Origin of the sequence: Desulfurivibrio nitratireducens (assembly GCF_044068515.1) — a bacterium.
Taxonomy (GTDB): domain Bacteria; phylum Desulfobacterota; class Desulfobulbia; order Desulfobulbales; family Desulfurivibrionaceae; genus Desulfurivibrio.
Map to the genome: position 1 here is coordinate 1 of NZ_JBIPKI010000015.1, position 47,405 is coordinate 47,405.

A 47,405-nucleotide genomic window follows, 5' to 3' on the forward strand; every position below is an offset into this window, starting at 1 on the left:
ACGGCCTGATCGCGATGATCGAAGATCCCAATATCACGGTCAGCGGCCGGGAGGACTGATTCCCGCCGGCCATCAGCCGGGCCCGTTGGTTGGGCATCGATGGCCAACCATCAGGCCGCCCGATCTTTTTCTTCCAGGGCCGCCAGGATCTGCTCCCCGATTCGCCAGATGTTTCCCGCCCCCAAGGTCAGGACCACATCCCCCCGGGCCAACCGGGCGGCGACCGCCGCCGGCAGCTGCCCCAACTCAGGGACATATTCCACTCCCTTCTGGCCATGGCGCCTCAGGGCCTGGGCCAGCGCATCTCCCGCCACCGAGGCAATCGGCTCCTCGCCGGCGGCATATATGTCGCTGAGCAGCAAGAGGTCGGCATCGTGGAAAGCGTGGCAGAACTCCGGCAAAAGCCCGGCCGTGCGACTGTAGCGATGGGGCTGGAAAAGCACCACCAGCCGCCGCTGGGGCCAGGCGCCGCGGAGGGCGGCCAGGGTAGCCCGGATTTCGGTGGGATGATGACCGTAATCGTCGATTACCGTTATGCCGTCCACCTCGCCTTTGACCTGCAGGCGCCGCTGCACCCCGCTGTAGTTGCCCAGGGCCCGGGCAATCACGGCGAAGGGAATATCCAGTTCCAGGCCCAGGGCCACCACGGCCAGGGCATTATAGACATTGTGCCGGCCCGGTACCGAAAGAGTCAGCGTCCCCAGTCGCTCGCCGCGCCGCCAGACCTCGAAACGGGAAATGAAGCCCCGGGCCGTGATCGCCCGGGCCTGGACATCGGCCTGGCTGCTCAGCCCGTAGGTGATGGTCCGCTTGCGGATCTGGGGCAGCAAAGCGGTGATGTTGGGGTCGTCCAGGCACAGGATGACCGCGCCGTAAAAGGGAATCCGGTTGATGAATTCCAGAAAGGCCGCCTTGACCGCGTCGAGATCGGGGTAGTGATCAACATGCTCGAGGTCGATATTGGTGACAATCTCCAACACCGGCGAGAGCTTGAGAAAGGAGCCGTCGGACTCGTCGGCTTCGGCCACCAGGAAGTCCCCGGCCCCCAGCTTGGCATTGGACCCGAAACTATTGACCTGGCCACCGATGACCACGGTGGGATCCAGGCCGGCCTCGGCCAGCAGGGTGCCGGCCATCGAGGTGGTTGAGGTCTTGCCGTGGCTGCCGGCCACGGCGATGCCGTTGATCTTGAGGCGCATCAGCTCGGCCAGCATTTCCGCCCGGGGAATCACCGGAATACAGGCTTCGTGGGCCGCCAGCACCTCGGGGTTGTCCGGCCGCACCGCCGAGGAGATCACCACCACGTCGGCTCCGTCGATCCAGCGCCGGTCATGGCCGATGGCAATCCGGCCGCCGAGTTCGGCCAGCCGGCGGGTGATCCGGCTTTCCCGCAGGTCGGAGCCGCTGACCCGGTAGCCCAGGTTGAGCAGCAACTCGGCGATTCCGCTCATGCCGATGCCGCCGATGCCGACAAAGTGAATATGCTGGTTTTTACGATACATGGTTAGCTGCTTTCCTCCGGTTTGCGGCCCCGACAGGCCAGACTTTCGCTGATTATGGCAGCGGCGGCATCGGGCCGGGCCAAGGCCCGGGCTTTTTGCCCCATCATCTCTCTGGCGGCTTCATCCCGCAGTAGTTCCTTGATCTGGCCGGCCAACTCCCCGGCGCTCAGTTCCTTTTCCGGCAGCAGCCGGGCCGCCCCCTGTCCCACCATGATCTCGGCATTGAGCCGCTGGTGATCATCGGCGGCGTGGGGATAAGGAATCAGCAGGGACGCCTTGCCGAACAAAGCCAGTTCCGCCAAAGTGGTGGCGCCGGCCCGGGAAATTACCAGATCCGCCCGCCGGTACTCGGCCCCCATATCGCCGATGAAGGCGGCGCTGCGGGCCTTCAACCCGGCCTGACGGTATCCGGCGCTGATCATGGCGTAATCCCGCTCCCCGGTCTGATGCATGATTGCAAATTCCAGGCCCTCGGCGGCCAGCAGGCCGGCAGCTTCCTGCATCAGCAGGTTGACCCGGTGGGCCCCCTGGCTGCCGCCCAAAACCAGCAAACCCGGCACCTCTCGCCGAACTTCATCCTGCCGGGCGGCGGCCACCAGTTCCCGGCGCAGGGGATTACCGACCAGCCGGGTTTTGGCCGCCGGAAAAAAATTACCGCGGTCCGGCAGCGACAGAAAAATCCGATCCACGAAGCGGCCCAGGAGGCGGTTGGCCAGTCCCGGCACCGAGTTCTGTTCGTGAATGCAGGAGGTTACGCCCAGCATCCGGGCCGCCAGCAGCACCGGGCCGGTAACATAGCCTCCCACCCCCAGCACCAGGTCGGGGCGAAAATTCCGCAGCAGGCTGACGGCCTGCCCGAAACCCACCGGCAGCCGGGCCAAAGAGGCGAGGCGCCCCCGCCAGGAAATTCCCTTCAGGCCGCTGCCGGTGAGGGTTGCCTGGCGGTAGGGCTTGGTCGCCAGTGCCCGGCGATCGATTTCCCGGCCGGTGCCGATGAAGAGCACCTCGCTGCCGGGATAACGGGCCAAGGCCTCGTCGGCCACGGCGATCCCGGGAAAAAGATGGCCGCCGGTACCGCCGCCGGTGATCACCAGGCGAATGCTCATTGCTCAGCGCCCCTTCCGGTCGGGTCAGCCGCCCCGTTTAACTTCATCAGGCCACCACCGCCGCCCGGCCCGGGGAGGAACCGGCCTCCCCGCCACCGCGGCCGCCACTGCGCTCCCGGGCCAATTCCCGCACCGCCCGGCGAAAAACCTCGCCTCGCTGGGCATAGCCGCTGAACATATCGAAGCTGGCGCAGGCCGGAGAAAGCAGCACCGCCTCTCCGGGCTGGGCCAGCCGGTACGCCTGCCTCACCGCCTCGGCCAAATCGCCGGCGGAGGTGGCGGGGACGGCCTCGACCAAGGCCGCGGCCATTTTTGCCCGGGCGGAACCGATCAGGACCATGGCCTTGACCTTCTCACGCAACACCGGCAGCAGCAGGCGATAGTCACCCCCCTTATCGAGGCCGCCGGCAATCAGGACCACCGGACCGCGCAGCCCCTGCAGGGCCGAAATCACCGCGCCGATATTGGTGGCCTTGGAGTCATCGTAAAAGCGGACCCCATCAACTTCCGCCACCAGGGCCAGCCGATGAGGCAGGGGCCGAAAACTCTCCAGACCCCGGCTAACCGCCTCCGGCGGACAGCCGGCCAAGCGGGCGGCCAGCACGGCGGCCAGGGCGTTCTGACGGTTGGGTTCCGCAGCCAGCTCGGTTCCGGCCAGCTCATATTTTTCGACGGCCTCGAAGTCCTTGCCCAGCCGGATCCGCAGCAAGCTGTCGGTCCGGCTTGCCGCAGCCGGGCCCGCCGGCTGCGCTTCATTCCCGACCGGTCCGGCCTCCCCGGTCCCCCCGAAGGCAAAAACCCGGGCCGCCACAGGATTGGCGGCGGCCAGGCGGGTAATCTCCGGATCATCCCGGTTGATGATGGCCACATCATTGGGCTGCTGCTGGGCAAAAATCCGCCACTTGGCGGCGGCGTAAGCGGGGTAATCGGGATAACGATCCAGGTGGTCCGGCGAAATATTGAGCAACAGCCCGATTCGAGGCCGAAACCCCCCGGCGCTGTCCAACTGGAAGCTGCTGACCTCCAGCACCGCCCAGTCCGCGTCCTGGGGGCCCTGCAGATATTCACAGAGCGGGGTGCCGAGATTGCCGCCGACAAAGACCTTTTGGCCCCCCGCCTGCAGGATGTCGCCGATCAGCGTGGTCACCGTACTTTTGCCGTTGGTCCCGGTGACGGCGATCACCGGGGTCCGCAGGTAGGCCGGAGCGAGGGCCAGTTCACCGATAATCGCCACACCCGCCTGGCGGGCCGCGGCCAGGGCGGGAAGATCGAGCGGGACGCCGGGACAGAGGATAATGATGTCCACGGCGGCGAAAAGCTCCGAGGAATGCCCCCCCAACTCGCAATAAACCCCCCGCTCCCGCAGCCAGCGCAGGGTAGTGCTGGCGGGCGGCAAGGACCGGCCCCCTTCGGAAACCACAACCTTGGCCCCCTGCCCCAGCAGAAAACGGACCGCGGCGATGCCGGACTTGCCCAGACCCACCACCAGCACCTGCTTGCCTTCAAGGTCCATTCTTTCTCCTGGAATCGACATTTGCTTCCTTCGCGATCCTTTGCTGGTTCAAGGGCCGACCCCGTTCAAGGCCGGCAACTTTCAGCGGCGCCCGGTTCCCGGGAACCTTTACCGCAACTTCAGGGTGGCGATGGCCAGCAGGCCCAGGACGATGGAAATAATCCAGAACCGCACCACCACCTTGGGTTCCTGCCAGCCCTTCTTCTCGAAATGATGATGAAAGGGGGCCATCAGAAAAATCCGTTTGCCGCCGCTCATCTTGAAAAAGCTTACCTGGAGGATCACCGACAGGGCCTCCATGACGAAAATTCCCCCAACGATGGCCAGCAGGAATTCCTGCTTGGTAATGATCGCCACCATGCCCAGGGCGGCACCGATGGCCAGGGAGCCGACATCGCCCATGAAAACCTGGGCCGGGTAGGTATTGAACCAGAGAAAGCCCAGACTGGCCCCCACCAAGGCCCCGCTGAACACCGCCACCTCCCCCGCTCCCGGCACGTAGGGAATCTGCAGGTAGGAGGCCAGTACCGCATGTCCGGCCAGGTAGGAAAACATCAGGTACACGGTGCCGGTGATCACCACCGGACCGGTAACCAGCCCGTCAAGGCCGTCGGTGAGGTTGACCGCGTTGGAGGCTCCCACTACCACCAGCAAGGCGAAAAGGGTGTACCAAACCCCCAGATCCGGGCGAAATTCCTTGAAGAAAGGAAAGCTCAGGTGGCCGTCGAACCCGGGCATCAGGAAGAGGGCGGCGGCGGCGGCGCCGGCGCCGGCGCCCTGGAGCAGCAGCTTGCCCCGCACGCTCAGGCCCTTGCTGTTCTGTTTGCGGATCTTGCGATAGTCATCGTAGGCGCCGATTGCTCCGAACCAAAGCATGACCGCCAGAATCAGCCAGACGAAAAGGTTGTAGAGGTCAACCCAGAGCAGGGTAGTGGAAACCACCGCCGCCAGGATCAACAGCCCGCCCATGGTGGGAACCCCTCGCTTGCAGTAATGACTCTCCGGCCCGTCGTCGCGAACCACCTGACCGATCTGCCGCTCCTTGAGCCAGGTGATGAAAACAGGCCCCAGCACCATCACCAGCAGGAAGGCGGTCAGGGCCGCCCCGATGCAGCGGAAGGTGATGTAGCGGAATACGTTGAAGACGCTGAAGTACTCATGCAGGGGATATAATAAATGATAGAGCATTACCCCTGTTCCCCCGGGCCGGTTTCGGCCAGCTGGCTGATGATCGTTTCCATCCGCATCCCGCGCGAGGCCTTGAGCAGGACCAGATCATCGATCCCCAGCACCCCCTGTTGCACCGCCTCGGTCAACCAGCGCCCGATCTCTTCCTTGTCGCCGCAAGCCCGAACCCGGTCGGCGGCCATCCCGGCCTGGCGGGCGGCCAGAGCGGTCTCGGCGGCGAATTCACCCACCGTCAACAGGTAGTCGAAATCGAGCTTGGCCACCTTTTCCCCGATAAAGCGATGGGCCGCCAGACCGTGGCTGCCCAGTTCCAGCATATCGCCCAGCACCGCCACCACCTTGCGCTGGCGGCGCAGGTTGTAAACCGTTTCCAGGGCGGCCAGCATCGAGGAGGGATTGGCGTTGTAACTGTCATCAATCAATTTCAGGCCGGCGATAAAGGGTTGAATCCGCAACCTCTTGGCAAACGGCTGATAGGCCTCGAGCCCCGCGACGATTTCCGCCGGGGCGATTCCCGCCGCCCGGGCCAGAGCGGCCGCAGCCAGGGCATTGCGGACATTGTGGGCGCCCAGGGCCGCGATCCGCACCCGCCCGCGCCAGGTCCCGGCGATGGTCAGGGTGAAACTCATGCCCGCTTCGCCCCGGCTGCGGATATAGGTGGCTCGGATCATGGCCCCGGGCGCAAAGCCGAAGGTTATCTGCTGCTGGGGCATGGTCCGGGCCAGCCGCCAAATCCGCTTGTCGTCCCGGTTGACCACCAGGGTCGTCCAGGGCTGCATGCCCTGAAAAAGCTCGCCCTTGGCCCGCGCCACGCCGTCGACATCGGCCAGGCCGGCGAGATGGGCCTCCTGGACGTTGTTGATACAGGCCACGTCGGGAGCGGCGATCTCGGTCATCCGGGCAATTTCGCCAAAACGATTCATGCCCATCTCCAGGACGGCGAATTCATGCTGTTCATCCACCCCCAGGAGGGAAAGAGGCAGGCCGATGAGGTTGTTCAGGTTGCCCCGGGTCTTCAGAATGCGGTGGCAGCGGGAGAGAATGGCGGCGGTCATTTCCTTGACCGTGGTTTTGCCCGAACTGCCGGTGATCGCCAGGACCCCCAGGCCCTGCATCAGGCCGCGGCGGTAATGGGCCAGATCGCCCAGGGCCCGCAAGGTATCGGGAACCAGCACTACCGGCACCGGCAGCTTCTCGGCGGGAGTCTTGGCCAAAATCAGGCCGGCGGCTCCTTTGCGCAGCACTTCCTCAATAAAATCGTGACCGTCGAAATTGTCCCCCTGCAAGGCGATAAACAGATCACCAGCCTCGATGGTGCGGCTGTCAGAACAAACCAGGCGGAAAACCGCCTCGGTCCGGCAACCCAGCAAACGACCGCCGGTGGCCAGCAGAACCTGGGCCAGGGTCCAGACCGGATTCTGCGCCAGGGCGAAGCCGTAGCCGAACTCCGCCCGGCGGCAGGAGCGTCGGCGAGCGCCATTATCAGCTGATGCAGGTGCCGGTTTCATGCTGTTCTCCTGGCAAACGTTCATGGGAATCGCCTTCTGGCGGCCCAAGCCGTTTACCGCCTTGCTACGTGCGCGAAAAGGTTAAATTTACTGCAAATAAAATTATCTATTTTACCTTGCCTGACCCAATATCGCCAGCTGTTCCCTAACTTCCAGGCGATCGTCGAAAAATCTGCTGACTCCGGCAACTACCTGGGTGGTCTCGTGCCCCTTGCCGCAAACCAGGACCACATCTCCCGGGCGGGCAAAAAAAATGGTGTCCCTGATTGCCCGGCGCCGGGATTCAACCAGGTCGTAACCCCGCAACCCGGCCGGGGAGCGCAACAGGGATTCCAGGCGGCCGCGCCGGGCTCCCCCCTCGAGCAGGCCCCGCTCGATGGCGGCCATGATCGCGGCGGGCTCCTCGCTGCGCGGGTTGTCCGAGGTCACTACCACGATATCAGCCCCCCGGGCGGCAATTGCTCCCATCAGCGGTCGCTTGGCCCGGTCCCGGTCGCCCCCGCAACCGAAAAGGACAATCAGCCGACCCGGGGTCAGAGGGCGCAGGGCCTGCAAAACATGGGCCAGGGCATCGGGGGTATGGGCGTAATCGACAAAAACATCCAGGCCCCGAGACGAGGTAAACCTTTCCAGCCGCCCCGGCGGCGGGGCGGCGGCGGCCAGTCCGGTCCGGATCTGCTCGGGGCTTAAGCCCAGAGCCAGACCAACCCCGGCCACTCCCAGCAGGTTGTCGAGATTGAAGCCCCCCACCAGGGAAGATTGCAAGGTCCAGGCGCCGCCGGGACCCTGGAGGCGGGCTTCTACTCCGGCCAGGCTGCTGCGGCGGGCGGCGACCCGCAACTCTCCGTCAGTAAAGCCGCAGCGGATCAGCCGCAACGATTCAGCCCGGCGCCGCGACTTCGGCGACCCGGCCGGCCGGCTCAAAGGCAACAGTTCGGCTGCCAGTCGCCGGGCCCAGGTTCCCGCTGCCGGCCCACCCTCATCCTCCGCTGCGGCGACGATCACCGCCGCCCCGCCCGGCTTGAGATGTTCATAAAACAGGCGTTTTTTGCCGGCATAATAGCGCTCCATATCTCCGTGGTAATCCAGGTGCTCATGGCTGAGGTTGGTAAAAAGGGCCACGTCAAACAAGATCCCCGCCACGCGCCGCTGCTCGAGGGCGTGGGAGGATACCTCCATGATCACGTGGGTTACCCCGGCTCCGGCCATTTCCCGCAACAACCGCTGCAGGGTTTCCGCCTCGGGGGTGGTGTGCGAAGCGGGCAGGCTCCGCTCCCGGTAGCGATAGTTTACGGTGCCGATCACCCCCGGTTCGCCGCCGCTGCGGCGGATCAATTCCTCCAACAGGTAGGTGGAGGTGGTTTTGCCATTGGTGCCGGTAATCCCGATCATCACCATCTCGGCGGCGGGCTGCCCCTGCAGGGCGGCGCAAAGCCGTCCGAAGGCCTCCCGGGGATCTTCGCTGGCCAGGTGCAAAAAATCCTGGCCGGCGGCCATCCGGGCGGTCTCCGCCGCCCTGCCGCGGCTGGTCAGTACCGCCCGGCAGCCCCGCGCCAGCGCATCGGTCACGTAATCATGCCCGTCAACCCTGGTTCCCGGCAAGGCGACAAAAAGGGCGGCGGGCCCTGCCCGCCGTGAATCAGCGGTCACCGCGGTTACAACCGGATCAGGATGGTCCCGGCGGCCCATGACCGTCCAGTCGACCCCCGCGGTTTCGAGCAATTGCCGCACCTTCATCGCCCGTTTTTAGAGCGGAGGTTGTTGGCCGCAGCCAGGTTGCCGGTAATGACCCGCAGTTCAATGGTTCCCTCGTCGACTCCTTTGAGTGAAGCTCCCGGAGGCGGGTTCTGGCCGACCACCCGGCCGCTGCCCTGCACCTTGATGCGCAGGCCCGAGTTCTGCAGGGTCTGCAGGGCCTTGCGCAGGCTGAGCCCCATCACATCGGGCATCCGCTCAACGGGCCTGATCGCCGCCACCTGGGTCGGACCCTCCCCTTTTTCCTGCATGGCCGCCCATTGCTGCAAAAGAGCGCTTTCCCGGGCCATAACCGTTGCGCCGGCCGGCACCGATACCGGCCGGCGCAGATTGGTTGCCCAAGTGTCGAGATCCCTGACAACTCCCCGCAAAGGCGAGGGTAAGGCCAGGTCCATCTTGGCCCCATCAATAAAGACCAGCGCCGCCAACCGCGGATCCTCGGCCGGCGCCATCCCCAGCATTACCGCTTGATAGCGGCCGTCCGCCGGGGTGTCGTTTTCTGTTGCGGCCCTTTCCGCCGCTGGGCTCCCGGCTTCCGGTTCATGCTCGGGCCCCAGGGCCACCAGGCTCTCGTAGGTCACCACCGGCACGGAATCTTCTCCGGCCGGGACCAGGTCCCGAAGAAAATTCCGGCCGGCAACGGCCGGAAACACGTCTCCGTTAAGCGCCGACTTGCGGGGCCAGAACTGTTCGTTGTCCCAAAAGCCCCGAATGAGATGGGGCTCCACCGGTTGGCCGCCGTTGACCAGGCGACTGAAGGCGGCCAGCAGGGCAACGCCGCTCACCACGGGATCTTCAGCCAGCAGCAACTGGCGACACTCATCTTCCAAGCCGTCAGGGGAACTAATCCCCTCGTTCAGACTGCGACCTTCCAGTAAATCCAAATCGATGCCGGCACAAAGGCCGATCCGCCGCCAAAAGGATTCCGGCGGAGACATCAGTTCCCCGGTTGCTCCGGCCGGCCGGAGGCTGGCGGAAGCGTAAATCTCCCGATCCATTTCGTACCAGAACCCCTGGCTCTCCAGTTGATCCGCGCCAGGCGGACTGGTTCCGGCCACTCCTTGTTCATGGGCCGCCGCCAGGATGAAAAGACTTCGCAGGGCTCCCGGCCGGACCTGGGGAACCACGGCCCGGTTCAATCTCTCCTCGGCCCGGGCGGCCCAGAAATGGTTGGGATCGTAGGAGGGCAGACTGGCCATCCCCACCACGGCCCCGCTGGCGACGTCCATCACCAGGGCCGCGGCGGAAACACCGTCCACCGCCCGCAGGGCCCGGGACAGCCGGTTCTCCAGTTCTCTTTGCAGGGGTAAATCGAGGGTGCTGACCAGATGGACCCCGCCCCTGGCGGCGATTCTTTCCGGAACTCCGGCCGCGGCCAGCCGGATATCGCTGATGCCACCCCGGAGAATATTGTCATAGGAAAGTTCGATCCCGGCCAAACCCTGTTCGTCCTTGACGAAACCAATGGCATGGGAGGCTCCGGTCTGATGGGGATAATAGCGATGGGAGCGGGGCATTACATGGACCCCGCGGAAGTCGCCTTCCAGGACCCGGTCCACCAGCTCTCTCTCCGCCTGCCGGGTCAACCAGACAAAGCTGCGTTCGCTGCGGAAGGAGGCCAACAACTGCTCCTGGTCAAGATCCAGGATTCGAGCCAGATCGGCCGCGGTGCCTTCGGGGTCGGTAATTTCCAGGGGCCGAACGTAAAGGGAGCTGAGCCGGAAGCTTAAGGCCAGAGTGTCAAAGTTGCGATCGTAGATGTTGTTGCGGCGCAGGCTGGAGCTTTCAACCAGGGTCCCGCCGCTGATCCCGGCTTGCCGATCCCCGGACTGGAAGCCCAAGATCGCCAGTCCCGCCCAAATCCCCGCTCCGACCAAGGGCAGCAGGAGCAACAGGAAAATCAGCTTTTTCCGGCGCTGTCGATATGTAGCGGTTCCCCGCATGCCCATCCTCCCTGGATCACAGGATCTAAAATAGTTCGTAAATTAGCGGCCCCCCCGCGCTCCGTTGGGGGAAAAAACCGCCGCGCCGGGAGGGTTCAAGGCTTCATGGATACCGGATCTGGCCCTCCCGGGGCGGGAACAGACCCAGCTCGGCCGCGGCCTCTTCGATTCTTTCCCTGGCCAACAACTGATCGCGGCGCTCGGCCAGTTCCCGATTCTGCTCCAGCATTTCATGGCGGCGCTGCTGGTGAGCGGCCAGTTCGTCCAGACCGCTGCGCACGGCCCAGGCCACCCAGAGCCCGGCCCCCACCGCAATTAAAGCCAGCACCAGCAACGATACCCCCAAGGCCTTGAACCAGACCCCTTCGCCTCCCCGGCCGCCATCAGCGGGCCGTCGGCCCGCGCGGGCCATGCCGCCGCGACGCCCGATATCATCGCGCATCATGCCTGCTCCTCTCGCCGTTCGGCCACCCGGAGCTTGGCGCTGCGGGAGCGGGGATTGCGCCGCAGTTCAGCCGCCCCCGGGGTGATTGGCCGAGGAGTCAGAACCCGCAGGCGGGAATCATCGCGAAAGGCCCGTTTAACCAGGCGATCTTCCAGGGAATGAAAGGTGATCACGCAGAAACGGGCTCCGGGCCGCAAGCGGGACGGGGTCATGGCCAGGATGGCGGCCAGGTTTTCCAACTCATGATTGACCGCAATCCGCAAGGCCTGAAAAACCCGGGTGGCCACATGAATATTGCGGGGATGAAAACGGCGGGGCACCGCTTCCCCAACCAGGGCCGCCAGCTGGGCCGTGGTGAGGATCGGTTCGTGGCGCCGGCGCTCGACAATCAGACCGGCAATGGGCCGGGCCTGGCGCTCTTCCCCGTAGTAATAAAAAATATCGGCCAGTTCGGCGGCACTCAAATCCCGGAGCAGGTCGGCCGCGGTCAGGCCGCCGCGCCGATCCATCCGCATGTCCAGCGGCTCGCTGCCCCGAAAGCTGAAACCGCGGCCCTCCCCGGCGGTCAGGCCGCCGTCAAGCTGCAGCGAGGAAAGCCCCAGATCCAGCACCAACCCGTCGATGCGATCAACGGCGAGTTCAGCCAAACTTGCCTCCAGTTCGATAAAGTTGCGCTGCAGCAGCAAGGCCCTGGCCCCAAAACGGGCCAGGTTACGGCGGGCCCGAACCAGAGCCTCTTCATCCCAGTCAAAGCCGATCAGGCGACCGGCCGGAGCACTGTGCTCCAAAACCGCGGCGGCATGGCCGCCCAAGCCGAGGTTGCCGTCCACGTATATTCCGCCGCTGACCGGGGCCAGCCAGTGCAACACCTCGGCGAGCAGAACCGGCTGATGGATATCGTCCATAAAAATATGCGCCGCGGCCGGGCTGAAAGCAGGGCCAGGATTGACCGCCGAACTGGAAGCTCCAGCCGGAAGGCGCCCTCTCTTAGAGGCTAGAAAAGGCCCAGTTCCAGCAGGGTTTGTTCGAAATCGGCGAACTGTTCGCCGCTCGGCCGACTGATCTGCTCCCAGTTGGCCTTGTCCCAGATCTCGAAATAGGAGATCATCCCGTTGACCACCACATCCTTGCTCAGGCCGCACTCCTCGCGGAGGTTGGGTGGCAGCAGAATGCGCCCCTGCCGGTCCAGGCTGCATTCCACCACCCCGCCGATCATGTAGCGGATCAGCTTGACCTGCTGGGGATGCTTGCGGCCCTCGGCCATCAGGCTGACTTCCAGTTCCTCCCAGGTGGGCATGGGATAAGCTTTGAGACAGGAGTTCCAGGGCATAACCATGAGCCGCTCGTCGTATTGCTTGCGCAATACGTCGCGAAAACGGGTGGCGATATTGAGCCGGCCCTTCCCATCCAGGGTATGCTCCGAGCGGCCCCGAAAATGATGCACCGGGGCCCGCAGCTTGCCGTCCGCCGTCATGTCCGGCCTCCTCCTGGCAAAATCGCCCTTGTCGCCTCGTCGTGCCGCATAAAACCTCTTTGCCCCCCTTTCCCCCACTTTACACCACCTGCTCCCCTTATAGTGATAAAGGTCTCGAGGTGTCAAGGAAAAAAAGGGCGTTAGACAAGGGGGAAAAAGTCTCGGCCGGCAGCGGAAAAGCCGGCCTTAAGCCAGGCTGTTTTTTTCCTGCTTGCTTTATCCGGCAAAGCAATTTAGTATAATGCTCTTTTTTTGCCGCTCCTGTCCCGCTGGCGATTTCCCGCCGCGATGCCCCCGGTTACCAAAGGTTGCACCCCCTGTTTCTGTGAGGGCGGCTGGCCCGTAAGTCCGTGGCAATATCATGACGGCCCAGACTTCGGAACCCTACTATGAACCAAGAAAAGATCAGAAACGTCGCAATTATCGCCCACGTCGACCACGGCAAGACCACCCTGGTGGATCAGCTTTTCCGCCAAAGCGGCATGTTCCGCGACAACCAGCAGGTCGCCGAACGGCTGATGGACTCCATGGACCTGGAAAAGGAACGGGGGATCACCATCGCCGCCAAGAACGGCACCTTCGTGCACGGCGAGTATCGCATCAATATCATCGATACCCCGGGACACGCCGACTTCGGGGGCCAGGTGGAACGGGTGCTGCGGATGGCCGACGGCTGTCTGCTCCTGGTGGACGCCCAGGAAGGGCCGATGCCCCAGACCTATTTCGTCCTCAAAAAAGCCCTGGCGGCCAAATTGCCGGTAATCGTGGTGATCAACAAGATCGACAAGCCGGCTGCCCGGCCCGACTGGGTGGTGGACCAGGTCTTCGACCTTTTCGTCAAACTCGGCGCCCCCGACGAACTCCTGGATTTTGCCGTGATCTACGCCTCGGCCAAGCAAGGTTACGCCTCGCTGACCCTGCCGGCGACCGGGGGAACCATGGCCCCCATCGCCGATCTCATCGTTAAACGGATCCCGCCGCCAACCGGCGACCAGGCCGCTCCTTTGCAGATGCAGGTCAGCACCCTGGACGCTTCCCTCTATCTCGGCCGGCTGGCCATCGGCAAAGTACTGAACGGCACCCTGAACATCAATCGTTCGGTGGTGGTGATCAAGCGGGACGGCTCCGTCAAGCCGGCCCGGATCACCAAGATTTACCGGTTCGCCGGCAGCGACAAGGTAACCACCGACCAGGCCGGCTGCGGCGAAATCGTGGCGGTGGCGGGCATGGATGACATTACGGTGGGAGAGACCTTCACCGACTCCGACGATCCCCGCCCCCTGCCGCTGATCGAGATCGATCCGCCCACCATCGCCATGAACTTTCTCCCCAACGACTCGCCTTTCGCCGGCCTGGAGGGCAAATTCGTCACCTCCCGCCATATCGATGAACGCCTGCGCCGGGAAACCATCTCCGACGTGGCCCTGCAGGTTACCCCCCTGACCGAGGGCACCGGCTTCGTGGTGGCCGGCCGGGGCGAGCTCCATCTCTCCATCCTGATCGAAAGAATGCGACGGGAGGGCTACGAACTGCAGGTGACCCGGCCCCAGGTGATCATGCGCGAGGAAAACGGGGTCAAACTGGAGCCCTACGAAGAACTCACCATCGACGTGGATGAGCAGTTCAGCGGGGCGGTGATTGAAAAACTGGGACGGCTCAAGGGTAAAATGCTGGAGATGCACCAGCACAACGGGATGACCCGCCTGCTTTACAAGATCCCTACCCGGGGCCTGCTGGGCTACCGGGCCCAGTTCATGACCGACACCAAGGGGATGGGGGTGATGAACTATGTTTTTGCCGAGTACGGTCCCCACGCGGGCGAAATCAGAAACCGGATCAACGGCGCCCTGGTGGTCAAGGAACCATGCACCACGGTGGCTTATGCCCTCTTCAATCTCCAGGAGCGCGGCCGACTCTTTGTCGGCCCCGGCGAACGGGCTTACAAGGGACAGATCATCGGTGAGAACAGCCGCGAAGGCGACATGGTGGTCAATCCGGCCAAGGGCAAGAAGCTGACCAACATGCGGGCTTCCGGCTCCGACGAAAACGTCGTCCTGACCCCGCCGGTGAAAATGAGCCTGGAAGACTGTATTTCCTACATCAACGACGATGAACTGGTGGAAATCACCCCCGAATCCATCCGCCTCCGCAAGGCCAACCAGAGCAACGGGCGTTGATCACCGTCCTCCGCGGGCCGGTCCGGGGCTCTTCCCCGGCCCGGCCCGGCCCGCGCCTCGGAGCCGCCCGGCAACGTTTACTTTTTCCCCTTTCCCACTTATCGTGTAACTGGTAAGCAAAACCCTGCGGCCCATTGCCGGCCTCTAATCCAAAACCGGGGATAAGTTCGCCATGAGCAGCAACAAAGCCCGCCTTTGTCCCAATTGTCGGCGCCTGGTCAGCCGGGACGCTCCCTCCTGCCCGCACTGCGGCCTGAGCCGGCCCGGCGCCAGCTGGAAAGGACTGGTTGGAGCTTTCAGCCAGCTTGAGCCCGAGCGGCTGATCCGCCTGCTGATCGGCATCAATGTCCTGATGTACATTCTCAGCCTGATCCTCAGCCCCCAGGGGGTCCACACCGGGATGATGAATCCTTTTCGCCTGCTCTCGCCGGACAACCGGGTCCTGCTCCAACTGGGGGCCAGCGGGACCGTTCCCATCAACGCCCTGGGGCACTGGTGGAGCCTGATCAGTGCCAATTACCTCCACGGCGGCCTGCTTCACATCATCTTCAACATGATGGCCCTGCACCAACTGGGGCCCCTGGTTATTCGGGAATACGGCCTGGCCCGGATGACGGTGATCTACACCGCTGGCGGGGTGGGAGGCTACCTGGTTTCCTACCTGGTGGGAATCCCCTTTACCCTCGGGGCCTCGGCCGCAATCTGCGCCCTCATCGGGGCCATTCTCTATTACGGCAAAAGCCGGGGCGGGGCTTACGGAGGGGAACTTTTCAGTCAGGTGGGGGGCTGGGCCATCGGCATCGGCCTCTTCGGCCTGCTGGTCCCGGGCATCAATAACTGGGCCCACGGCGGGGGCATCCTGGGCGGCGCTCTGCTCGGCTACCTGCTGGGTTACCGGGAACGGGGCCGGGAAAGCTTCACCCAGCAGGTTCTGGCCGCCGGCTGCGCTCTGCTGACCGTCGCGATCCTGCTCTGGGCGGTGGCGGGCTACCTGTTCGCCTGACAAACGGGGGACGGCCGGGTTTTATCTCAGGGGCAAGCGGATGATCTGCTGTTCTGCGCCGATCATGATGGACAGCCGCAACTCCTCGGCGCTGTCCGCCTCTTCCCCCGATTTGCCCGGGAAGAAAAGCACCCCGTAGCCGATCTGGTTGGGCAGGATGGGGCCGCTGGTCAGGGATTTTTCGGCCAGGTCCCGACTGATCCGGGCCCCGGTTTCGCTGTAGCCTTTGGCCCCGCCAACCAGGACTCCCGAAGCCGCCCCGATGGCGGCCCCCCGGCCGGCGGCGGTCCCGACATTATCCCCGGTCACCAGGCCGAACGCAGCGCCCACCACCGCTCCGGCCGCCCCCAGCAGCAGGGCCGGCTTGCCGGTTTCCCTGATGGTTTCGCCAACCTCGATATGGCCTTTGGTCCGGTCATGGGCCCGGGCCAGGCTCAGAACCGGCCAGGCCCGGTTCTCCCGGTCGAGCAAAAAGGTCTGGTCGGTATTGACCAGCACCCTTTCGCTGCTGTCATTCTGGAAAGTTACCTGCACCGGCAGCAAACCGGCCCGGCGAGCGTCAAAGCCGAAGGACTGGCGGGCCTCCTCGCGACCGACAAAGGCCAAGGCGCTGATCATGACCCCGTTGATCTCCACCGCCCCCCGCTCGGGATCGGGCAACTCCAGGGGCGCCACCCGATCCCGGTAGGTGCATGCCGCCGCCAGGGGCAACAACAGCAAAACCAGACCAAGGACCAGGATCTTAGGCAAACGTTTCTGAGCGACCATTACAGCAATCTCCTTAACGGCAGGCTACCAAGGCAAAGGCAACCGGTGGGATTATAATCCGGCGCCGGCAAGGCAGTCCGGAGGACCGCGGAGCCGTTGAGCCCCGCCGGTCACCAGCTTCCTTGCCGGCGGCAGGCTTTAAGGCTTGATCCTGATGGCCACGAAGCGGCTCTGTCCCTGGCGGCGAACCAGCAGCAGGACCCCGCCCTCTTCCATGGCTGCTTCCATCAATTCGTCATACTCGGCCATGGTCTGGACCGGCTGCTGGTTGATCTCGACGATCAGCTCGCCGCGGCGCAGGCCGGCTTCGGCGGCGGCCGAGCCCGGTTCGACATTGGCGATCAGCACCCCCTCCCGCTCCTTGATCCCCAAAGACCTGGCCACTTCCTCGGTCAGTTCCTGAACGCTCAAGCCCAGCTTCTCCTCGGCCTGGCGCGCCCTGGCAACCCGGGTCTCATCTTCCTCCTCAAGCTTGCCGATGGTTACCAGCAGCTCCGTAACCTGGCCCTGGCGCATGACCACCACCTTGACCTCCTTGCCCACCGGAGTCTGGGCGACCAGGGTCGGAACCATGCTCATCTGGGTGATTTCCTTGCCGTCATAGCCGACGATAACATCGCCGGGGCGCATTCCCGCCCGGGCCGCCGGACTATCCGGGGTGACATCTCCCACCAGGGCTCCGATGGGTCGCTCAAGTTTGAACTGGCGGGCCAGTTCCGGAGTGACGGGTTGAATCATGACCCCGAGCCAGCCGCGGGTTACCGCGCCGTGCTCCCTGATTTGGTCGACCACATTTTTGGCCATGTTGACCGGAATGGCGAACCCGATGCCGATATTCCCCCCCCCTCGGGTATAGATGGCGGTATTGATCCCCACCATCTCTCCTTCCAGGTTGAAGAGCGGCCCCCCGGAATTGCCCGGATTGATGGAGGCATCGGTCTGAATGAAGTTTTCATAGGGGCCGCTGCCCAAGGAGCGGCCCTTGCCGCTGACGATGCCGGCGGTCACGGTCTGCTCGAACCCGAAGGGATTGCCGATGGCCAGGACCCAGTCCCCCACCCGGAGACTTTCCGAATCCCCCAGCTTAACCGCGGGGAGCGGATTGCGGGCTTCGATCTTGAGCAGGGCTACATCGGTCTTGGGGTCACGGCCCACGATCTCGGCCTCATACTCCTCGAAATTGGTCAGGCGGATATTGATGGAGTCGGCGTTTTCCACCACGTGGTTATTGGTGACGATATAGCCGTCGGGAGAAATGATCACCCCGGAACCGAGGCTGGTGCGCCGCATCTCCCGGGGCGGCATCTGGGGCGCCTGGGGATGCGGGGAAGGAAGATCGAAAAAACGCCGGAACATTTCCGGCAGGTTTTCTCCATCAAAGAAAAACTGGTGCGGCGAGCTGGGCGCCATGACCGTTTGGGTGGTGTAGATATTAACCACCGAAGGGCCAAGCCGTTCAGCCAGGTCGGCAAAAGAGGGCGGCATGGCGGCCCGGCTGGCCGTCGCCCCCACGGTTAAGAAAGCCAGGGTGGCCACCAGAAAAAACAGGCGGGTCAAAGCCCCGCCTCGGAGCATTGCGATTGAGCCGTTCATGGGATCTCCTTACAGATTTACACTTGAAATGTTGGGGGGGCCGGTCAGCGAAGTTGCAGGATCAAGCAGCTGGTTCTTCATTATGCCAATCCGTGCCCTGAAGTTTTGGACTTGCACTTGAAATCAATTTATCCTATCGGCCCCGCGGTCTTTGTCAAGTTACCCACCTGGGTTGCAATCAAAGAGGGACCGCTCGGTCGGGCGGGCCGAGCGGTCCCTGGAGGGCCCTTCACTAAAGAAATAGTGAAGGAGAAAGGAAGAAACAGACGCGTGGAACAACGCGTCCAGTTAAACAGACAGTTGCCTCTCCGACAAAGTTCCCGTAAAAAAATCAGACCCCTTTCGAACCAAACCATGCTCGTAAGAAACCTGACCTGGCCGCCTCAGCGGCTGCGGATAGCCACTCGAATGCTCTTTTTATCCCGTCCGAAATCGGGGGACAGGGCCGCCACCGGGGCGATGGCCACGGACTGATCAGTCAGCATTTCCCGCAAGCGGGGCAGGTCGCCCGGCGGCAGATCCAGGAGCAGCAACTCCCGGGCCGGATGTTCCACCCGCCAGGAAGCATGGAAACTGCTTTCCCGGAACAGGCGGGCCAGGGTATCCGGAGCCGGATCCTGGAAGATCACCAGGACATCGGGGTGCTTCTGAGCCGGGCCCCGGAGGGCCGAGGGATGAGCCGGCACGGTATCATAAGGGGAAAAAGGGGGGTAATAAGAGCGCGGGGAGGTGGTGGCCAGGGTCGCGGCGGGGCCGGCCAGCCGGGGCCGCTCACCTTCGAGCTGGGTGGCGGCGGTATCAGCAGCGCCGGGGGCCGCTCCTTGACCTTGACCGCCGGGCAGGGAGAGAGAGGAGTTTTGGACCACGACCGCCAGCATCATGGCCACGGCCACGGTGACCGCCGCGGTGGGCAGGGAAACGGAAAAGTCCATCCGCCGCCAGTACGCCAGCAGCCGGGCAAGCCAGGCAGGGGACGCTGCCGGCCGCCGCTCTGCAACTCCCGCCAGAATGGCGGGCAAAAGGTCGGGGGGCACGGGCACCGGCTCCAGGGAGCGAACCCGGCTCAGGGTGACCTTAAAAATCCGCCATTCCCGCCGGCAGGCGGGACACTCCTCCAGGTGGGCATCGAACGCCGCCTGCTCGATTCCGGCCAGTTCCTGATCCAGGCGCTCGCTAAACAACGAGGGCATCCGGGCGCAATCCATGGGTTCCTCATTCATAATTCAGCCATTTTCCACCAAAGTCTCGTGTCTTCCCGGTAAGTTTATTGCGGATCGACCAGCCCGTCGGCCCGCGAACTCTGCCCAGCCAAGCCCCACGCCTGGGTGGGGCTTGGCTGTTTTAGGTTTAGATAATTTTTCCCAGCCGGTTTTTCAAGGCCAGGCGGGCCCGGTTGAGTTTGGACTTAACCGTGCCCAGCGGTATTTCCAGAATGACGCCGATTTCCTCGTAGGACAAGCCATCGATGTCCCGCAACAGGATGATTTCCTTTTCCGCGGGAGCCAGTTCGGCAATGGCCCGGCGCACCAACTGGTCCTGGTCATGCTGGGCCAGCAGAGCTTCCGGCGACTCCCCGCCGGCCAAATGCAGGGGGGAATCAGGATCGTCCAGCGATCTGCTGCGAAAAAAGCCCCGCCGCTGCAAACGCTTGTAGCGGTTGCGGCAGTGGTTAAGGGCCAACTGATAGAGCCAGGCTCCGAACTTGGCTTCATCCCGGAGGCTGGCCAGCGAGCGATGTACGGTGATGAAAATATCCTGGGTGAGATCCTTGGCCTCTTCCTCGTCCTTGACGTAATTGTATGCCAAGTTGAAAATCCGGCTCTGGTGCAGGCGGACGAGTTGGGCAAAGGCCCGGTTATCACCGCGGCGCAGGGCTCGGACCAGTTCCGCGCTTTCATTTTCTCCTGACTGTGGCATACGGAATCAGCAATGGTCCGAGGATCCCCGAATAATAGGCAGACAGACGGCGGCCCCGGAAAGTTCCCGCGTCGGTCTTTTTTTCAGCAAGCATGCGTGACCATGGTAGCCGCTGCCCCGGTCCGGCGCAAGTTGTAAACTTGCCGCGACGGCGGATCCCGGCCCCCCGAAGCCGGCGCTGGCGGGGGTTTCGGGCCTGGACTCTCCGGGCCGCCAGCCCCCGTCATCAGCCGCCGGCCGCGGCTTAGCCGGCCCCGGAAGCAGCAGCCGGCGGCGCCGCTCCCGTCCGAAAAAAACCGCCAGACTTACGGGGACGTTGCCAGCACCGGAGGCACTGTGTTAACCTGTCGCCGGCGTTTCCCCTCCTCTCATCAGCAGGCAAGGTGGCCGGACATGACCCAGGAATTCGACGTTGAAAAAATAATCCAGGATCTGGAAAAGATCATGCCCTTCAAGGACAGCACCCGGGAGGGGGATATCGTGCTGATCATCGCCGACCAGCTCTTTTACGGGGTGGTCACCGAGATCATCCGCGACGACAGCCGCCGGGATGAGTGGTGGCATGTGACCTTCCAGCTGCTGACCATTCCGCCCCGGCGGGTAATCTGGACCCTGCGGGAACCCCAGTTCAGCGGCCGGGAAATCTTCACCATGGGAGGGGAAAAACGTTTCATCAAGGCGATTTCCTGGCGGGAAGAGGAACCCCCGGCGCCGGAAGCCGATTCCGCCCCCGCTTCAGGGGCCGCGCCGGCCAAGAAGCCCTCGCGCCGCACCTCGCATCTCAAAGTGATCAAGTAGGAAGGACCGGAAACCTGTCCATGACCGCCGAACGGGAATTGATCGCCGCCATCCAGCGCAGGGCCGGCGCCGCCGCGCCTGGGGTCGCCGGGCTGGTGCAAGGCATCGGTGACGACTGCGCGGTCTGGCGGCCGGCGGCCGCCGAGGTTGGCCTGGTCACCACCGACACCCTGGTTGAAGGTGTTCATTTTGACCGGGCCTGGCACCCCCCCCGCCTGCTGGGCCGCAAGGCGGTGGCGGTCAACATGAGCGACATCGCGGCCATGGGCGGCAGCCCCCGTTTTGTCCTTCTTTCCCTGGGTCTGCCGGGCGATGAGGCTGAGCAATGGCGGGACGATTTGCTCGATGGGCTGGCCGAGGCGGTGACGGAATACCGGGCCGTGCTGATCGGCGGCGATACGGTGCGGGCGCCGGCCGGAGTCCTGCTGACGGTCACGGTAATCGGGGCGGCCGACCCGGAACGGGTTTGCCTGCGCTCCGGGGGGCGGGCGGGGGATTCGGTCTGGGTGGGAGGCCCCCTGGGCCTCGCCGCCGCCGGCCTGGAAATCTGCCGCCGCGGCCTCGGGGCTGATCCCCAATGGCGGCAAGCGGTTCAGGCCCACCTCGACCCTGCCGCCCAGGTAGTCCTGGGCCAAAAACTGGCCGCCGCCGGTCTGGTCAACGCGATGATGGACCTCTCCGACGGCTTGGCCACCGATCTGGCCCATCTCGCCACCGCCAGCGGCCTGGGGGCCGAAGTGGATGCCGGGCTGCTGCCGATCCCGGAGATCGTCCGGCGAGCCGCCCGGGTCTGCCGGGCCGATCCTCTGGCTTGGGCCTTGCGCGGCGGGGAGGATTACCAGCTGCTCTTTACCGCCCCCCCGGCCAACGATGAAGCCCTGGCTCGCCTGGGCGCCCTGATTCCCGGCGCTGCCCTGATCCGCATCGGGCGCCTGATTCCCGGGGCCGGGGTTTTTTTGCAGGACAACGGCCGCCGCCGCGAAATCGGCTACGGCGGCTACGATCATTTCCGCCGGGAATAGGGAATATCAGCCCCGATCCGGCCGCAGCCGCGGCAATTATGGCGCCGTGCTTTTTATCCCGCCGAGAGGACAGCGGACCCCGGGAAATGCCGCCCTCGGCGGTTACGAACTTTAGGATTAACCTGCCCCGCGTGTGAGCCATGATTCTCTCCCCCGCAGTATCGCGATCTGTTTACCGGCTCATGGCGCCATCATCCGGCCTGGCGATCCGGCAGGATCCTTATGTTTGAGCTGACCAGCGAATTCAGCCCTGCCGGGGATCAGCCCCGGGCCATCGAACTGCTGAGCCGGGGGATCGAACAGGAGGTGCGCCACCAGGTGCTGCTGGGGGTGACCGGCTCGGGCAAGACCTTCACCATGGCCCAGGTGATCGCCGCCACCAACCGGCCGGCCCTGATCCTGGCCCCCAACAAGACCCTGGCCGCCCAGCTCTACTCCGAATTCAAGGAACTCTTTCCCGCCAATGCGGTGGAATATTTCGTCAGTTACTACGACTACTACCAGCCCGAGGCCTATATACCCCAGAGCGACACCTACATCGAGAAGGACTCGGCCATCAACGATACCATCGACAAGATGCGCCACGGCGCCACCCGGGCCCTGCTGACCCGCCGCGACGTAATCATCGTCGCCTCGGTCTCCTGCATTTACGGCCTGGGCTCGCCGGAAGAGTACCTGAACATGCACCTGGCCCTCAAATGCGGCGAGGATTACCCCCCCGCTGAAATCCAGCGCCGCCTGGTTCACATGCTCTACGAGCGCAACGATTACTCCTTCCACCGCGGCACCTTCCGGGTCCGGGGGGATGTGATCGAAATCTTTCCGGTCCATGAAGAAGAACGGGCTCTGCGGGTGGAACTGTTCGGCGACACCATCGAGGCCCTGCGGGTGGTGGACCCCCTGCGCGGGGTAATCCACCAGGAACTGCAGGAAGCGACGATCTTCCCCGGCAGCCACTTCGTCACCTCCCGGGATCGCCAGCAGCAGGCGATTAAGACCATTAGGGCCGAGCTCAAGGAGCGCCTGGCCGAACTGGAGGGACAGCATCGCCTGCTGGAAGCCCAACGCCTGGAGCAGCGGACCAACTTCGATCTTGAAATGATCCAGGAGTTGGGCTACTGTAATGGGATCGAGAACTACAGCCGCCACTTCACCGGCCGGCCGCCCGGGGCCCCGCCACCCACCCTGCTCGACTATTTCCCCGACGATTTCATCCTCTTCGTCGACGAGTCCCACGTCAGCATCCCCCAGGTGCGGGGCATGTACCGGGGTGACCGCTCCCGCAAGGAAACCCTGGTGGAATACGGCTTCCGCCTGCCCTCGGCCCTGGACAACCGTCCCCTGATGTTCGAAGAGTTCGCGGCCCGGCTCAACCAGGCGATCTACGTCTCGGCCACTCCCGGCGACTACGAGCTGGAAATGGCGGCCGGGCGGGTGGTCGAGCAGATTATTCGGCCCACCGGCCTGATGGACCCGGCCATTGAAGTGCGGCCGGCCCAAAGCCAGGTGGATGATCTGCTGGCCGAAATCCGCCTCCGGGCCCAACGGGACGAAGCGGTTCTGATCACCACCCTGACCAAGCGGATGGCCGAGGATCTCTGCGAATATTACGCCAACCTCGGGGTCCGGGTCCGCTATCTCCATGCCGACATCAAGACCCTGGAACGGATGGAGTTGCTCCGGGATCTGCGCCGGCGCGAGTACGACGTTCTGGTAGGGATCAACCTCCTGCGTGAAGGCCTGGATATCCCCGAGGTTTCCCTGGTGGCGGTGCTGGACGCCGACAAGGAAGGCTTTCTGCGCAGCGAGCGCTCCCTGATCCAGACCTGCGGCCGGGCGGCCCGCAACGCCGAAGGCCTGGTGATCCTTTACGGGGACCGGATCAGCGAGGCCATGGCCCGGACCATCGCCGAAACCCGGCGGCGCCGGGCCCTCCAGGCTGAATACAACCGGGAGCACGGCATCACCCCCACCACCATCCGCTCCCGGATCAAGGACATCATGGCCAGCATCTACGAGCAGGATTACGCCCCCGTGGAAATCGCAACTCCGCTGGCGGGAGAGGAACAACCCACCTTCCAGAGCCTGGCGGAACTGCGGCGGGAAATCAAGGAGCTGGAAAAGGCGATGCAGGAGGCGGCCCGGGAACTGGCCTTCGAAGACGCGGCCGAATTGCGGGACCGGATCAAGGTCCTCAAAGAAGTTGAACTCAACTGGTAACCCGGAGGGCAATCTCAATTGAGGACGGAAGTTTAATGGCCATCAAAAATCCCTATCTGCAAAGTCTGGCCCGGCGTCTGGCCCCCCCGCTCTATCACCTGGTCAGCCGGGGCCTGTTCGCCACTTGCCGGGTGCGAACCCACGGTCTGGAACACCTGCGGGCCGGCCTGGCGCGGCAGCCCTTCATTTCGGCCTGCTGGCACTACGCGGTTTTTTTTCATCTGCACCAGGTCCGCTGCCAGCAAAAAAAACTGGCCCCCCGGGCCCGCTGGGTGCTGATGGTTTCCGCCAGCGATGACGCCGAACTGCTCAGCGGAGCCTTGCGGTTGATGGACGCGGAGATGGTGCGGGGCTCCCGCAGCCGGGGCGGGGTCGCGGCTCTCAAGGCGATGATCGCCCAGGTCAAGGGGGGGGCCAATGCCGGGATCATTGCCGACGGCTCCCAGGGGCCGGCCCGGATCGCCCAGGCCGGGGCGATCCTCCTGGCCTCGCGCACCGGCGCGCCCATTCTCCCTTCAGCCTGGGCAGCGGACCGGGCCTGGGTTCTCCGCTCCTGGGACCGGACCGTGATCCCCAAACCGGGGGCTCGGATCAGCTACCATTACGGCCCCCCCCTGGCGGTCCCCGCCGGCATCAAAGGCGCTGACCTGGAAAATTACCGCCGGGAACTGGAAAAACGGTTAAACGAACTTTACGCGGCCGCCTGGCAGCAATTTGGCCGCCGGGCCCATTAAACCAGGGCCGGCGAGCAAGATCCCCCGGCAGTCCTAGCGCGGCCCCCGCTGGAGAGTTAAGGCAAGCCCGGCGCGGGAGGCCGGAATCCCGATCCTCAGCAAAACCTGTCGCCACAAGGTGATAAGCGAAAATGACAGAATTCAGCCTGGATGAGGCGGTGAGCCGCCTGGAAGCCGAGGTCCCCCACTACCGGGTGCCGGTGGTCGACCTGATCGCGGTGCAAACCCGCGACCCGTACAAGGTTCTGGTGGCGACCATCCTGTCGGCCCGGACCAAGGACGAAACCACGGCCCAGGCTGCGGCCCGCCTTTTCGCCAGGGCCCCGGATCTGGCCGGTCTGGCCAAACTATCCGAGGCCCAACTGGCTCGCCTGATCCACCCTGTGGGCTTTTTTCGCACCAAGGCGGGCTACCTGGCCCGGCTGCCGGGGGTGATCGCAGAACAGTTCCAGGGCCGGATTCCGGCGACGGTGGAAGAACTGGTACGGCTGCCGGGGGTGGGCCGCAAGACCGCCAACCTGGTGGCGGCGGTGGCCTTTGAGCAGCCGGCGATTTGCGTTGACACCCACGTCCACCGGATCATGAATATCTGGGGCTACGTCCAAACCGCCACGCCTCTGGCCACCGAAATGGCCCTGCGGGCCAAATTGCCGCCCCGCTACTGGCGCCGGATCAATGCCCTGCTGGTCGCCTTCGGGCAGGAAATCTGCCGACCCGTCGCCCCCCACTGCGATCGCTGCCCGCTTTATGATCTCTGCCCCCGGATCGGGGTCAAACCCCGCAAGCCGCCTAAAGCCGCCGACCCCCGCCCCGACAGCAAGCTCAGCGGCCCTCGGAGCGCCGGCCCCGAGCAGGCGGACTTGGCCGACTCCCGCCGGCCGGTGCCCCCCTTGAAACTGGTTTCCTGGAACGTCAACGGCCTGCGGGCCATCGCCAAGAAGGGCTTCGGCGAGATTGTCGCTGATCTGGACCCCGATCTGCTGGCTCTGCAGGAAATCAAAGCCCACCCCGAACAACTGCCCAAGGAGGTGCAAAGCCTGCCGAGCTACACGGCCTACTGGCTGCCGGCCCGGCGCCCGGGTTATGCCGGGGTGGCGATCTACAGCCGGCTCGCCCCCGTTAACGTTTTGTACGGCCTGGGGCAGGAAGAACATGACCAGGAAGGGCGGGTGCTGACTTTGGAGTTTGCCGACTTCTACCTGGTCAACGCCTATCTGCCCAACGCTCAGCCGGAGCTGGCCCGCCTCTCCTACAAGCTTGATTTCTGCCGCCACTTCCTGGAGTTCACCCGCGCCCTGGCGCGCCAAAAAACGGTGGTGATCTGCGGCGATCTCAACGTGGCCCACCGGGAAATTGACCTGGCCCGGCCCCGGGAGAACGAAAAAAGTCCGGGCTTTTCCCGGCCCGAACGGGCCTGGATGGATCAATTACTGGCGGCCGGGTTTATCGACACTTTCCGGCTTTTCAATCAGGAAGGGGGCAACTACACCTGGTGGAGTTACCGGGGCGGGGCCCGGGAGCGCAATGTCGGCTGGAGAATAGATTACTTCTGCATCGACGGCGCCAGCCGGCAACGGGTCGAGGAAGCGACGATTCGACCGGAAATCATGGGCTCGGATCATTGCCCGGTGGAGCTGCTCCTGCGGTGAAGGCCGCCAGCACCCGCTCCCCGGCCTGATCCTGCCGGCCTCAGGCCAGGCAAAGGTGGCGACAACGAACCGCCATAAACCTCAAGGAGTGGTGGCCCGGCAAGCACAACCGGTTGCCGGCCCGACAACGGCAAGCCAGCTTTGCAGTTCGGCGGCCAGCAGTTGCAAGGCCAACCGATGGCCGGCAACCCCGCCGGCCGCGTCGGGAGTCGGGGTGACCTGGCGGACCACGAACTCCTCCCGAACCAGGCTTTCTCCCCCCGGGGGCCGCAATTCGGCCCGCACCACCAGCAGGGCGTAACTCTCCTGGCCGGAAACAAAAACCTGGACGAATTCATCCAGCGCAAGACGCAGTCGGCAAGGAGCTGCGACCGTCAAGCCGGGGGAGGACGCGGCCGCGACCCCGGGAGCGGTAAAAAACCGCTCCAAAGCCAGAGCCACCATCTCCGCCGGTTCCGCCGCCCAACGACTTTCCAGGTATGATTGGCGGCGATTGACATCCCGGTATTCCAGGCGGTACTGCATAGCTCGCCCCTGCAGCCAGGAAGGCGCCGCAACTTCCAGGCTCAAGGCCGCCGGACAGACCGCGGGGCCGCGGTTCTCCAGGGCTTGCGGCCGAGTCGCCCAATCCCCGCTCTCCTCGGACAGACGCAGGTCATAGACCGCGGCCCGGGGGGGTGGCGAGGCCACCACGCCGCAACCGGCCAGGAAAAACAGGGCCACCGAAATCACCAGCCAGAATCGCATCTGTTCAACCCTCGTGCTATTTTTCGGTAAGAAGGCCGCCGCCTCGGTTTTCTGGGCCCCGGCCCCCGGCAAGACGCCAGCTTGGCGAAACTTGGGTCCCTATTGAAAACCGGCTTCGCCCGGCCCCGGTTCGGGCTGGGCCCGGCCCCGCAACAGAACCTGGGGTTCGGTCTCGATTTCCTCCAGCAGCCGGCCCAGGCGCCGGGAACTGACCGCCAGCTCCCGCAGCAGGCCGTCAACCTGGGGTAGAGTTCCCTCAACCAGTTGATCGCCGGCCCGCACCAGCTCGCCCCCGACCTGATCCACCGTGGTTTCAAGCCGGGTGCTCATGACCGCCAGCGAGGCCAGCAATTCCCGCAATTCCTGCACCGCCGGCACGGCCTCCGCCCCGGCCTGCTCGAAATGGGCCAGCAGGGTCGTTATATGGGCCAGATTTTCCGGGCTGGCCAGTTCCTGAACCGCGGCCAGGGTGGCCGGCATGCCCGCCAGGGCCTGGTCGATCCCGGTCGCTATCGATTCCAGCCGGGCCAGCATCTCCCCGTAACGCTCCCGATTTTCATCCGTCATCAGGCTGCCCAGGTGGTGGGCAATGGCTTCCAGGCCCTGCATGGCGGCCAGGGTGGCCTCGGTGATCCGGGTGAAGATGCTCGGCTCCAGGAGCAAGCGAGGCGGCCGGCCCGGCTCACCAACCAGCGGCCGGGGATCTTCCCCGAAATCATCCAGTTGAATGAAGGCAATGCCGGTCACGCCCTGGCTGTCCAGCATCGCCCTGGTTCCCATGGTCAGGGGCAGATCCTCGCGAATGGTGATGGTCACCAGGATGTTGCGGGGGTCATCCGGGTCCAGGTTGATGGCGGTAACCTTGCCCGCCGCCATCCCCCGAAAACGGACCGTGGCCTGGACATTGAGACTGCCGATATTACCGGGCGAAACCAGGATATATTCCCGGGTGGCCTCCCGGTCATCGGCAAACCACCAGAAGGCCAGAACCATGGCCGCTCCCAGGGCCAGGGCAAAAATCCCGGCAGCAATGGCGTGACTACGGTTTTCCATCTGCCTCACTCCTCGCGGCCGGAGGTTTTACCCCTGTCGCTTCGCCAAAAAAACGCCGGATGAAGGGATGTTCCAGCCGCATGGTCTCCTCCAGGGTAACGGCGCTGATGATTTGCCGCTCGGCCAGCACCGCCACCCGGCCGGCCAGAGCGTTCACCGTGGCCACGTCGTGGGTGACCAGGATCACGGTGATTCCCAGTTGCCGGTGCAGCCGGCGGATCAGGGCGACAAAGGCGGCGCTGCGGTCCGGATCCAGCCCGGCGGTGGGTTCGTCCAGCAGGAGCAATTCCGGTTCCAGGGCCAGGGCCCGAGCCAGGGCCACCCTTTTGACCATTCCCCCCGAAAGCTCGGCCGGCATCAGCAGGGCATGCTCCGGCTCCAGTTCCACCAGGGCCAGCTTGTGGGCGACCAGGGCCCGGATCTCCTCTTCTCCGGCCACCCGGAGTTCCCGCAGCGGAAAAGCGATATTTTCCGCCACATTGAGAGCGGAGAACAGCGCCCCGTGCTGAAACAGCACCCCGAAACGGCGGCGGCGGGCCTGCTGGGCCAGGTAATCTCCGGCAAACAGGGGCTCCCCGAACAAGAAAACCTCTCCGGCGGCGGGCCGGCTCAAGCCGATGATATGGCGCAGCAGGGTAGTTTTGCCGCTGCCCGATCCGCCCACCAGGGCCACGATCTCATCGGCCATGATTGCCAGGTCGATCCCGTCCAGCACCAGGTTGGTCCCAAAACGACTGACCAAGCCCCGCACCGTCACCACCGCCCCGGACTCACCACCTTTCAGCATAGCAATCCCTTCCTCCCGCTTCAAGTCACCAGCCAACAAACTCTTCTCCGACTTCCCCACCTCCCCAGCAAGACCTACCGGCCAAGGGCCCCGCACGCCGCTTATCTTTTCACCCCAACCACTGCCGTCACCCAGACACTATTGCCGCCCCGGCAAACCCCGGCGAAAAACGGGGCGCAGCGCCGCAGGTTGCGGCAAGCAGGGCGGCGCCGCATAGTCTGCTATGCAAAGCCGGCCTGATCGCCGCAAGATGCGGTGCTGCGACCGGCCCAACGGACCGCTTATCTTTTCACCCCAACCACTGCCGTCACCCAGACACTATTACCGCCCCGGCAAACCCCGGCGAAAAACGGGGTGCAGCGCCGCAGGTTGCGGCAAGCAGGGCGGCGCCGCATAGTCTGCTATGCAAAGCCGGCCTGATCGCCGCAAGATGCGGTGCTGCACCCCGTTTTTCATTACAGCGGGACCCCGATGCTGCGGGTGGCCACGGCGATAACCGCATCCACCAGAATTACCAAGGTAATGGAGGTGACCACCGAGGCGGTGGTATTGGCGGCCAGGCTTTCGGTATTGGGCCTGATCCGCAGGCCGAAATGACAGGCCACCAGCGCGATCAACACCCCGAATACCACCCCCTTGCCCAGCCCGATATAAAGATTGGCCACCGGCACCACCCGGGGCAGGGTTTCCAGGAAATAGCCGAAACTTATCCCCAGTTGAATCCGGGCCGAAACCATGCCCCCGAACAGGGCGACGGCGGAACTCCAAAGGACCAGCAGGGGCATGGCCAGACTCAGAGCCAGAACCTTAGGCAGGACCAGGCGGACCGAGCGGGAAATGCCCATGGCCGCCAAGGCATCAATCTCTTCGGTGACCCGCATCACTCCCAGCTGGGCGGTCATCGCCGAACCGGAACGGCCGGCCACCAGCAGGGCCACCAGTACCGGCCCCAATTCCCGGATGATGCCCAGACCCAGGATATCGATCAGAAACATCTCCGCCCCGAAGGCCTTGAGCTGCAACGCCGAAAGATAAGAAAGCACCACCCCGATCAGGAAGCCGACCAGGGCGGCCACCGGCATGGCCTTGGCCCCGACCTTATAGAAGTTGGCCGAAATTTCCTTCAGGGGCCATTGGCGGGGGCGCCCCAGCAGGAAAAGCAGGTCCAGCCAGAGTCGGCCGAAAAGGGCAAGAAAATCCAGGAGCTGGCGCAGAAAGGAAATGACCGCCTGCCCCAGCACCAGCAGGGCATCCAAAGGGCCAAAGGGAGCGGCCTCGGGCAACTCGGTGGCGCTTTGCTCCGCCACCGCGGCAATGACCGCCCGCCAATCCTCTTTTATTTCCAGGTTGCGGGGCCAGCGCCCCCCCCAGCTGCGCCAAAGCAACAGGGCCCCGAAACTGTCCAGACGCTCCAGCTCCTGCAAGCTCCAAGGGGTATCGGGCGGAACCGAGGCCAGCCGGACTCTGATTTCCGGCAGGCCCGGGGTCAGTTCCCGCAGGGTCCACGAACCGGTCAGACTGAGGCGGCCGTCGGAAGCGGATTGTATTTGGGGACGTGGCATGGCGGTCGGTCACCGTGGGCCGGCGGCGGCCGGACTTTATGGCGGATTTGCCGGCCCAGGCGGGGCCGGGGGACCGGGAAATGCATCATCCCGGGCTCTAAATTACCAAAATATGCCTATTCTAGCACAGGCGGCCACCAAAAAATAATCAATTTGGCCTCCCGGGCCAGCCCCGAGCAAAGCTCGTACTGCAACTACCAGGGAGGGGCAAGCGAGCAAACGTCCCTGCGGGAGACCGTAAATTGAAGCCTCAATTACCCTGAGCGGCAAAATACCGCCGGCCGGCCACGGGATGCCCAGGGCGGGAGCGGCGCTCAATAGCGTCAGGCTTGGTCAATCGAGCAGGGCGGGAAGGTTTACCCGGGGCAGGAGCAGTCGCAGGGCCCCGGGCAAATCCGCCGCCGGGGGCAGGCAGAGGGTGGCGTGGCCGACCTTGCGCCCGGGAGCCGGGGATTTACCGTAGGCGTGGACATGGAGATGGGGCTCGCCCAGCAGGGCTGGGACGGCCGGCAGCTCGCCGATGAAGTTCAGCATCGCCACCTGGCCCAGGAGCTCCGGACTTCCCAGGGGCCAGCCGAGGATGGCTCGCAGATGATTGGCAAACTGAGAGGTTTCGCTGCCCTCGATGGTCCAGTGGCCGGAATTATGGACCCGCGGAGCGATTTCGTTGGCCACCAGGCCGTCGGCGACCTGGAAAAACTCGAAGGCCATAACCCCGACATAGGCAAAATGCTCCAGCACCCGCCGGGTGTATTCCTCGGCCAGGGCCTGCATGGGATCGGCGCTGCAAGCTTGGGAAAGACGCAAGATCCCATCGCGGTGGATATTTTCCGCCAGGGGATAAAAAACCATGCCGCCGGCGCGGCTCCGGGCCGCCACCAAAGAAACTTCCCGGCCAAAAGGGACAAAGGCTTCCAGGATCAGGGGCGCCCCGCCCAGGGCAGCCCAGGCGGGTTCCAGATCACCGGGCTGGCGCAGAATGAATTGTCCCTTGCCATCGTAGCCGAAACGGCGGGTTTTCAGCACCGCCGGCAGCCCCAGCTCGGCCACCGCCGCTTCGAGTTCAGCCCGGCTCTCCACCGGGCGATAATCCGGGGTGGGGATGGCCAGTTGGCGAAAACACTCCTTTTCCCGCAGGCGGTCCTGGGCGGTCTCCAGCACCGGCGGCCGGGGGAAAACCTCCACCTGGCCGGCCAGAAATTCCATCGCCGCCACCGGAACATTTTCAAATTCAAAGGTAACCAGGTCCACCCGGCTCGCCAGGGCCGCCAGGGCCTCCCGGTCATCGAAGGCCGCCACGGTCAGGGGGGCGACCTGGCCGCCGCAGGCCCGGGGATTGGGGTCGAGCATTTCAAACTCCAGGCCCAGGGGATAACCGGCCAGGGCCATCATCCGCCCCAGCTGCCCGGCTCCGATGATCCCCACCTTCATGATTTTGCCTCCAGCGGCCGGCGGGGATCGGGATCGGCCAGGACCGTATCGGTCTGCCGGCGGCGGAATTGCTCCAGGGCCTCCGCCACCGGGGCATACTTATTGGCCAGGATGGCGGCAGCCAGCAGGGCCGCGTTCCTGGCCCCGGCCGGCCCGATGGCCAGGGTCCCCACCGGAATCCCGGCGGGCATCTGGACGATGGACAACAGGGAGTCAAGGCCGTTCAACGCCTTGGACTGGACCGGCACTCCCAGCACCGGCAAGGAACAGCGGGCCGCCACCATGCCGGGCAGATGGGCCGCTCCGCCGGCTCCGGCGATAATCACCTCAAGCCCCCGCTCCTTGGCGGTGGCGGCATACTCAAACAATAATTCCGGGGTCCGATGAGCCGAAACCACCCGGACTTCGTGGGCGATGCCGAGTTGCTCCAGGGTTTCGGCGGCATGCCGCATGGTCTCCCAGTCACTGCGAGACCCCATGATTACTCCGACCGCTGTTTTCATCTTCGACTCCTTTGTCTGCCGAGCAAAACCGGGAAAATTACGCCCCTTAGCCAAGACTGGAACAGGCGGAATTATAGTAAACTTATGGCCCCGGGAAAAGCTAATATCTGCCATACCGATCCCCGGATCCGGCGCCTTCCAACCGCGGCCGCCGGCGATAAAAAAAGCCGATCACCCGCCCAGGACGGGGATCGGCTGGGGATCGGAACACGGCAAATCAGTTCAGTTCTTGCATGATCGCTTCGGTCACTTCGCCGATGGAAGGCCCACCATCAATCGAAATCACCTTGGTGCCCCCGCCCAGGCCCTTGAAGAAATTGACCGCGGCCATGGTGCCGGTGTTCTCGTCATAATAAATATCGTGGCGCTTGTCGATGGCCGCGTCATCCTGATCGTCGGGCCGGGTCTTGAGATCTCCCCCGCAAACCCGGCAGACCAGTTTGCCCTCTTTTTCCACCGGTTTGATGGCGTCAAAGGCAATATGGTTGGGATGGTTGTTGTCATTGACGCAGAGCCGCCGGCCGGTGATCCGCAACTTGGCGACATCGCGGGGCAGCACGATTTCAACCACGTAATCGAGCTTCATGCCGGCCTCGGTAAGGGCCTTGGCCAGGGTTTCGGCCTGCACCTTGTTGCGGGGAAAACCGTCCAGGATCCAGCCCTGCTTGCAGTCATCTTCCCGGAGCCGGTTGAGGATCATCGGGATCGTGATGTCATCGGGAACCAGGTCGCCACGGTCGATATACTCCTTGGCCTTCTTGCCCAACTCGGTGCCGCCCCCGATATTCTGGCGAAAAATTGCGCCCGATTCGATATGGGGCATCCCGTATTTTTTCTGCACAATGGCACCCTGGGTGCCTTTGCCGCTGCCATTGGGTCCGAATACCAGAATGTTCATCGGCTCACTCCTTCTCTGTGGTGGTTTTGGAAGAAAAAACGGCTAAATCCGCTTCATGAACGAGGGCAACTATAAACCACGGCGCGGCTAATGCCAAATAAAAAGCGGGCGCCCCGGGCGGCAGGCCGGAGCGCCCATCTGCCCGGCCCAGCGGACCGGAAGGCCCCGGAGGAGGCACAGCTGCTTCTCAGTCAAAGGAGTGGTCCAGCAACTGGCCATAGTCAAGAATTTCACCGCCACCGCTCCGGGTGATGAACTCCGTTGCCTCTTCCCGGTCGGCAAAGGCCAGGGGCAGGGGCTCGCCGGGCGCGGCAACGACAAAATAGGCCTCGGTCATCAGAATCTCCCCGCCGCCGCCAAAGTCAAAGACCTTGGCGCTGAACTGAAAGGCCGAGAGTTCGGTGGCGCACAACTCGTTGTTGCGCCAATAGACTGCACAGGGGATATCGGGAAAGGCCATGAATTCGTAGATGTCGGCCGTGACCGAATATTTCCGAGCCTCCCCGCTCACCGGGGCGGCAAGCTTGCGGCACTCCCGGTTTTCCGCGGCCGTCAGCGGTGCCGCCAGACCAGCCGTCGCCAACAAAAAGGCGGCCATAAACCCCAGAATTCCCTTGTACATCATTTTCCCTCCTCTTTTGCTTGAATAAAACCCCTAAGGTCCCGCCCCGGTTCGGGGCTCCCGGTTGCCGCGCCGCGCAGTTCGATTTTTTCCAGCTTATCAATGGTATACTTGCCATCCCGGACCAGGTCAAGGTGATGGGGAACGACTTGGAGCCTGGTGCCCCGCAGGCAGGCAAATGATGCCAGCTCCTTGGCGCCCAGCGGCTGATGCTCCCGCGAGATGACGACGAAATCATTGCCGTAAACCCGAAAGAGCAAGTCCTCCGGGAACTGGATTTTCAATTCGTCGGCGAAATACTTGAGCAGCAGATTGCCTTTTTCCCAGCCCTGCTGCTTGTTGTAAACCTTAATCCCCTGCAGGTGCAGGACATGGAGGCACCGGTAAGTATAATCCTCCTGGTTGTTGCGGACCACCGCCTTGAGATAATCCTCGTTGAAGAGGCCGGTCAAGCGGTCATTGAAGAAATAGGAAAACCGCTTCCGTTCCATCTCGGTAACCGGGGTCTGGGTCACCCCGCACAAGGCCCGGTGCCTGGAACAGAAGCGATCGGACTCCGGCTCGGCGGCCAGAACCTCGGGGGCCGCCACCCGATCCAGGGTTTTGAGAGCCGCGGCGACCACCACCGGATCAAACTGGCCGCCGCTGCCCTTCCGCAGTTGCTCCAGGGCCGCCGCCAGTTCCTTGCGGGGTTTGTAGACCCGGTTGGTGGTCATGGCGTCGAAGGCATCGGCGACGCTTAGGATCCGGGCCAGCAGGGGAATTTCCTCGCCCTTGAGGCGGTCGGGATAGCCGTTGCCGTCAAATCTTTCATGATGGTGGAGAATGATTGCGGCCAGATCCTTGTACATCTCGATATTGGAGAGCATCTCGTAGCCGGCGACGGCGTGGAGCTTGATGAGATCATGCTCCAGGGCATCGAGTTTGCCTGGTTTGAGCAGCACCGCGTCGGGGGTGGCGATCTTGCCGATGTCATGCAGGGAGGCGGCCCGCATAAGGCGATGACTTTCCTCCGCCGACAAGCCCATTTCCCGGGCGATACGCCGGCTGTAATAAGATACCCGTTCGGTATGGCCGGCGGTATAGGTATCGCGCTGCTCGATCATATCTACGAAGGAAAAAATGGTTTCCTCGTAATTGGCCGTCCGTTCGGCGGTGAGACGGGCCACTTCCTGCCGCTGGCGGAAAGAGGCAATGGCAAAACCGAGGTCGCCGGCCAGTTCTTCCAGCATGGCGATCTCCTCGGGCTCGAAACCCTCCCGGCGCCAGGTGTAAACCGCCAGCACTCCCAGCGGCGGCTGGTCGCCACCCGAGCGCAGAGGGATTGCGACAACCTGGGCAAAGTCGGCGATCGCCCCCTGCTCGAGCCAGGGCGGCTGCGAGAAGGGGTAATCGGCCTGCGGGGTGGTTACAGTCCGGTTCTGGCGCAACGAGACCGCGGCCGGATGGTGGTAGAAGGGGTTCGGTCCCTCAGCCAGGGCATAGGGCCCCGGCGCCAGGACCGATTGGTCGGGCCGGGAGTCGTAAATCGCGGTAAGCCCCTCCTTGCCCAGCAGGCCGATCCAGCAAAAACGATAATGGCCATGGCGAACAAATCGGAGGCAGGCCTTGCCCAACAAGGCTTCCAGGTCGGGGGCGGTGATCAGCAGGCCGTTGATATCGGCCACGGTCTGCATGATTTCCCGCAGATATTTTTCCCGCTCCAGCAGGCCGGCGATCTCCCGGGTCCGCTCTTGCACCCGCTCCTCCAGCAGTTGGTTGGCGTCAACCAGTTCCGCTTCCGCCCGCCGCCGGCGCAAAACCTCCTGCTCCAGGGGACGGATGGCCAGATAACGGAATACCAGCCAGAGGGTCAGGCCCAGGGCGGCGGAGATGAAGAGCGAGGTCAGCACCAGCCGCTGGCGCAATTGGGCCAGGATCTTTTCCGCCGGGCCATAATCCTTCTCCAGCACCAGGGTCAGCAGGTGGCTGCCTTCAAATTCAATCCGCCTTTCCTGGACCAAAAGATGGGGCGAATCCGTTGGCCGCTCAAAAACCGTGAGGGTGTGGCCCTGGGGCGTCAGGGCGGCAAAGCGCACCACCTCGCTGTTGTTGGCGGACCACTGCTGAATGAAGAGTTCGATATCGGAAAAACGGTACCGGAGCAGCGGCTCGGTCATGAAGGTCGCCGCCTGGGCCAGTTCCTCGCCGGCCCGCTCGTGGATCTGGGCCATCAGGCCCCGACGCTGCTGCTGGATAATGGTGTAGTCGATCACCGCCAGGGTGGTCAGCATCACCGCCACCAGGGCCACGATCACCCGATTGTAGGAAAATACACCGGCAGGTGGGTGGTTGTTCATGGGCTTTTCTTTATTATCCCTCGCGGATGTCGGCGCCCTTCTCTCCCGGCAGGAGCCTGGCCGACTGGATGAATGAACTGTTTATCTCCTGACCAGCCGGCCAACGGGGGCCAATTTAAACTGAAGATATATTTCCCGGCCCTGACAGTCAACAACAAGGACCCGGACTGAGCCGCATCAGGCAGCCCCTTGCAACAAGCGCCCGACAATCCCGCCAATCCGCCCCGCTCCAGGGCTCTAACTCGCTGGCTGATTGCAGCATCCTGGCCTGAAGGACCAGCGAATCGCCTCCCCCAACCCCCTCCGCGACTTATTGTTGCATCCTTACCGCACCACAGGGTTCAGGTCTTTTCGCAATATTGTCAGTGGAAGGACCGAGTTATAACTTGACAGCCGCAGCGAGCGATCTATTATGTGCATATGTTCAAAACGCTGACGGCCCAGGATTGGGACTGTCCGACCCGGCAGGTTTCGACGTCCGATCCCCTGGTTTAGCCATTGTGACCGACCCGCGGGGTTGCCCGCCAAGCAAAAATCAAACAAGAGGTTTATTCCATGGACAAAAAACGCATCGCGGTACCTTCCAACCATCCCGGCGGCCTTACCGGTGAACGCTCGGAACATTTTGGTCATTGCGACCTGTTTACCCTGGTGGATATCGAGCACGGTAAGATCAGCGCGGTGGACACCCTGATCAACGAAGCCCATGGGGCCGGGGGCTGCATGGGTCCGGTCCATCTCCTGCGGCAACACGGAGTGGACGCCATCGTGGTCGCGGGAATCGGGGCCCGCCCCCTGCAAGGATTTGCTGAGCAGGGCATTAACGTTCACTTCGCCGTTCGCCAAGCCGAGCAAAGGATCGAGGATCTGGTCCGCGATTTTATCGCCGACCGTTTGCCCCGGATGGATCCGTCCCAGGCTTGCCAGGCCCACGGAAAATGCCACGGCCATGCTCACTGAAGATCGTCGTCAATAATCAAGGCCGCTCCTTCCACCAGGGCCCGGGCCACCTTGTGCCGGGCCGCGGCCAGAATCCGCTGGACCGTTCCCCGGGAGACTCCCATGCAACGGCCGGCTTCCTCCTGGGTGAAACCCTCCAGGTCACAAAGGCGCAAAGCTTCCAGTTCGTCGGCGGCCAGAGGAATCCGCTCCAAACGGTCCATGGGGATCCGGTTGGGTTTGAAGGCCTTGGGACAGGGCGTTACCTGGCAATGGCGGTTTTTTTTGGGTCTCGGCATTTTTTTCGGTCCGGCGTTTGGCCGCCCTGAGAGATAGTAAGGCGCCCTGTCCCGCCCAGATAACCAGAAACGGCGCCTGAGGGCAAGCGCAGCTTTGCCCGGTGAGGCGATCAACCGGTGCGCCCCCCGGCCCAGCCGCCTCCCCCAACGGGCGATCATGACAGATGACGGACAGCACAACAGGATGAGGTTGCAGCCGGTCTGGGGTTCCTTCATCGGGACCGGTTCAGACCAGGACAGAATCGCTCACCAGGCAAAATCGGCCAGGACCGGCAGGTGATCGCTGGCGATTTTCGAGATTTGCATCCGGCAGCGCTTGCGCTTGATAATCTCCATTGGACCGCGAACGAAAATCTTGTCCAGGCCGCCGGTAGGGGAAAAGGAGGGATAGGTCAGGTAAGGGCTCTGGAAATTTTCCTGGTGACTGGAAGCGCAGCGGAAACCCATGATTTCGGTAAACATCGGGGCCAGGCGGGTGAACCAGTCGTTGAAATCGCCGGCCACGATGCAGGGCTCTTCAGGGCCCAGAGCGGCGAACTCGGGGGTCTTGACCAGCACACCGACCTGCTTGGGCCGTTCGTGGAAAGATAGACCCAGGTGGAGGTTGAATACCGGCAGGGTCATGGCGGCCCCCTGCTCGCCATCCAGCTCAACGGCGGTAAAAAGGCAACCGCGGGCCTTGTGGCCGGGCATGGTCAGGTCGATATTGCGCTCGCTGCTGATGGGGAAACGGCTCAGGGTGGCGTTGCCGTAGTGGCCCTGGCTCAAGGCAACGTTAAGCCCCACCGCCCAATGGGGATAATCGCAGAGGCCGGCCAGTTCCTCGGCCAGGTTCAGGTTGCGGGAACGGGGCACCCCGACATCGACCTCCTGCAGCAAAAGCAGATCGGGTTCGTGGTGCTTGATGATCCGGGCGATCCGCTCGGGCCGGAAAAGCCGGTCGACCCCGATGGCCCGATGAATATTATAGGACATGATTCGTAAGCGCATGGCGGCCCTCACCGCACGCCCGGTTTTTTGCGCCGCGGCGGTTGGCCGAGCTTGCGGCAAAAGCGGGCCAGGGCCTGGAAATAGAGATCGCCGACCCGGGCAATGATGTTGTTGTGACCCGCGCCCGGCACCACCTGAAACTCCTTGGCCTGGGCCCCGCAGTGGGCCTGGAGGGCCTCGGCCAGACCCAGGGGAATGATTTCGTCATGCTGGGCGTGGAGAATATAGGTGGGCTTCTGCTGGAGGGCGATTTTCTGAATATTGCAGAAACCGTCGGCCTCGCTGTGGATCCCGCAGGCCTGGACATCGACGCCCTGGGCCAGGAGCAGAGGTATGGTCTGGGCAATCCCGCTTTCGATGATCAGACCCTCAACCTCTCCGGCCGGGGCACTGACCGCCAGGTCGATGGCCGGCACGCTACCCAGCGAACGTCCCATCAGGGCCAAACGGCCGCTTTTACCCTGCTGGCGCAAGGTATCCCGGACCACCGGCAACATCAGGCGGGCATCACCAATCATGGCGGCCACCGAGGGGGTGCCCCCGGCCCGGCCATAGCCTCTGTACTCGGCCACCACCAGGTTCATCCCGGCGGCGTTGAAACGGGGGGCCAGTTCGTCGTAATCGGCAGCCACCTCGCCATTGCCGTGAAAAAAGAGGAGGTTGGGCGCCGCGGGATCCTCCGCCCCCAAGTGAAAGCGCAACGGCAGGGTCAAACCCGGCTCCACTTCAACTTCCACGTCGAAGGCCGTTGCCGGCGGCGGGGTCCATTCCTCCCGGGGGCAAAAAATCACCGCCGCCACGGCGGGGTGGTCCAGTTTCTCATACTTCATTTCTCTGATATCCATGAATGTATAACTATCCTCCGTAACCGCTGCATATTGTCCGTGACCCCGGCCATAAACGGGCCGCCGTCCGTCTGACACCCGTTTAAATCTCTGCCCCCAATTCGAGCAGGGTAACCTCCGGCGGAGCCAGCAACCGGATCGGCGGCCCCCAAGTGCCGGCACCTCGTCCCACATAAAGATAACGCCCGTCTGCCGCTCGGCTCAGACCACTGGGAACCCGGTAGGCCAACCAGGTAAAAAAATTGAAGGGGAAAATCTGGCCCCGGTGTATGTGGCCGGAGAGCTGGAGATCCACCACCCCTCCTGGCTCGATGGCCGGCTGATGCTTGAGCAGAATATTGAAAGTGTCCGCCGCCAGGCCGGCCAGCAGACGTTCCTCCTGGTCCGGCGGGGTCAAGCCCAGCATGATGCCGGTACGGTCGTCCACCCCGGCGATCCGCAACCGGCCGCCGATCTCGATGATTTCCCCGCGCAAGACGGTAAAGCCGGCCTCCTCGAGAAAATTTTGCGCCGTTGCGGCCCCGATATAAAACTCGTGATTACCGAGAATGGCGAATTTGCCCAAGGGGGCTTCCAGGCGGCGGAATTGCTCCGCCAGGTGGGCAATTCCGTCCCCCTGGCCATCGACGATATCCCCGGTGGCCACCAGGATATCCGGCCGGGCCCGGCGAACCACCTCCAGCACCGGCGCCAGGCGCCGTTCCCGGATCTGCAGCCCCAGGTGCAGGTCGGTGATCTTGACGATCCGCAAGGGCCGGGCCGGTGGCCAGACGGCTGGTTCCTCGGCGCCGCCGGCCGTGATGGCGGGGGCAAAGCCGGCCATTTTCGGGCTGTCCAGCCGCACCTGTTCCAGCCTGATGTCGCGTGCTTCCCAATAACCATAAGCACTGGCGGACACGGCCACAAGGAAGGCCGCCACGAAAGTTCCCCGCGGGCTCGCCAGGCGAAAGCCGGAACCAGGCCGATCCCCCGGCAAGCGCAGTCGGCCGGCGGCAGCGGCCCGGCGCCAGGCGCTCAAGCCGCGGAGCGGCAACAGCAGCAAGGCCAAGACCGTAAAAAGAAAGATGAAACCCATCCAGGTAAAGCCGATATGGGCCAGCCACAGAGCCGGCCCCTCCATTGCCCACCGCTCCAGGGCCCGAACCAGAACCGGGCTCAGCACCATCAGCAGCAGGAAGAGCAACAACGGTCCCCGCCAGCGACCTGGAGACCAGGCCGCCGTCAGCAACCGATAAAAAAACCAGTGCAGACTTCCATAAACCAGAAAAAAAGCGGATAAAAAAAGCAGCATAACCTATTTGTACCTGGTCATTTCAGGCCCCCAACTGCACCGGCAAAATGAGGTTGAACCCAAGGGGTGGCGGGAAGAGGGCTGATGGTGACAACGATCTCCAAAGCAGCTCCAATCAAGGAGCCGCGAACTGCCTTGGCCGGTCCCCCGGAGCTTAAAGATCAGTGCTCAGTTGGCAAAATGGGCGACCGCGCCCCAAAACGCCCCCCAATGCCGCCGTCCCGGCAAACTGCCTCTTCAGATCAACCGTTGCCCAGGCTCGAGCCGCCTGGGGCAAGCCGGCCGATTTGCGGCCCCGCCGTTGCTTTCCCCGGCGGGAACGGGTAGAATGGCGGCAATTTACGGGCAGGCAATGGAAAACCCGCCCCGGTCTAACTATTCAGACCTTTTGCCAAGGAACAAAACCCATGGAATTGATATCCGTAGATCGGACCAAATGCAAACGGGACGGGATCTGCATGGCGGAATGCCCCTTCAGTCTGATCGCCGAAAGCGAGGACGGCGGCTTCCCCACGGCCCGGCGGGCAGCGGCCAAGATCTGCATCGACTGCGGTCACTGCCTGGCGGTCTGCCCCCACGGGGCCCTGACCTTGAAGGGCCAGAGCCCGGCCACTTGCCTGCCCGTCAACCGCAAGCTGGGTCCCGCCCCGGAAGCAGCCGCCCAATTTCTCCGCAGCCGGCGGTCCATTCGTACCTACAAGGACAAGCCGGTGCCCCGGGAAGTTCTGGCAGAATTGCTGGACATCAGCCGCTGGGCCCCTTCGGCCAAAAACGCCCAGCCCACCAAGTGGCTGGTCATTGAATCAGCGGCCGAACTGCAAAAGCTGATCGGCCTGGTGGTGGACTGGCTGCAGGAAAACCAAGCCTTCCCCGGAGTGGTCAGAGCCTGGGTTCAGGAGGGCCGGGATCTGGTACTGCACGGGGCCCCCCACCTGGTCGTCGCCTACGCCGATAAAAAAGCCCTGAAGCCGGAAATTGACTGCACCATCGCCCTAACTTATCTCGATCTGGCCGCCCACGGCCAAGGGCTCGGCACCTGCTGGGCCGGGATCTTTCTGGGCGCCGCTTTCAACCACCCGCCCCTGATGGCCGCCCTGGACCTGCCGGAAAATCATCTGGTCCACGGCGCCCTGATGCTGGGCTACCCCAAGTTCCGCTACGCCCGCATTCCCCAGCGCAAGCCCCTGCAGGTAATCTGGCGCTAGAAAAATTTCCGGCGCCGTGACAAGAGCCACGTCGCCGGAAAAAGCCAGTCCCAAGCTGTCCGCTCGTTTGGCTAAACGGTCAGATCGTCGCGTACGGTTCGGCGGGGGCCACCATGGCCGGCGGGGCGCCAGTCCCGAATGGGGGCCACCCGGGCAAGATCCTCTTGGCGCTCGAAACGGCTGAGCCGGTCATGGATGGCCTGCCAGACGCAGAGCACTTCCGGGTGAATCTCGCAGCGGCCATCCACCGAACCGCCGCAGGGCCCATTCATCAGGCTCTTGGCGCAACGGGCCACCGGGCACAGCCCCCCCGTGAGATGGAGGACGCAATCGCCGCAGCCGGCGCACTGCTCGCTCCAGACGCCCTGCTCGGCCGAACCGCCGAAGAAAGTGGTGTTGACCGCCGGATAGACCAGGTCCAGGGGACGCAGATTGGCGATGAAGTTGACCCCCACCCCGCAGGCCATGGAAACGATGGCGTCATATTCGCCCTGCCACTGGTCGATCTCATCGACGTATTCCTTGTCGCACTGGCGGACCAGGGTGGCTCCCCAGACCTCCCCCGGTTGGCCGGCTTTCTGCTTGCCCAGGCGGATCAGGGAGCAAAGCAACTCCACTTCCCGTTCGCCGCCGGCCGAACAGACCGAGACGCAGCCCCGGCAGCCCAGCACCAGAACCCGTTCGGTATCCCGGACCATCTCGACGATTTCATTGATCGGCTTACGTTCGGCAATAATCATGATTGTTCCCCCCTGAACGGACTCGGACCGAGTTCCGTGATTTTTTCGTTCATCTCCCGGGTCACCCGGACAAACTCGGGATGAAAACCCCGCTCCAGGTGAAACATCTCAATCCGGCCGACCTCGGTCCCCAGTTCCGCCAGCGCCTTTTGCACCGCGAGAACCCGCCGGGCCGCGCGCTGGCTGCCCATCAGGTTATGGCACTGGTCGGGCGGGCAGGCGATCACGCAGACTCCGTCGGCCCCTTTTTCAAAGGCTTCCAGCAGGACGGACACCTGGAGCTTACCGCCGCAGACCAGGCGGTTGATGTTGGCGTTGGCCGGAAAACCGTCGGCCCTCATGCCTTCCCGGCCCTCGGCGCAGGCCTGCTGGGAGGTGTAATGACAGCAGAAAACTTGCAGATTCGGCGTAAAACTCATTTTCCCCTCCCTGGCCTCAGCGGTCGGTGCCGCAGGCGGCAATCAAACGCTCGTCGGCGGATTCATTGAGATTGATAGCCTGGACCGGACACTCGGCGGGACAGATCCCGCAGGCCCGACATTCCTTGGGGTCGATATAAGCCCGGCCACCTTCATCGATCACCGGAATCCGCCAGGGGCAGACCCTGACACAGGTGAGGCAGGAGACGCATTGATCCCGATCGACCCAGGCGGACTTGCCCTGATCGAGCAGGTCCTGCTCGGTGAGCAGTCCCTGGTCCAGAGCCAGCTTGCGCAAGGCGGAGACAATCTCGGCAAAGCGGACATCCTGGGGACAGACGAAAACGCAACTGCGGCAGTTTGAGCAGTACCAAACCAGTTCGGAGGTCAAAAGCTGCTCCTTGAGGCCCAGGCGGATCATATGAATGATCCGGCGCGGGTCGAAGTCCGGAATCGCCTGGCTGACCGGGCAGGCCCCGCTGCAGGCCCCGCAGGAATAGCAGCTGTTCAGATGCTCGCCGCCGGGCAAGGCCGTTACTTCGGCACTGAAAGCCGCATTGATTTCTTTGTTGGTAATCGCCATAAACTTTCCCCTGTTTAACCTGAATGAACTGATCAGGCCGGGAAGGCCGCAGCCCCCGGCCCGGAGCCGGAACAGCATAAAAAAAACAGCCACGCATGCTAACGAAAAGGGGCGGCTTTGTCAACCGCCGGGCGGTCCCCGCCCCGCCCTCCCCGGCTGCGTTGCTAAAAAATCGACCGGGCCGCGGCAAGGTTTCACTCCCCCAAAGCCCTGCCGGGGCCAAACCAAACTTACCGTTTTTATCTTGCCCCAACCCGTGCCGGGGAGCGACGGTGGGGCTCGGCTGCCACCTTGGTGCATAGACCGGGAACGGTTCCGCCGGCCCGCAAAGTTGCGCGGGCAACGGCAATCTGCCCGGCTGCAAGTTTATTATACCAGGAAGCGGAATTCCCCTTTACCGAGCAAATCCTGCAGATGCAGAATGCCGACCAGGCGCCGGGCGTCGTCGGTGACCGGCAGCACCGTCACCTCGTAGCGCTGCATGATGCTCAGGGCATCGGCGGCCAGCAGATCGGCGCTGATCCTCTTGGGGCCGGCGGTCATGACCTGGGCCAGGCTGAGGGAGGCGAAATCCTCGGCACCGGCCAGGGTCCGGCGGACATCGCCATCGGTGAGAATACCCGCCATTTCCCGGCCGTCGGCGGCCATCACCAGAACCGCGCCGAGATTCTTGCGATTGAGTTCCGCCACCGCCTCGGCCAGGCTGGCTTCAACCCCCACCATCGGAATTTCAGCCCCGGTCAGCATAACCTCGGCCACCCGGACCTTGAGGCGTTCCCCGAGGCTGCCGCCGGGATGATTGCGGCGAAAGGCGCGGGCATCGAATTTTTTTCGATTCAGCAGGACTACCGCCAGGGCATCGCCCAAGGCCAGGGAAGCGGTGGTGCTGGCGGTGGGGGCCAATCCCAGGGGACAGGCCTCGCGCGGCACGGTGACGGTCAGAACCACATCGGCCCCGGAGGCCATGCTCGATTCGGGCCGGCCGGTCATGGCAATAATCTTGGCCCCCCGTTTTTTCAGGGTAGGCAAAAGCTGGTTGAGTTCCGCCGTCTCGCCGCTGTACGAAATAGCCAGAATCACGTCCCGGGGGTCAACAATCCCGAGATCGCCGTGGACCGCCTCCACCGGATGGAGGAAAAAAGCCGGTGTCCCGGTGCTGTTGAGGGTGGCGGCGATCTTCTGACCGATTACCCCCGACTTGCCGATGCCGGTGATCACCAGGCGGCTGGGGCAGGCCATGATCAACTCCACCGCCCGGGCGAAGTTTTCCCCCACCTGGTCGATCAGGGCGACAATCCCCTCCGCTTCGATCCGCAGAACCTCGCGGGCCTGCTCGATACTCATGGAAGCCTGTTCTTGCTCGGCAAGGTTGACCAAGACCAATAATCCTCGAAGATATTAAAGATGCTCCATGCCGACAGCGGCGGGCCGACCACCAGGCCGGCCCCGGCCGGGCTTGAAGCTGTTTTTAGACCAGCTGCTCGGCGATGCTCACCGTCCGGTCGCCGAGCATGTTGGTGTAGCTGCCCAGTTCGTTGTCGTACCAGCCATAGATCACCGCCTGGGTCACCGGCACCTCGACCCGGTCGGGAGCGCCGGCACAGTTGAACTGGCCAAGGTTGACGCTGATGCTGGCGGTCCGGGTATGGGTTTCCCGGCCTTCAATCACCGCCGCGGCGGCGGGATTGCCTATGATGTCGCTGGAAACCAGTTGCTCGTCGGCGTATTGGAGATAGCTGGTCTGGCGGCCGTAGTCGCGGTAAACGTTGTTGATCAACTCCCGCTTGATCGGCTGACCCTCGTCATCCTGGAAGTTGACCACCAGGATGATCAGCGAACCGCTGGAGGTGGGAATCCGCACCGATTCGGCGATGAAGCCGATCTGCTTCATTTCGGGAATCACCAGGGGCAGGGCCTTGGCCGCCCCGGTGGAGGTCAGAATGATATTGTTGAGGATGCTGCGGTTCTTGCGCAGATCAGTGGCTCCGCTCTTGGGCAGGCGGTCGAGTACCGGCTGGCTGCCGGTGGCGGCATGGACGGTGACCATCGAGGCGCTCAGGAACTTGTCGGCCCCGAAATAATCAAGCAGGGGCTTGACCATGAAAGAAAGGCAGGTGGTGGTGCAGGAGGCGGCCGAAACCAGGACATGGCGGGCGGGGTCGTAATCTCCGTCATTGATTCCCATCACCGTGGTCACCGCGTCGGCGGGCATCTCGATGCCCTTCTGCTTGATTTTGAAGGGGGCCGAGAGCAGCACCTTTTCCGCCCCGCCCTGGAGATGACCGCGCAGAGCGCCCCGGGCGTCGTCGGCATCGACGGTGGGGTCGGTGAAGGCCCCGGTGGTGTCCACTACCAGCCGGACTCCGTTCTCCTTCCAAGCAATCCCCTTGGGGTCGCGGGACTGGCGCAGGATTTTGACCGGGATCCCGTCCACTGTCATGGTGCCGGCGGCTTCGTCAAGGTTTTCGACCAGGCGGGCGGGGGCTTTGCAGCCATACAGATAAGCCCCCAGGCGGCCGTAGGTGCTGTCCCGCTCGATGATCCCGGCGATATCGTTGAGCGAGGTCCCGACCTCGCGGCCGACATTGACCACAATCTCGGCAAAGAATTTGCGGGAAACATGATGCCACAAAGAGAGCTTACCGATCCGGCCGAGGCCGTTGATCCCTAACTTCATCGTTACCGATCTCCTTTGGATTTAACTGGCGAGAACTCCAATTGAAGCCCGCGCAAGCGCCGGGCCACCAAACCTTTTGCCCCTGATTCAGGCAAAAGCGACAAACCATAAATTATACGAAAAGTCGCGCTCGCCCGCAAGGATAAAGTGCCGGTCAGGAGGTGGACCGCGGTTGTTCCAGGGCCAACCTCCTGCTGAGCCGCCTGATCCCGGCCCGCTCCAGACCCATAATCAGTCACCGGGGGAAAGTTTCCCCAGGATTGCCGGACCACAAGGCCACTCCGGCCGGCGGGGCGGGTTTTCAGGGCAGGCGCCGGAGCAGGCGAGCGCCGATCCGTTCGTCGAGGCGGCGAAGACCGGCCCGGCGGGCGGCGTCCAGGACCCGCTCGTACTCACCGGGCGCCAGGGGCCGGTCCAGGGGGGGATATTTGCCGGCCTGGCCGCAGGGATGGTACTGCTCCATAATGTTGACATAGGTGGCGGGAGAAAGTTCATCGGCGATGAACTGCAAGATTGCCTCGCTCTCAGCGGTCCCGCCCGGCATCACCAGGTGACGGACCAGCAGGCCCCGCCGGGCCAGACCCCGCCGGTCAAGCTGGAGATCGCCGACCTGGCGGTGCATCTCCAGCAGGGCCGCCCGGGCCTGTTGGGGATAGTCCGGGGCCTTGGCTAAGCGGCGGGCGCTGGCCGAATCCCAGAACTTGAAATCCGGCATGTAGATATCGACTACCCCGTCCAGCAGGGCCAGGGTCTCCACCGCGTCATAACCGCTGGAATTGTAAACCAGGGGCAGTTTAAGGCCCCCCTCGGCGGCGATCTCCAGGGCGGCGAGAATCTGCGCCACCACGTGGCTGGGGGTGACCAGGTTGATATTGGCGCAGCCCTGGTCCTGCAGGGCCAGCATCATCGCGGCCAGTTCGGCGGCCGTGACCGCTTCACCGGCACCCAGGTGACTGATCTCGTAATTCTGACAGAAGACGCAGCCCAGGTTGCAGTTGCTGAAAAAGATGGTGCCGGAACCCATCCGCCCCACCAGGGGTTCCTCTTCGCCGAAATGGGGGCCGTAGCTGGCCACCACCGCTTGGGCCCCGGTCCGGCAGACGCCGAGTTCCCCGGCCAGACGGTTGACCCCGCAGCGGCGGGGGCACATGTCGCAAGCG

General features: G+C 63.6%; 42 protein-coding genes. 9 read left to right on the forward strand and 33 right to left on the reverse strand.

What is annotated here, in order from left to right; translation table 11 throughout:
- Positions 1 to 110 precede the first annotated feature (110 nt).
- The 10 genes from murC to mraZ form a co-directional block, all read right to left on the reverse strand.
- Complete coding sequence (murC, locus tag ACHHTY_RS05870) at positions 111 to 1,502, reverse strand: UDP-N-acetylmuramate--L-alanine ligase (RefSeq protein ID WP_395493170.1); 1,392 nt, start codon at positions 1,500 to 1,502, stop codon at positions 111 to 113.
- Between the two features lie 2 nt (positions 1,503 to 1,504).
- The gene (gene murG / locus ACHHTY_RS05875) at positions 1,505 to 2,608 is read right to left on the reverse strand and encodes an undecaprenyldiphospho-muramoylpentapeptide beta-N-acetylglucosaminyltransferase (RefSeq protein ID WP_395493171.1); all 1,104 of its coding nucleotides are present in this window, start codon (positions 2,606 to 2,608) and stop codon (positions 1,505 to 1,507) included.
- 46 nt (positions 2,609 to 2,654) lie between these two features.
- On the reverse strand, positions 2,655 to 4,142 hold the full coding sequence (gene murD, locus ACHHTY_RS05880; RefSeq protein WP_395493172.1) for a UDP-N-acetylmuramoyl-L-alanine--D-glutamate ligase: 1,488 nt from the start codon (positions 4,140 to 4,142) through the stop codon (positions 2,655 to 2,657).
- 87 nt (positions 4,143 to 4,229) lie between these two features.
- Positions 4,230 to 5,309 (reverse strand): phospho-N-acetylmuramoyl-pentapeptide-transferase, encoded by a 1,080-nt coding sequence (gene mraY, locus ACHHTY_RS05885; protein ID WP_395493173.1) that lies wholly within the window; start codon positions 5,307 to 5,309, stop codon positions 4,230 to 4,232.
- Positions 5,309 to 6,817, reverse strand: a complete 1,509-nt coding sequence (locus ACHHTY_RS05890) for a UDP-N-acetylmuramoyl-tripeptide--D-alanyl-D-alanine ligase (RefSeq protein WP_395493174.1) — start codon at positions 6,815 to 6,817, stop codon at positions 5,309 to 5,311. Before ACHHTY_RS05890 ends, mraY begins: the two co-directional genes overlap by 1 nt.
- Positions 6,818 to 6,928: 111 nt before the next feature.
- Positions 6,929 to 8,548, reverse strand: coding sequence for a UDP-N-acetylmuramoyl-L-alanyl-D-glutamate--2,6-diaminopimelate ligase (locus tag ACHHTY_RS05895; protein ID WP_395493175.1), 1,620 nt, complete (start codon positions 8,546 to 8,548; stop codon positions 6,929 to 6,931).
- A gap of 2 nt (positions 8,549 to 8,550) precedes the next feature.
- A complete protein-coding gene (locus ACHHTY_RS05900; RefSeq protein ID WP_395493176.1) occupies positions 8,551 to 10,515 on the reverse strand; it encodes a PASTA domain-containing protein in 1,965 nt (654 codons plus the stop codon).
- A 103-nt stretch (positions 10,516 to 10,618) separates the two neighbouring features.
- Positions 10,619 to 10,960, reverse strand: a complete 342-nt coding sequence (locus ACHHTY_RS05905; RefSeq protein WP_395493177.1) for a hypothetical protein — start codon at positions 10,958 to 10,960, stop codon at positions 10,619 to 10,621.
- Complete coding sequence (gene rsmH / locus ACHHTY_RS05910; protein ID WP_395493178.1) at positions 10,957 to 11,865, reverse strand: 16S rRNA (cytosine(1402)-N(4))-methyltransferase RsmH; 909 nt, start codon at positions 11,863 to 11,865, stop codon at positions 10,957 to 10,959. Before rsmH ends, ACHHTY_RS05905 begins: the two co-directional genes overlap by 4 nt.
- An 89-nt stretch (positions 11,866 to 11,954) precedes the next feature.
- A complete protein-coding gene (gene mraZ / locus ACHHTY_RS05915) occupies positions 11,955 to 12,434 on the reverse strand; it encodes a division/cell wall cluster transcriptional repressor MraZ (protein WP_395493179.1) in 480 nt (159 codons plus the stop codon).
- Positions 12,435 to 12,823: 389 nt separating this feature from the next.
- Here mraZ and typA point away from each other — a divergent pair, with 389 nt between their 5' ends.
- Both typA and ACHHTY_RS05925 read left to right on the forward strand, forming a co-directional pair.
- A complete protein-coding gene (gene typA / locus ACHHTY_RS05920) occupies positions 12,824 to 14,611 on the forward strand; it encodes a translational GTPase TypA (RefSeq protein ID WP_395493180.1) in 1,788 nt (595 codons plus the stop codon).
- Positions 14,612 to 14,783: 172 nt separating this feature from the next.
- The gene (locus ACHHTY_RS05925; protein WP_395493181.1) at positions 14,784 to 15,614 is read left to right on the forward strand and encodes a rhomboid family intramembrane serine protease; all 831 of its coding nucleotides are present in this window, start codon (positions 14,784 to 14,786) and stop codon (positions 15,612 to 15,614) included.
- A gap of 21 nt (positions 15,615 to 15,635) precedes the next feature.
- Here ACHHTY_RS05925 and ACHHTY_RS05930 read toward each other — a convergent pair whose 3' ends face one another.
- From ACHHTY_RS05930 to ACHHTY_RS05945, 4 genes are all read right to left on the reverse strand, one after another.
- Positions 15,636 to 16,382: a hypothetical protein gene (locus tag ACHHTY_RS05930; RefSeq protein WP_395493182.1), complete on the reverse strand. Its 747-nt coding sequence runs from the start codon at positions 16,380 to 16,382 to the stop codon at positions 15,636 to 15,638.
- A gap of 138 nt (positions 16,383 to 16,520) precedes the next feature.
- The gene (locus ACHHTY_RS05935; RefSeq protein ID WP_395493183.1) at positions 16,521 to 17,975 is read right to left on the reverse strand and encodes a DegQ family serine endoprotease; all 1,455 of its coding nucleotides are present in this window, start codon (positions 17,973 to 17,975) and stop codon (positions 16,521 to 16,523) included.
- A 383-nt stretch (positions 17,976 to 18,358) separates the two neighbouring features.
- Positions 18,359 to 19,195 (reverse strand): zf-HC2 domain-containing protein, encoded by an 837-nt coding sequence (locus ACHHTY_RS05940; protein ID WP_395493184.1) that lies wholly within the window; start codon positions 19,193 to 19,195, stop codon positions 18,359 to 18,361.
- Positions 19,196 to 19,322: 127 nt separating this feature from the next.
- A complete protein-coding gene (locus tag ACHHTY_RS05945; protein ID WP_395493185.1) occupies positions 19,323 to 19,892 on the reverse strand; it encodes an RNA polymerase sigma factor in 570 nt (189 codons plus the stop codon).
- Positions 19,893 to 20,285: 393 nt separating this feature from the next.
- On the opposite strand from ACHHTY_RS05945, the gene ACHHTY_RS05950 reads away from it, so the two are divergent.
- The 5 genes from ACHHTY_RS05950 (at position 20,286) to ACHHTY_RS05970 (ending at position 26,315) form a co-directional block, all read left to right on the forward strand.
- Positions 20,286 to 20,690, forward strand: coding sequence for a hypothetical protein (locus tag ACHHTY_RS05950; RefSeq protein WP_395493186.1), 405 nt, complete (start codon positions 20,286 to 20,288; stop codon positions 20,688 to 20,690).
- 20 nt (positions 20,691 to 20,710) lie between these two features.
- On the forward strand, positions 20,711 to 21,712 hold the full coding sequence (thiL, locus tag ACHHTY_RS05955) for a thiamine-phosphate kinase (RefSeq protein ID WP_395493187.1): 1,002 nt from the start codon (positions 20,711 to 20,713) through the stop codon (positions 21,710 to 21,712).
- Between the two features lie 216 nt (positions 21,713 to 21,928).
- The gene (gene uvrB, locus ACHHTY_RS05960) at positions 21,929 to 23,932 is read left to right on the forward strand and encodes an excinuclease ABC subunit UvrB (RefSeq protein ID WP_395493211.1); all 2,004 of its coding nucleotides are present in this window, start codon (positions 21,929 to 21,931) and stop codon (positions 23,930 to 23,932) included.
- 35 nt (positions 23,933 to 23,967) lie between these two features.
- Complete coding sequence (locus ACHHTY_RS05965) at positions 23,968 to 24,666, forward strand: lysophospholipid acyltransferase family protein (protein WP_395493188.1); 699 nt, start codon at positions 23,968 to 23,970, stop codon at positions 24,664 to 24,666.
- Positions 24,667 to 24,797: 131 nt separating this feature from the next.
- Entirely contained in the window at positions 24,798 to 26,315 is a 1,518-nt protein-coding gene (locus ACHHTY_RS05970; RefSeq protein ID WP_395493189.1) for an exodeoxyribonuclease III, read from the forward strand.
- An 81-nt stretch (positions 26,316 to 26,396) separates the two neighbouring features.
- On the opposite strand, the gene ACHHTY_RS05975 is transcribed toward ACHHTY_RS05970, so the two are convergent.
- The 9 genes from ACHHTY_RS05975 to ACHHTY_RS06015 all read right to left on the reverse strand — a co-directional run bounded on the left by ACHHTY_RS05975 (position 26,397) and on the right by ACHHTY_RS06015 (position 36,257).
- Positions 26,397 to 27,062: an ABC-type transport auxiliary lipoprotein family protein gene (locus tag ACHHTY_RS05975; RefSeq protein ID WP_395493190.1), complete on the reverse strand. Its 666-nt coding sequence runs from the start codon at positions 27,060 to 27,062 to the stop codon at positions 26,397 to 26,399.
- A gap of 99 nt (positions 27,063 to 27,161) precedes the next feature.
- Positions 27,162 to 28,115 (reverse strand): MlaD family protein, encoded by a 954-nt coding sequence (locus ACHHTY_RS05980; RefSeq protein ID WP_395493191.1) that lies wholly within the window; start codon positions 28,113 to 28,115, stop codon positions 27,162 to 27,164.
- Positions 28,102 to 28,902 (reverse strand): ABC transporter ATP-binding protein, encoded by an 801-nt coding sequence (locus ACHHTY_RS05985; protein ID WP_395493192.1) that lies wholly within the window; start codon positions 28,900 to 28,902, stop codon positions 28,102 to 28,104. The genes ACHHTY_RS05980 and ACHHTY_RS05985 overlap by 14 nt, the downstream gene beginning before the upstream one ends.
- Before the next feature lie 455 nt (positions 28,903 to 29,357).
- The gene (locus ACHHTY_RS05990; RefSeq protein WP_395493193.1) at positions 29,358 to 30,464 is read right to left on the reverse strand and encodes an MlaE family ABC transporter permease; all 1,107 of its coding nucleotides are present in this window, start codon (positions 30,462 to 30,464) and stop codon (positions 29,358 to 29,360) included.
- 333 nt (positions 30,465 to 30,797) lie between these two features.
- Positions 30,798 to 31,895 (reverse strand): 5-(carboxyamino)imidazole ribonucleotide synthase, encoded by a 1,098-nt coding sequence (locus ACHHTY_RS05995; RefSeq protein WP_395493194.1) that lies wholly within the window; start codon positions 31,893 to 31,895, stop codon positions 30,798 to 30,800.
- Complete coding sequence (gene purE, locus ACHHTY_RS06000) at positions 31,892 to 32,398, reverse strand: 5-(carboxyamino)imidazole ribonucleotide mutase (RefSeq protein ID WP_395493195.1); 507 nt, start codon at positions 32,396 to 32,398, stop codon at positions 31,892 to 31,894. The genes ACHHTY_RS05995 and purE overlap by 4 nt, the downstream gene beginning before the upstream one ends.
- 217 nt (positions 32,399 to 32,615) lie before the next feature.
- Positions 32,616 to 33,296, reverse strand: coding sequence for an adenylate kinase (locus tag ACHHTY_RS06005; protein ID WP_395493196.1), 681 nt, complete (start codon positions 33,294 to 33,296; stop codon positions 32,616 to 32,618).
- A gap of 187 nt (positions 33,297 to 33,483) precedes the next feature.
- Complete coding sequence (locus tag ACHHTY_RS06010) at positions 33,484 to 33,921, reverse strand: hypothetical protein (protein WP_395493197.1); 438 nt, start codon at positions 33,919 to 33,921, stop codon at positions 33,484 to 33,486.
- Positions 33,918 to 36,257 carry an HD domain-containing phosphohydrolase gene (locus ACHHTY_RS06015; protein ID WP_395493198.1) on the reverse strand — a complete coding sequence of 780 codons (2,340 nt, stop codon included), beginning with the start codon at positions 36,255 to 36,257 and terminating at the stop codon, positions 33,918 to 33,920. The genes ACHHTY_RS06010 and ACHHTY_RS06015 overlap by 4 nt, the downstream gene beginning before the upstream one ends.
- Positions 36,258 to 36,812: 555 nt before the next feature.
- Here ACHHTY_RS06015 and ACHHTY_RS06020 point away from each other — a divergent pair.
- Entirely contained in the window at positions 36,813 to 37,217 is a 405-nt protein-coding gene (locus ACHHTY_RS06020; RefSeq protein ID WP_395493199.1) for a NifB/NifX family molybdenum-iron cluster-binding protein, read from the forward strand.
- Here the strand turns inward: ACHHTY_RS06020 and ACHHTY_RS06025 are convergent.
- The 4 genes from ACHHTY_RS06025 to ACHHTY_RS06040 form a co-directional block, all read right to left on the reverse strand.
- Positions 37,211 to 37,495 carry a DUF134 domain-containing protein gene (locus ACHHTY_RS06025; protein WP_395493200.1) on the reverse strand — a complete coding sequence of 95 codons (285 nt, stop codon included), beginning with the start codon at positions 37,493 to 37,495 and terminating at the stop codon, positions 37,211 to 37,213. The two genes, ACHHTY_RS06020 and ACHHTY_RS06025, sit on opposite strands and share 7 nt — an antisense overlap.
- A 246-nt stretch (positions 37,496 to 37,741) precedes the next feature.
- Complete coding sequence (locus tag ACHHTY_RS06030; protein ID WP_395493201.1) at positions 37,742 to 38,485, reverse strand: endonuclease/exonuclease/phosphatase family protein; 744 nt, start codon at positions 38,483 to 38,485, stop codon at positions 37,742 to 37,744.
- An 8-nt stretch (positions 38,486 to 38,493) separates the two neighbouring features.
- On the reverse strand, positions 38,494 to 39,330 hold the full coding sequence (locus ACHHTY_RS06035; protein ID WP_395493202.1) for an alpha/beta hydrolase: 837 nt from the start codon (positions 39,328 to 39,330) through the stop codon (positions 38,494 to 38,496).
- Between the two features lie 82 nt (positions 39,331 to 39,412).
- Positions 39,413 to 40,621 (reverse strand): metallophosphoesterase, encoded by a 1,209-nt coding sequence (locus ACHHTY_RS06040; protein ID WP_395493203.1) that lies wholly within the window; start codon positions 40,619 to 40,621, stop codon positions 39,413 to 39,415.
- A gap of 407 nt (positions 40,622 to 41,028) precedes the next feature.
- Between ACHHTY_RS06040 and ACHHTY_RS06045 the strand changes: the two genes are divergently transcribed.
- Positions 41,029 to 41,826, forward strand: coding sequence for a nitroreductase family protein (locus ACHHTY_RS06045; protein WP_395493204.1), 798 nt, complete (start codon positions 41,029 to 41,031; stop codon positions 41,824 to 41,826).
- A 71-nt stretch (positions 41,827 to 41,897) separates the two neighbouring features.
- Here ACHHTY_RS06045 and ACHHTY_RS06050 read toward each other — a convergent pair whose 3' ends face one another.
- The 6 genes from ACHHTY_RS06050 to ACHHTY_RS06075 form a co-directional block, all read right to left on the reverse strand.
- A complete protein-coding gene (locus ACHHTY_RS06050; protein WP_395493205.1) occupies positions 41,898 to 42,566 on the reverse strand; it encodes a methylenetetrahydrofolate reductase C-terminal domain-containing protein in 669 nt (222 codons plus the stop codon).
- Positions 42,563 to 42,985, reverse strand: a complete 423-nt coding sequence (locus tag ACHHTY_RS06055) for a hydrogenase iron-sulfur subunit (RefSeq protein WP_395493206.1) — start codon at positions 42,983 to 42,985, stop codon at positions 42,563 to 42,565. The genes ACHHTY_RS06050 and ACHHTY_RS06055 overlap by 4 nt, the downstream gene beginning before the upstream one ends.
- A gap of 16 nt (positions 42,986 to 43,001) precedes the next feature.
- Positions 43,002 to 43,568 carry a 4Fe-4S binding protein gene (locus tag ACHHTY_RS06060; protein ID WP_395493207.1) on the reverse strand — a complete coding sequence of 189 codons (567 nt, stop codon included), beginning with the start codon at positions 43,566 to 43,568 and terminating at the stop codon, positions 43,002 to 43,004.
- A 369-nt stretch (positions 43,569 to 43,937) separates the two neighbouring features.
- The gene (locus ACHHTY_RS06065) at positions 43,938 to 44,912 is read right to left on the reverse strand and encodes a KpsF/GutQ family sugar-phosphate isomerase (RefSeq protein WP_395493208.1); all 975 of its coding nucleotides are present in this window, start codon (positions 44,910 to 44,912) and stop codon (positions 43,938 to 43,940) included.
- Between the two features lie 124 nt (positions 44,913 to 45,036).
- Complete coding sequence (locus tag ACHHTY_RS06070; protein ID WP_395493209.1) at positions 45,037 to 46,245, reverse strand: type I glyceraldehyde-3-phosphate dehydrogenase; 1,209 nt, start codon at positions 46,243 to 46,245, stop codon at positions 45,037 to 45,039.
- A 301-nt stretch (positions 46,246 to 46,546) separates the two neighbouring features.
- Positions 46,547 to 47,405, reverse strand: an 859-nt coding sequence (locus tag ACHHTY_RS06075) for a radical SAM protein (RefSeq protein ID WP_395493210.1), incomplete at its 5' end; no start/stop codon positions are given.

Excerpts from the sequence above, each read along its gene's own strand:
- rsmH (WP_395493178.1), bottom strand. The coding sequence starts at position 11,865 with ATGGACGATATCCATCAGCCGGTTCTGCTCGCCGAGGTGTTGCACTGG.
- ACHHTY_RS05890 (WP_395493174.1), bottom strand. The coding sequence starts at position 6,817 with ATGAAACCGGCACCTGCATCAGCTGATAATGGCGCTCGCCGACGCTCC.
- purE (WP_395493195.1), bottom strand. The coding sequence starts at position 32,398 with ATGAAAACAGCGGTCGGAGTAATCATGGGGTCTCGCAGTGACTGGGAG.
- ACHHTY_RS05930 (WP_395493182.1), bottom strand. The coding sequence starts at position 16,382 with ATGGTCGCTCAGAAACGTTTGCCTAAGATCCTGGTCCTTGGTCTGGTT.
- ACHHTY_RS06060 (WP_395493207.1), bottom strand. The coding sequence starts at position 43,568 with ATGGCGATTACCAACAAAGAAATCAATGCGGCTTTCAGTGCCGAAGTA.
- ACHHTY_RS05965 (WP_395493188.1), top strand. The coding sequence starts at position 23,968 with ATGGCCATCAAAAATCCCTATCTGCAAAGTCTGGCCCGGCGTCTGGCC.
- mraZ (WP_395493179.1), bottom strand. The coding sequence starts at position 12,434 with ATGACGGCGGACGGCAAGCTGCGGGCCCCGGTGCATCATTTTCGGGGC.
- ACHHTY_RS05935 (WP_395493183.1), bottom strand. The coding sequence starts at position 17,975 with ATGAACGGCTCAATCGCAATGCTCCGAGGCGGGGCTTTGACCCGCCTG.
- ACHHTY_RS06015 (WP_395493198.1), bottom strand. The coding sequence starts at position 36,257 with ATGAACAACCACCCACCTGCCGGTGTATTTTCCTACAATCGGGTGATC.
- ACHHTY_RS05900 (WP_395493176.1), bottom strand. The coding sequence starts at position 10,515 with ATGCGGGGAACCGCTACATATCGACAGCGCCGGAAAAAGCTGATTTTC.
- murG (WP_395493171.1), bottom strand. The coding sequence starts at position 2,608 with ATGAGCATTCGCCTGGTGATCACCGGCGGCGGTACCGGCGGCCATCTT.
- ACHHTY_RS06070 (WP_395493209.1), bottom strand. The coding sequence starts at position 46,245 with ATGAAGTTAGGGATCAACGGCCTCGGCCGGATCGGTAAGCTCTCTTTG.
- ACHHTY_RS05990 (WP_395493193.1), bottom strand. The coding sequence starts at position 30,464 with ATGCCACGTCCCCAAATACAATCCGCTTCCGACGGCCGCCTCAGTCTG.
- ACHHTY_RS06050 (WP_395493205.1), bottom strand. The coding sequence starts at position 42,566 with ATGATTATTGCCGAACGTAAGCCGATCAATGAAATCGTCGAGATGGTC.
- ACHHTY_RS06030 (WP_395493201.1), bottom strand. The coding sequence starts at position 38,485 with ATGCGCTTACGAATCATGTCCTATAATATTCATCGGGCCATCGGGGTC.
- ACHHTY_RS05980 (WP_395493191.1), bottom strand. The coding sequence starts at position 28,115 with ATGGAAAACCGTAGTCACGCCATTGCTGCCGGGATTTTTGCCCTGGCC.
- ACHHTY_RS05995 (WP_395493194.1), bottom strand. The coding sequence starts at position 31,895 with ATGAAGGTGGGGATCATCGGAGCCGGGCAGCTGGGGCGGATGATGGCC.
- ACHHTY_RS05950 (WP_395493186.1), top strand. The coding sequence starts at position 20,286 with ATGACCCAGGAATTCGACGTTGAAAAAATAATCCAGGATCTGGAAAAG.
- ACHHTY_RS06035 (WP_395493202.1), bottom strand. The coding sequence starts at position 39,330 with ATGGATATCAGAGAAATGAAGTATGAGAAACTGGACCACCCCGCCGTG.
- ACHHTY_RS05940 (WP_395493184.1), bottom strand. The coding sequence starts at position 19,195 with ATGAATGAGGAACCCATGGATTGCGCCCGGATGCCCTCGTTGTTTAGC.
- ACHHTY_RS06045 (WP_395493204.1), top strand. The coding sequence starts at position 41,029 with ATGGAATTGATATCCGTAGATCGGACCAAATGCAAACGGGACGGGATC.
- thiL (WP_395493187.1), top strand. The coding sequence starts at position 20,711 with ATGACCGCCGAACGGGAATTGATCGCCGCCATCCAGCGCAGGGCCGGC.
- ACHHTY_RS06005 (WP_395493196.1), bottom strand. The coding sequence starts at position 33,296 with ATGAACATTCTGGTATTCGGACCCAATGGCAGCGGCAAAGGCACCCAG.
- murD (WP_395493172.1), bottom strand. The coding sequence starts at position 4,142 with ATGTCGATTCCAGGAGAAAGAATGGACCTTGAAGGCAAGCAGGTGCTG.
- ACHHTY_RS06025 (WP_395493200.1), bottom strand. The coding sequence starts at position 37,495 with ATGCCGAGACCCAAAAAAAACCGCCATTGCCAGGTAACGCCCTGTCCC.
- ACHHTY_RS06020 (WP_395493199.1), top strand. The coding sequence starts at position 36,813 with ATGGACAAAAAACGCATCGCGGTACCTTCCAACCATCCCGGCGGCCTT.
- ACHHTY_RS05905 (WP_395493177.1), bottom strand. The coding sequence starts at position 10,960 with ATGATGCGCGATGATATCGGGCGTCGCGGCGGCATGGCCCGCGCGGGC.
- typA (WP_395493180.1), top strand. The coding sequence starts at position 12,824 with ATGAACCAAGAAAAGATCAGAAACGTCGCAATTATCGCCCACGTCGAC.
- ACHHTY_RS05975 (WP_395493190.1), bottom strand. The coding sequence starts at position 27,062 with ATGCGATTCTGGCTGGTGATTTCGGTGGCCCTGTTTTTCCTGGCCGGT.
- murC (WP_395493170.1), bottom strand. The coding sequence starts at position 1,502 with ATGTATCGTAAAAACCAGCATATTCACTTTGTCGGCATCGGCGGCATC.
- mraY (WP_395493173.1), bottom strand. The coding sequence starts at position 5,309 with ATGCTCTATCATTTATTATATCCCCTGCATGAGTACTTCAGCGTCTTC.
- ACHHTY_RS06065 (WP_395493208.1), bottom strand. The coding sequence starts at position 44,912 with ATGAGTATCGAGCAGGCCCGCGAGGTTCTGCGGATCGAAGCGGAGGGG.
- ACHHTY_RS06055 (WP_395493206.1), bottom strand. The coding sequence starts at position 42,985 with ATGAGTTTTACGCCGAATCTGCAAGTTTTCTGCTGTCATTACACCTCC.
- ACHHTY_RS05945 (WP_395493185.1), bottom strand. The coding sequence starts at position 19,892 with ATGCCACAGTCAGGAGAAAATGAAAGCGCGGAACTGGTCCGAGCCCTG.
- ACHHTY_RS05970 (WP_395493189.1), top strand. The coding sequence starts at position 24,798 with ATGACAGAATTCAGCCTGGATGAGGCGGTGAGCCGCCTGGAAGCCGAG.
- ACHHTY_RS05985 (WP_395493192.1), bottom strand. The coding sequence starts at position 28,902 with ATGCTGAAAGGTGGTGAGTCCGGGGCGGTGGTGACGGTGCGGGGCTTG.
- ACHHTY_RS06010 (WP_395493197.1), bottom strand. The coding sequence starts at position 33,921 with ATGATGTACAAGGGAATTCTGGGGTTTATGGCCGCCTTTTTGTTGGCG.
- ACHHTY_RS06040 (WP_395493203.1), bottom strand. The coding sequence starts at position 40,621 with ATGCTGCTTTTTTTATCCGCTTTTTTTCTGGTTTATGGAAGTCTGCAC.
- ACHHTY_RS05925 (WP_395493181.1), top strand. The coding sequence starts at position 14,784 with ATGAGCAGCAACAAAGCCCGCCTTTGTCCCAATTGTCGGCGCCTGGTC.